This is a genomic window from Collinsella tanakaei (genome assembly GCF_030373545.1).
Classification (GTDB): Bacteria; Actinomycetota; Coriobacteriia; order Coriobacteriales; family Coriobacteriaceae; genus Collinsella; species Collinsella tanakaei_C.
The window spans coordinates 230,687-288,357 of record NZ_JAUDCO010000001.1 but is presented as its reverse complement, the minus strand read 5'-3'; the positions used below and the strand labels follow the sequence as shown (position 1 = coordinate 288,357).

Here is a 57,671-nt window from a genome sequence, read left to right as displayed (position 1 = left end):
CGTATTCAGCCAGAACGGCGCGGCACTCCCCCGCGTCAGGCTAGGCGTCCTCAGCGGCGATAGCCTCCTGCGCGTAGGCGGCTGCCTCGGCGGCGATCTCCTCGTCGGACATCTTGGGCGCCGGGCGCTCGGCGGCCGCAGAGCCAGAGCCCGCGTCCCCGTTGCCGTCGTCGCCGCGTTCAGCGGCAACGTACTCGTCCCACGTGCCGTCCAGCAGCTCCGTCACGGCGTCGCCCTCGACGGTCTCGCGCTCGAGCAGCACGTTCTTCATGAGCTCAAGCTGCTCGCGGCGCTCGTTCAGAATGTTGTAGGCGCGCTCGTGCGCCTCGCGCATGATGCGCTGCACCTCGGCGTCGATGCGGCGCGCCGTCTCCTCGGAGTAGTCCTGGTGGTTGGCGTAGTCGCGACCGAGGAACACCTGATGCTGTGCCTCGCCGAACACCTGTGTGCCCAGCTCCTGGCTCATGCCCAGGCGCGTGACCATCTCGCGCGCCATCTTGGTCGCGCGCTCGAGATCGTTGGAGGCACCGCTCGTGATGTCGTCGCACATGATCTCCTCGGCCACGCGACCGCCCAGAAAGACCGCGAGCTCGTCGAGCATCTCGTTGCGGGTCTTGAGGAAGTGGTCCTCGGTCGGCAGCTGCATGGTGTAGCCGAGCGCCTGACCACGCGGGATGATCGTGATCTTATGCACCGGATCGGAGTGCTCCAAGATGTGCCCGACCAGGGCGTGGCCGCTCTCGTGGAAAGCAATGGTGGTGCGCTCGGCCTCCGTCATGACGCGTGCCTTGCGCTCCGGACCGGCGATAACGCGCTCCATGGACTCCTCGACCTCGGCCATCGAGATCGTGGAGCGGTGACGGCGCGCGGCGAGCAGCGCCGACTCGTTGAGCAGGTTGGCCAGGTCAGCACCGGTAAAGCCAACGGTGAGCTGGGCAAGCTTGTCCAGGCGGACGTCGTCGGCAAGCGGCTTGTTGGCGGCGTGGACCTGCAGGATATGCTCGCGGCCCTTCACGTCCGGGCGGTCAACGGTAATCTGGCGGTCAAAGCGGCCGGGACGCAGCAGCGCCGGGTCGAGGATGTCGGGACGGTTGGTCGCAGCGATCAGGATGACGCTCTCGGACTCGTCGAAGCCGTCCATCTCGACCAGCAGCTGGTTCAGGGTCTGCTCGCGCTCGTCGTGACCGCCGCCCAGGCCGGCACCGCGCTGACGGCCGACCGCGTCGATCTCGTCGATGAAGATGATCGAAGGGGACTGGCTCTTGGCCTCCTTGAACAGGTCGCGCACGCGCGAGGCGCCCACGCCCACGAACATCTCCACAAAGTCGGAGCCGGAGATCGAGAAGAACGGCACGCCCGCCTCGCCGGCAACCGCCTTGGCGAGCAGGGTCTTACCGGTACCCGGAGGGCCCACGAGCAGCACGCCGCGCGGAATCTTGGCGCCCAGCTTGCGGAAGCGCTCGGGCTCGGCCAAAAAGTCGCGGACCTCCTGCAGTTCCTCGACCGCCTCGTCGATACCGGCGACGTCGGAGAACTTCACCTTGGGGCGCGTGGCCTCGTTGGTCTTGGCGTTGGTCTTGCCAAACTGCATGGCCTTGTTGTTGGCGCCGCCCATCTGGCGCATGAAGTACACCATGAGCGCGATAAGGATGACGTAGGGCACGATGCTCACCAGCACGTCGACCATCATGTTGGGGTCGGACGTGTCGATGTCGTAGCGCGTTTCGGGATGCTCCTGCATGAGCTCGTTGAGCGAGTCGGAGCCCACGTACTTGGTGGTGTAGTGGTCGAGCTCGGAGCTCTTGCCCACATCCTTCTCGTTCGTCCAATACGTTCCCGACACCGTGCCGTCGGCGACGGTGTAGGTCGCCGTGGCAACGCGTCCCTCCTTGACGGCGGTCACGAAGTCGCTCGACGCGAGCGCCGCGGTGTCCGCGGACGTGCGCGAGCCGCCGCCCATGGTGAAGAACGCATAGCCCAACAGGGCGCAGATCAGCAGGAAGTACAGCCACACGGTGCGCGACGGCGGACGATGGCCGCCGCCTGCGGGGAAGCCCCCGCGACCGCCCATGAAGTCGTCGAGCTTGTTGCCGGAGCCATCGCGGTCGCCGTCGCGGCGGGGCGCACCCGGGCGCTCATCGCGCTTGTTGGGGTCCTCGCCCTCGGCAAGCACCACGGATGCCTCATCATGCATCGAGGCGTTGGAAGAATAGGTCATCTACGAATAAACCTCCGGTTTAAGAACTCCGATATAGGGAAGGTTGCGGTAGCGCTCGGCAAAGTCCAGGCCGTAGCCCACGACGAAGGCATCGGGGCAGTGCGTTCCCACGTACTTGGGATCGACGGCCGCCTGCTTGCCCGCCACGTCCTTCCACAAAAACGTGGCGACCTCGAGCGAGGCCGGGTGGCGGCTCGCCAGGTTCTTCATGAGGTAGTTGAGGGTGAGGCCTGAGTCGAGGACGTCCTCGACGATCAGGACGTCGCGACCCTTGATGTCCATGTCCAGGTCCTTGACGATACGCACGATGCCCGAGGACTTGGCGCGGTCGCCATAGCTGGACACCGCCATGAAGTCGATGGCGAGCGGGAGGTCGATGGCGCGCATCAGGTCGCCCATGAACACCACCGCGCCGCGCAGCACCGCGATGAGCACCAGGTCTTTACCCTGGTAATCGCGGGTGATCTCGGCGCCCATGCGCTCGACGATGCTCGCGATATGCTCCTTGTCAAACAGGACGCGTTCGATATCGGGATGCAGGGCTTCCATGACAGACCTTTCTGCTCGGCGTTGACGTGCCATGCGCACCGCGGGCTTACACATTGCCTACAGTGCGTGAATGTCTAATTTTATCAGCAGCCTGCTGGCGGCCGTGCACTTGAAGCGATCGTCCAGGCGAATACCGCCAACCCACACAACGGCGCCACCTGGCGAGGTGCGCACCACCGGCACGTTCGCGCGCTCGGCTACCGGCACATGGGCGGCACCCAAGATGTCCGACAGCTTCTTGGACCGGCCGTGCATGCCCAGCGGACACATGATATCACCGGGAACGGGAGCATCGACCCACAGGCGGGCGTTGAGGACCTCGGCCGGCAGCGCAGAGGTGCCCTGCGAGAGCAGCTCCAGGTCGCGCTCGGCGTATCCCAGCGCGGCGGCGTCCACGTAGGCGGTTTGGGACGTGTTGGAAGGCGCCGGGCTGTCTGTCGGAGCGCTGTCGGGGGTCCCGCCCTGGTCGGCCGCCCCGTCCGACACGACACCGCCCGCGCGCACGAAGGCGATGGGGTCCACGCCGCGCGGCACGCGGACGATCTGCGACTCGATGACCATCTGGTTCGCCAGCGGCATTGATCCCGGAACGGGGAGCCATCCGGCAGCCAGGTGCTCGCGCGCCATCACGGTGCGCAGCGTGAACGTGCCAAACTCCATGCGCGCGTCGACCCCGCCCGGCAGGGTGAGCGACCCCTCCCCTGCCGCCACGCAGGCAAGCGCGGCCTCGACATGGCGCATCTCGAGACGCTCCTCGGGCGCGATCTGCTTGTAAGCCATGCGGATCATGCGGCGCGCGATGGCCACCTCGGCCGATGCCAGGCGCGCGGCGTCGAGCACCACCAGCCCGTCTTGCTCCCGGCGGATGCAGGTGCGCAGGGCGCGCGCGGCGAGCTGCGACATGAACGCGTCCTCATCGCCCAGGATATCGCAGGTCGACCCGATGGCTTGCTCCAGGTTGACGTTGCGCTCGGCGGCCACCGGAACGACGCGATGGCGGATGAAATTGCGCAGGTACGAGGTGTCCTTGTTGCTCTCGTCCTCCCGCCAGGCGATGCCCGCGACCTCCAGGTAGCGCGTAAGCTCGGCATGTGTCATGTCGAGCAGAGGCCTCACGATGATGTTGCGCCGGCGCGGGATGCTCGACAGGCCGGCGGGTCCCGAACCCTTGATGGCATTCATGAAGAAGGTCTCGGTGCGGTCGCTTGCTGTGTGCGCGGTGAGGATGCGTGCCACCGACCGGGGGGCGCCCGTTTGCTGGCAGAGCTCGCGCACGTAGCGCCGCGCCGCGGCATAGCGCACCTCGCGCGCCGCGGCTTCGAGATTTTGGCCGTTGAACTCCGAGAACGAGGCATGCTCCACGCACAGGGGAACACCGTAGCGCTCACACAGGTCGCGCACGAACTGTTCGTCGGCATCGGAGGCGGCCCCGCGCAGGTGGTGGTTGACGTGCAGCACGTGCAGGCGCTCGCGGGCGATGCGGGCGGGCCCGCGGCCGTCGCGCAAATTCAGTTTGGATGTGCACGCCATGACGAGCAGCGCCGTGGAGTCCGCGCCACCTGATACCATGAGCACCACGGGGGCAGCGGTCCGCGCGGCGTCGTCGCGGGAGCGCAGGTCTGCAGCTGCGCCGCTTTGCGCAAAGTGCTGTGCGACTGTGGGCATCTTGACCTCCTTGGGAACCGTTTCATTGTAGCCATTAGGGAGCCGGTAGGTTTGTCGGAACACAACGGATACGCCCTGCGCCTGCACGTGCTGGGCAGCGGATCGAAGGGCAACTGCGCGCTGATCGAGGGACCGCAGGGCCTCATCATGATCGACAACGGCTTTTCGCGGCGCGAGGTGCTTCGGCGCATGCACGAGCTGGGGCTCGACGAGCATGACGTCCGCGCCCTGCTGCTCACCCACGAGCACACCGACCACGTGAGCGGCATCAGCGTGTGGTGCCGGGCGTTTGACGTCGAGCTGTACGCGAGCATCGGCACACCCGAGACGCGCGCGTACCTGAACGAGCTCGATTTCTGCGAGTTCGTACCCGGCCTGCGCTTTGAAGTGGCGGGTGTCGACGTGCAGACCTTTGCGACCTCGCACGACGTGGTGAACCCCGTCGGTTTTCGGTTTGACTGCGGCGGCGACTCCATAGGCTACGCGACCGACACGGGCTGCCTGAGCGATTTCGCGCTCGATGCCTTGAGCGACGCGCGGGTCATCGCGCTCGAGAGCAACCACGACGTCCCCATGCTGAGAACCGGCTCCTACCCGCGCTACCTGCAGGACCGCATCATCTCGGATGCGGGGCACCTCTCCAACGACCAGGCAGCCGAAGCCGCCGAGCGCATTGTTGGGTCGCACACCGAGCAGCTTGTCGCCATGCATATCTCGCAGGAGAACAACCGCCCCAGCCTGGCGGTGCGCTCCTTTGCCGCCGCGCTGGGAGCCGAACTTGATGACGAACTCGGTTCCACCGCCACGCTCGCACGCGGCGGGAGTGGCTCCGACCTGCACATTCGTGCCGCCGGCCAAAACCGACCGATCACCATCGCCTAAATGGGTTGATTGGGGACGTGTTCCCTCCAACCCATTTTGGGTTGATTGGGGACGTGTTCCATCCAACCCATTTTGGGTTGATTGGGGACGTGTTCCATCCAACCCATTTTGACCGTCTTCTCCCCTGAGGAGCGGTACCCCCGTTTACGGTTCGGTTTTGAGGACGCCCTCTGAGTAGCCTGAAAAATGACAACGCCGCTACCTGCGGTTTCTGCGAGCCCGAAGGCTGGCGTACTCGGACACCCCTCGCAAAACCGAACCGTAAACGGGGGTAGTGATATTTCGGGCCGATAATGATAGGCAGGTTCATTTCTGGACAATCGGGGACAGGTTCATTTCAACCCATTCGCAACGAGGCGCGCCGTTCCCTCGGTCAGACCCCCTAAAGCGGAGCTCTCAAAACCATACCCCCGTTTAGGGGACGGTTTTGCCGTCACCCTCAGAGTAGCCCGAAAAAAGACAGAGCCATTACCTGCGGTTTCTGCGAGCCCGAAGGCTGGCGTACTCGGACACCCCTCGCAAAACCGAACTGTAAACGGGGGTAGTGGTATTCGGGTCGAAAATGCAGCGCCAAATGGGTTGAAACGAACACGTCCCCAAACAACCCCCCAACCAACCCAAAAGGAAGGGTCCGGGGTGAAACCCCGGACCCTTCCTTTGCTTCATATACGCAGGTAAAGCTAGTCAATCGCGATCTTGGTAACGTTCTTCTTCTCGACGATCTTCGGAACGGTGACGGTCAGGATGCCGTCGGCGTAGCGCGCGGACAGGCCCTCGGACGCCGCGTCCTTCAGATACACGCCGCGGGTCGCGCTGTAGGACGTGAACTCCTTCTGCAGGTAGTTCTTGCCCTTGTCCTCTTCCCTCTCCTCAACCTTGACGGAGATGGACAGACGACCCTCGTTGAGCTCGACATCGATGTCATCCTTGCTCACGCCGGTGAGATACGCCTTGATCTCGTAGCCGGTGCCGGTGTCCTCGACATCGATCGGGAACGCCTTGGTCGAAAGCGGGGTGGACGCCAGGTCCATCATGTCGTCAAACGCGTCGAGCAGCGACGTAGCGGGACGAAGACCGAAAACCGAACGATAAGGAACCATGCTTGCCATATCTATCACTCCTTTGGTGACGTGCCGCGCTCCCCTTCTGGGAGGCGAGGACTTCTTTGGTCGCTTGTAGTTATTCCCGCACGGACCGGCTCTATTCCGTGTTAGACAGATTTTTTAAGCGTCACACTATCATCAAATCTAAGTCCATTAGACTAAGATATCCAATCACTCGACACGCCCCTGCTTACGCCAAGCTGACTTTATGGACACTTCGTTTACAAACTCCCTACGCGTACACCATTCCTTAAATCTCGCTCGCAGGTACATCGCCCTGCGTACAATGGTCGTATATAGGGTTCTACGCAGGGATGTTCCATGGACGATCAGCTACAAGATCATCGCTCTTCTTCCCCACACGCCGCGCCTTCCGCCTATCGCGAGCGCCCGGCGTCGCCGCAGCAACCCCCTCAAGCGACTTCGGGTCGCCGTCACATGGGCGTCGCCACCAATGACCCCGACTATCTGCCTCCCGTAAATGCCGGCCGCCAAGGACACGCGCCCTTGCAGCCGGCACACCCCCGCTCCCAGAACCCCGGCACCCAAAACCTGCACTTTGAGCGCTATATCGAGACACCCACCTCGCGCAAGTCCATCTTCATCAGACGTGAGCAGGCGCAGCGCCGCACCCACCTGATCCTTGCCCTCGTGGCCATCGTCGTGGTGGTTGCCTTCTTGATCTGGTTCGTTTTCCTGCGTTAACCCCACCAACCACACAACAGCCCGACGCCGTGCACCGCGTCGGGCTGTCACCCATCTATACAAAGCAACCCGGTCCCCCTAAATCGGAATGGAGGGACCGGGTCTTTTATATGCCTCTGCGGAAAGGTCGGGATTTCCCGCAGCGACAACCGTGGTTACCTACTTTCGTAGGCAGGGAGGCCGAGGCAGCTCGGCCTCCCCTGTCGTTACTGCTGGTCGCTGTTGCGACGGCGCAGGAAGATGCCGCCGCCGATTAGCGCCATAGCCGCGAGCGCGCATCCACCGACCATGGCGATGGTGTTGTCGCCGGTCTGCGGGATGTTCTCCTCGGGCTTCGCAGGCTTCTCGGGCGTCACCGGCTCCTTCGGCTCCTCATAGGAGTTCTTGAAGGTCGGCAGCGCAGCCTCGCCGTTGTAGGTGAGCTCGGAGACATACAGCTTGCCCTTGTTGTCGTCGCTCACCACGACGTGAGCCGTGTAGGTGGTCTCGTCGTAGGTCACGCCGTCCTTCTGGATACCCTCGGTGGTGGCGTCGTCATCCTCGGGCAGAACCTCGGCGATCACGAAGTCGTACTCGCCCACGCTGCCGAAGCTCTGAACCGCATCAGCGAAGACGATCTGACCCGTCTCGTCGTTGGTGGCGGTGCCGAGTACGTTGCCCTCGGCGTCGCGCAGCTCAAACGTGAACTCGCCGTCCTTGACCGCGCGGCCCTCGAGCGCCTTGGCAGCGCCGAACGTCACCGAGGTGCCCTCGACGAAGTACGTGTTGACAAAGGTGGCCGTCGTCGCGTCGGCGCCGTCGGCGTCGGTCATGGTCCACTCAACGCTCAGGGTGCCGTCGTGGTTGTCGGTCACGTGAGCGGTCACCGTGTAGGACGTGTTCAGGTAGAGCACACCGTCCTTCTCGTATCCGCCGTCGACCGGTGTGGCGTCCTCGGGCACAACCTCGCTGAGCGTGTAGGTGTAGTCGCCCGCGCGGTCGAACGTGATCGACTCGAACGCCACGTTGCCGTCAGCGTCGTTGGTGGCGGTGTAGACCGTCTCCGGGTCGGCTTTGCTCACCAGCTGGAAGGTGAAGTCACCGGCAGCCAGCTCACGCGAGCCGCCCTGGCGATCCCAAACCTTGGTGAAGGTCAGGGCACCCTCGCCCGTCGGCGTGCTCTCCTCGGGCGTCACCGAGTAGGTGTTGTCGAACGTGAAGTCCATATTCTCGTCGGCATCGGTGTCGGCGGTCACCGCAGCGGAAACCGTGCCATCACCGTTGTCGGTCACCGTAACCTTAACGGTCTTGGAGCTACCGTCGTAGGTGATGCCCTTGATGGTGTCGCCAGCATGGGTCTCGCTGATGGTGTAGGTGAAGGTCTTGGTGCGTCCAGCGGTGTAGAGCTCGATGCCCTCGTCCTCGGCGGGTGCGGCCTCGCCGGCAACGACCTCGTCGGTGGTCTCGGACTCGGTTGCGGCCTCATCCGTGGTCTCGACCTCGGTGGCCTCGCCCTCAAGCTCGGCACCCTCGGTCTCGACAGCCTCATCGGTCTGCTCGGCGGCATCATCCTCGGTTACCGTCGTCTCATCGGCGGTATCGGTACCAAAGACGTTCTCCATGGTGTACTTGATCGGGCCGAAGCTAATGGCAGAGCCCTCGTTGGTAACCTTCGTGGTCTCAGGCATCGGAGCGCCGTCTTTACCGGTGATGGTGAACTCGAACATACCGCTCTCAAGCGCCGGAGCGACAGCTCCATCGATACCGGTCAGCGTCTTGTTACCGCCGAGCGTCACCTCAGCCGCTTCGCCCGTACCGTACGTGTTGACGAACTCCAGGCCGTTGGCGTCCGAGCCGTAATCAACGTCGATGGAAAGCTTGCCGGCACGATCGTCGGTCACCGTGATGGTCACGGAGCCCTTACCGTTCGTGATGCTGACGCCATCGGCGGTCGGCTCATCCTCGGAAACGCTGTACACGAAGGTGTAGACGTCCTCATCGCCCTCAGTGGCGAGCGAGGCGGTGCCGACCTCATCGGATCCGCCGTGGGCGGCCGCATAGAGGTTCTCGCTCGTGTAGGTGATCGTGTCGAAGGTGATGGAGCCGTCAGCGTTGTTACTGCCGGTGGCAACCTCGGTGTCGCCACTCGTCACCTTGAACGTGAACTCGCCGTCGTACTCAGCGATGTCGTCGTTCTTGAGCGTCTTGGTGGCAACGATGGTCGCGTCGCCATTGGCGCCCACGGTCACGTCGCCCGCGTCGTAGGTGTTGACGAAGGACACGGTGGCCTTCTGCGGATCAGCCGCGGTGCTGGTCACCGTCTGGCTGTAGCCATTCTTGCTGGACACATCCGTGGTCACACTCATGGTGCCGTCGCCCTTGTCGTCCGGCGTAATCTCAACCGTGAAGACATCGGAGTCGTAGGTATAGCCATCAGGCGCCGTGCCGGTCTCTTCGATGGTATAGGTGAACGTCTTGCCACTATCGGCACGATCGAACGTCACGTTGCCGAACGGGTTGCCGATCACGGACTGCGCCGTATCGGCGGCAGCCGCAGCGGACTTCAACTCGACCGTCTGACCACCGATCTTCCCGGCAGCGAGCTCGTCTGCCGCAGTCACCTTGAAGGTGAACTGGCCCTCGGTCATATCGCGGTTCTGAAGCATCTTGGTGATGTCGATACCACCCTGGCCGTTGGCGCCGTAGTCGAACGTGGAGTTGTAGGTGTTCTGGAAGGACACGGCGGCCACATCGTCAGTGGCGGGAACAGCCTCGTCGGTCTTCTCCACAGCAGCAACCAAGCCGCCGGTGCCATTGTCGGTCACGGTCACCCTGATGTTTACGGTGCGGCCATCGTAGGTGATGCCGTCCGCGTAGCCGCCCGTACCGAGCTCGCCGTCAGCGCCAGTCTCCTGCACCGTGTAGGTGTAGATACCCGTGCGCTCGTAGCTGATCTCGCCAAAGTCAATCGGAGCGACGCCGTTCTCGCCGGCCTTGACGGCACCGACCGTCACCTTCTTGATGCCATCCGCGGAATCGGCAGGCATCGGGACGGTCAGGTCCTCGACCGGGTTGCCCTCGAGGTCGGTGGCCGTACCAGGGGTCAGCGTGAAGGTGAACTCGTCACCCGCGGCCCACGAATTGTTCTCGTCGCGACCGGTCAGCTGCTTGGTCAGGTTGAAGGCAGACTCGGTACCCTCAGAAACCGTACCGGGATCAGTGCTGTAGGTGTTCGTGAACGCGAACAGAGTGTTAGCGTCAGCGATAATCGCACCTGTACGCTCGGCCCTGTCGGCCGTGTAGCCATCAGGCACCGTCTCGGTCACCTTGACCTGCGTTCCTGCAGGCAGGCCCTTCACGGTCGCACTGTCACCATGGTGCAGGTAGACCTTGGTGCCATCGGTGACGGAAGTGAGAGCATTGCCGTCCTTGTCGAACGCGCCCTCGATGGCGTACGTACCGGTCAGCGCGTTGTCCTTGGTGTCGGTCAGATTGACAGTGAACTCAAAGAGCTTCTTGGTGTCAATCTCGGTTCCCTCGGCCTCATCAACCTGGACGGTCTTAGAGATGGACATGGTACCGGTCTTAAGCGTGCCGGGCACCGTGTTGGTCTTGATAACCGGGCCGTCCTCGCCAACCTCAATGGTTGCCTGGTTATTGGCGCCCTCGGCCAGCGCGGTCTCGTTCACCACACCGCTGAAGTGCACCTCACCGCTCTGGCCAGCAGGCACGTTCTCGATGACCCAGGTGATGGTGCCATCGGCAAGCGTACCGCCGTCCTGGATGTCGTCCTGGGTCACCGTCAGACCCGCGGGAACCGGGTCGGTCACCGTGATGGTCGCCGGCTCGTCGGCATCATTGGTGTACTCGATGGTGTAGGTCAGGGTGTCTCCGACCTTGAGATCACCAGCATCGGCGTCCTCGCGATCGTTCTCGACGGACTTCTGCGGGACGTGGACCGTGGTCTCAACGCTCTGGTGCGGGTTGTTGTCACCAACCGTCACCTGCGCGGTGTTGGTCAGCTCGTCGGTCTGCAGCGCCTCGTCGTTGACGGTAACGCTGTAGGTAATGTCACCCTCCTGGGCAGCCTTGGCATTGATGGTCCAAGTGATCGTGCCGGCGTCGGCGTCGTAGACGCCCTCGCCGATGGAATCCTGGTCCAGGGTCACGCCAGCAGGCAGCTTGTCGACAACGGTCACAGTAGCATCCTGAGCGACGCCGGTCTCGTTAATCGCGTCGTTCACCCAGTGGATGGTGTACTCGAGCGTATCGCCCACGCCCACGAGCTTACCGTCGACGTCGGTCTTAACGTCCTCGTCAACGCGGTCGACCGTCTTGGTGTCGTCGTTCACCTTGTAGGTGTTGGTGAAGGCAGCAACGTTAGCAGCGGAAGCGGGATCAACCGCAGCGCCGTTGTCGTCCTTGGTCTTTTCGACGGTAGACACAATGACCAGCGTGCCATCAGGCGTGGCCTTATCGTTGACCGTCACCGTCACCTTGTACTCAGCCTCGGAGTAGTCAACGCCGTAGACGTTGCCCGCAACCTCAGTGATGGTATAGGTGTAACTCTTACCACGGTCGGCGTTGCCGTAAGCGATGTCGCCGAAGCTGCCCGTGGCCACTCCGTCGGCAAGCTCGTTCTTGGTCAGTGTGATGGTATCCACCACATCGCCCTGGTCGTTCTTAGGCATCGGAGCACCCTCAGAGCCAGTCAGCTTGAAGGTGAACACATCGTTGTCGGTCCACTCGTTGTTCTCACGGCCCGTGAAGGTCTTCTGAACATCGAGTACCGTCGCACCGTCGAGCGTACCCGCGGCAGTGTAGGTGTTGGTGAAGTCTACACGACCGGTGTTCTCGTACGGCACACCATCGCGCTCGATGGTAGCAGTGCGGTTCAGGACATGCTCGCCGCCCTGCTCAACGTCTTCGATCACGACGGTCACGACGTAGGTCGAGCTGTCCTTGGTAACGCCCGCCACCGTGCTGTCGCGCTCGGTGATGGTGTAGACATAGGTGCCCTCGTGCGTGTAGGTGGGAATGCCCGTGCCAAACGCATAGCTGTTGCCTGTCGCACTTCGCGAGGGGTTGATGGTGATGTTGTAGCTCAGCTCGCCGTCGGCCTCGGTGTAGTCGGCAACGGTGCCCGCCAGGTTGTCGAAGTTGAACTCCGGCAGATCGTCCTTGGCAACCCCATCAGCCTTCATCGTCACATCGAAGGTGAAGGTATCGCCCTGCTGCCAATTGCGGCCGCTCAGCGTCTTGTAAATCTGAATGCCGCCCGTAATCGTGCCGGCGTCGTACTTGTTGACGAAGTCGAGGCTACCCAAAGTCGCGGGATCATTCTCGGCATCGCCCGGGTTCACCAGAACGGCCTCGCCCTCGGCGGTGATCTCACCGGTTGCTAGGTCCTCGGTCACCGTGATGGTAACCGTGTACGTGCAGCCAGGATTCACGGCACTCACGCCAGCGGGCATATCGGTTTCGTTCTCGTACACGTTGTACTGGAACGCCTTGCTGATCTTGCCGTCGTTGTCGTCGTCGGTCACACCAGCCAGATCATCATGGTCGAAGGTGATGCTGCCGAAGCTGTAGTCGGCGGTATACGCCTGCGCGTCGGTGTTCGTATTCTTAACCGACACGACCTTGTAGCCGTTAGTGTCAGTCTCAACCGTCAGGTTGTCGGGCATCGGATTGGCTTCAGCCTGCGCACGCATGACGAACGTGAACTGATCGTCGGCCATCTGGAACGAACCAACGTTGTCCTCGACCGTCTTGTGGCCGCTCAGCATCTCGTCGGCTTCGAGACCAAAGGTGTAGGGCTTGCCCTCGAAGGTGTTGACGAACTCGACGGAGGCATCGTCCGTGCCCGGAGTCACCTTGGCCTGCAGCGTGCCGGAACCGTTATCGGTCACCTCAACGGTGATGGTACCGACGTGGCGGTCGTAAGTCATGCCGTTGACGGGCTCAGCGCCCTTCTCGGGCAGAGCGTCACCGTTGTGCTGCTTCTCGGTCACGTTGAAGGTGTACGTACCGGGCTCGGAGAACAGGTAAGTACCGGCGAACCAGAAGGTGCCGTTCTTGTCGTTCTTCTCATTAGCCGTGGCGGTGGCGCTCTCAAAGGCAACCGGCTCGGCATCCTCGGCCGCATCGACGGGGAGATACGTCACGTTATCCCACGAAGCGCGCTCGGACACGTCGCCCTTGGTCAGCTCGAAGCCGAAGGTCTCGCTGTCGAGCCAGTCGCGGCCGTCGATCATCTTTGTGCCTGCGAAGTTAGCCTCGCCGCCCTCGACGGTAGCCGTACCGGCCTTGTAGGTGTTCTCGAACTTGGCAGGACCGTCAACGGTAGCATGGAGCTTGCCGTCGTAGTTGCCGTCGGCATCGGTCTCAGACACGATCACCGTGATGGTTTGAGTGCTGTCATCGTAGGTCCAGCCAGCGGGATCGGCGGTCTCGTCGTGAGCCTCGTCCTCGGTCACGTTGAACTTATAGGTGCCGGGCTTGGTGAACGTTATCTCACCGAACTGAGCGCTGTGAGTATCGCCGTCGGCAAAGTTCTCGGTTACCGTGGTCTTGTCGGCGCCATTAGCGATCTCGATGGTGCTCCAATCGACACCCTCCTCCTCAACGGGGGTAAAAGTGAAGTGGAAGTCGGCATCGGTGGACCAACCCTTTACGGTCTTCTCGACCGTCAGGGCCTCCTCGGCGTCGCCGCCGATGGTGACGGTGCCGTGATCGTAGCTATTGGTGAAGGTCTGGTTCCGGCTGCTCGGATTCACACTCTGGATGTGGAGCTTGCCGTCGTAGAGCGGCTGGCCCTCGTCCTCGGCATGCGCCGGGTTCTCGTCGGTCACGACAACGGTGTACTGGCGCGTACTGGTGTCGTACTTCCAGCCAGCGGGCCAGTTGTCCTCGGCGCCCTCGCCCTGAGCCTCGTTCTCAATCACGTCAAAGGTGTAGGTACCGGCCTTATCAAAGGTCAGCGTGCCAAAGAGCGCCTCGGCCGTCGTGCCAGCGGCGACCTCATCGGCAGTGAAGTTGTGGTCCACCTTGGTGGTGGCAATCATGTTGCCCTCACCATCTTCGGTCACACCACCAACCTTGGAGCCCTCGGGCTGGCCGGTCAGCACGAGCGTGAAGTTGAAGTCGGCATCCGTCGGCGCACCAGTAACCTTCTTGGTCACCTTGAGACCAGTATCGGTACCCTCGGTCAGCTCGGCCTCGTCAGGCGTATAGGTGTTCTTGAACGCAACGGTCGCAACGGTGCTGCCCTCGGTTGCCTGGTCATCCCAGGTCGCAACCTCGCCAACCTGCTCGCCGTCGGCGTTCTTCACCGTGGTCTCGGTGTGCATGGTGCCGTCGTTGTCGTCGACAACCTTGATCTCGACAGTATACACGTTGGCGTCGTAGTCAACGTTGGCCAGATCGCCCTTGGTTTCGGCAACGGTGTAGATGAAGGTCTTGCCGGCGTCATCCTGATCGAACGTGATGCCGCGCAGTTTGCTCATGACGTTGGCAACGCCGTCGTTGGCACCGCCGTTGCTGAAGTTCTCATCAGCCTCGGCGAGCTTGTTGTCCGTCAAAGCAGGATTGCCCTCAACATTTGCCGCGGTAATCGTGAAGCTGAACTCGCCGTCGAGCATGTCGCGACCGGTGAGCGTCTTGCTCACGTTCAGGCCGCCCGCAGTAGTAGTGCCATAGTTGAAGCTGGACTCATACTCGTTCACGAACTCGTTGCTCGCGCGATTGTCGAAAGTACCGTAGTCAGTGGAAGCAACAAGCCTGTTGTTGTCCTTGTCGTACGTAACGTCAACCGTCACGGTGCACTTGTGGTTGTCATACGTCATGCCACCAAGAGCATCCTCGCCGGTGGGCACGTTCTCGGAGATGGTGAACGTGTACACACCAACATGGTTGAACGTGATGTCGCCGAAGGTGAATGCAGTCTTGTCACCCTTCTGGGCGCCGGTCACGCGGGCGGTCATGTCATCAGCATCAGGCAGCACAATCCAGCTGTCCTCAGCAGGCGTCGTGCCGTCAACGCCGTCGGTGTACTCGAGTGTGAAGTCGTAGCTCTCGCCCTCGACCATGTCACGGCCGGTAATGGTCTTGGTACCGCCCAGAGCGGTGTCGCCGGCCAGCTTAGCCGACTCGGGAGTATAGCTGTTCTCGAACACGACGTCAGCAGCGTTGCGATTGGCAATCGCATTGATGACGGCAACGTTGCCGTCTTGAGCCTCGGTCACAGTAACCGTGACGTACTCGGTGTCGCCGTCATAGGTCATCTTGTCGTTGTCGCCAGCAACCTCGGTGATTGCATACACGTAGGTTTTGTCCACGTCGTTGCCGTCGTAGGTCATCTCACCAAAGTTGAAGACCTGGGCACCGCCACTCAAGGTAACGGTCTTGCTCGTACCCTGAGCATCGGCGGGCATGGGAACGTCAGCCGCAGAGATGGGATAGACCGTTTCCCCAGCACCCGGTTCGCCAGGTTTCTCATCGGACGGATAGCCGCCGACAGCAGTGAGTGTGAAGTCGAACGTCCAGTCGGCAAGCTCCGTTGCGCCAGTAGCATCAGTGAAGCGCTTCGTGCCGCCGAGGTTCGCAGTACCGCCCTCGTCGCTCGTGCGATAGGTGTTAGTAAACGCGGCGGTGTGCGTTTCGATGGCGGGGCCATTCTCGACGTTGGTGCCCGCATCGTCCATGATCTGCGTCATGGTGGAGGTGGCGGTCATGGTGCCGTCGCCATTGTCCTCAACATCAACCAAGACACGATAGCGTGCGCGGGAGTAGGTGACGCCCGTCAGCGCATCCTCGGTGGGAACGACCTCGGAGATGATGTAGACGTACTGACCCGGCGTGCTGTAGGAAATGTTGCCGAAGCTCGCGCCAGCATCCTTGTTGGTGCTGTCAATCGTAACGGTAGTCTTCTCCGGCATAGGAGCGTTGGGTGTCGACTGGCCGGCAGCAATCCTGAACGTGAAGGAGTCACCCTCACGCCAATCGCGATTGCTCAGCGTCTTGGACACCTTGAGGTCGGTGGAACCGGTCAGCTCGGTGGACTGCAGCGTGTAGGTGTTGGTCACCGTAGTGCTGGAGGTCTTATTGATTTCAATCGTACCCTTGGCGTTGTCGTCATACGCGGTGGTGAAGCCATCGCCCGGGGCGGTCTCCGTCACCTCGTACGTAGCGCCGGCGTCAAGGCCGTAGATGTACAGCGTCTCGCCGTGCTTAATCGACTGGGTAGCCTTACCGTTCGTGAAGGTGATGTCAAAGTAGCCATTGGTCGGGTTGGACACCACGGCACCCTGGGCATTCTTGACCTGCGCCTTGTACGTGCCGGAAACAGGCCGGTTGTCCTCGCCGGTCAGCGTGATGTTGATGGCGTAGTCCTTCTTCTGGGTGTAAGCCGACGCATCAAAGCCGGTGTTGCCGTACTGGTCACCGAAGGCAACGTTCTTGCTCACGGCAAGCGTGCCGGGCAGCTCGAGGGCCAGGCGACCATTGTTGCCCATGCGGGCGGAGATGACGGAGACGTTGTCGCCATTATCGTCCTGAATAACGGTCCATGTCGGGTTCAGAGTGTCCTTGGCAGTCTCGGTCGGGTTGCCATCATCGCCCTTGACGGCATACAGGTCGTCGATCTTATCCTCGTTGTGGGTCTGCGGGGGCAGATAAGCGCCCGAGGCCGTGTATTTCACGCTGTCACGAATGTCGCTCGTGGACAGAGGGATGTACTCCGTCTTCTCCTCGGCAACAGGAATCTGCTCACCAGTCTCGGGGTCCTCCACCGTCTTATCGGTCTGAACCCAGTAGGTGTCCTTGTAGTAAACGGTGTTGTCACCATTGATGAAGCTGCGATCGGCCTGCGCATCGGAACCGTCATTGCTCGTGTACAGCGGCGTATTGGCCGTGAAGTAGTAGAAGCGGTTGCCGTTGCTCGGCTTGAAGGTCGCGGTCGTATCGCCGACAAAACCGTCACCATTGCTGTTGGTATAGAGGTTCGAGTAGAACTCGACACCCGTACCGTCCTCGTTGGTGTTGTTCTTGACATAGTCGCTCGTGTAGATGGCGCTCGACGGGTCGGCCAGCTGCTCGGCAGCCTCCGCCTTCACCTGAACGCTATAGAAAAGGCGCACGGGATAGGTCGAGGAGACGGTCATGGTGCCGTTCTCGGTATCCACCTCGTAGTTGCGCATCGGAATCAGGTCGGCAGGGATGACAGCCTCAACAAGATCGCCCTTGGCGGGGTCATCGTAGTGCGTGACCTTAATCTGGAGACCGCTCAGGTTAGCGACCCTATCTCCATACGCCTCATTGGCATGAACCGTACCGGAGAACGGATAGGTATACACCACGCCGCCCTCGATGTTCTGCGACGTACGGTTCCCACTCGTAAAGGTCTGGTCCGCATAGACGATCTGCATCGTATTGCCGGCAACCTCCATATAGGCGCCGAGCTCATCGTTGAACGTCAGGTTGCCAGGGTTGGTCTCTCCCTCGGTGGTCACATCTTCAATAGGCGAACCGGAGGCGTTGTCTTGACCAATGGACGTGGTGATGTCCTGGAAAACCTGATCGAGCTGAGCGGCGTCCTCAGCAGCATAGTAATACTGCGGAACCTCCGTGCTTCCCTCGGGAGCAGGGGTGCGGGTGCCAAGATCAAGGCTACCCCAATCCGCATCTCCCCACCAACCAGTGGCGGTTGCATCCTTGTAGTTACTCGAAACACCATGGAGGTAGCGGTTGAGATTAGTCGTCGTATTGTCGGGGTTGGCACCGTCCACCACACCGATAGTGTAGATGGTCGTACCCGCCGCCTTCATGTCGTGTGCCAGGTTAACAGACGTGGCTGCGACGCTATCGCTCCAGCCGCTGCTGTGGTTGGGCTGACCGTCGGTAAAGAAAATCAGAACCTTCTTGGCCTCGGCGCGTGCGCCAACGTAGGTTCCGCTTCCCTCATTGTCATCATACCGGCCAGCTTCATACGTTCCACCATCAAACACGTGCTGCGCCATCGTAAGACCGTAGTCAGACGCAGTCGCACCGCCCGCATTGATGGAGTCAATGCCGTCTTTCAGGTCGGCCGCGTTGGTGGAGAAGTCAGACATAACCTGGGTGTAGTTGTATTCCCCATTACCACCGGCACCCCTGTTGTTACCAATCGTGTAGTGATAGCTATCGTCAGCATACTTCACGATGGCGATGCGATGCTGCTCGCCGCCCTCGGGAATTGCCTCATTCATTGTGTTGACCGAGTCGATGAACTGATTAGCCGCGCTCTTCAGCGAATCCATCTTGGACACGGTCTGATAGGTATAGAACTGAACATGATCAGGATTCGAGTCAGATGCGGATGTCTTGGGAGTTACATAGTGGGTCTCCGCCCACATACCAAAACCGGTTTGGTAATACCACCCCTGCCTCCTAGAATATTCCACCTCGTGCCACTCACCATCAACGTTGACGTAGTAGCTGCGATTGGTAGAAATGCTATAAGTCTCGGTGTATGCCCCGCCCATCGGATCGTCCATAGAACCGGACACGTCGAGGACGAGGACGATGTCGAGGGGCGTGGTCGTGGTGGTGACAGTCTTTAGGTTGGAAGTTGAGGAGAGGGCGGAGAGGCCGACGAGGAAGTCAGAGCCTTTGGCCTTGGTGATGGTGTCTTCGATGGATCCCTGGAACTTATAAGAATCGGTAAAGACCGACTTGTCAGTCCAGATGCGACCGATGTTCTGGGTGGACACCTGACCGTCCTGCGTGAGAACGGTGTTCCAGTCGTTCGTCGAGTCACGGTCGGCAACGGCCGAGTTCTCAACCGTATCACCCACAGCACGCGTCTGCGCCGCGTTGCTACCGGTGACCGCGGCGACGAGGTTATCCCTCACCGTGTCGACCGCGTTGCGGACTGCGGGAACCGTCGCGTAGGCGCTCACGGCGACTACGCAGGTCGCGACCAGCGCGACCAGTGCGGCTACAGGCTTTTTGAGCCTCTTGGTGGTTACTCGCTCGGAGCAACCTCCACCCGTTGCATTGTTCTTGAAGTGCCGACCCATCTCAACCATCCTTCTCTACTGCTGCAATTAAGCTGCATTTCCCGACCGAAGATGCCGTTTTCGCACGGGGCAAAAGCGGCATAGCTCTCCCGTCATGTACAGAGATATACACATGGGACTCTATCACTTAAGGATGGCTTAAGGTTCAAGTTTACCTTGAAATTTATAAACGAATTGTTTGACCCCTGTCGGATACCGCTGTCTACCTGCGGTTTTACCGCGTGTTTATAAATGTTTTTGCACACATGGAAAACACCGGGCGTTCGTAATTTCCGGGTGAACGGTCGTAAGCCGACATTTTCCCGACAAAATGCCAACATCTAGCTGCGCAAACCCCAACACTCCCCCACCGACCACTCGTGGTCGCCGTTCCCGGTTCGGTCAGGCGCAGACCGACCGCGCCGCGCGCCAATTGCACCATGGCCCTCCCATGCACGCTCACGCGGTCCGATTCATTATCGGTCCGGTTTGATTCACTTATATATAGGTGTACGCACCGCGCCGTGTCTGCGATGCGGTGCGAACCATTTCCCGTGGCGCACTCCCCCACCGCACCAACTCCGCCGCATACACTCGCGCCATACAAAAAGCGGGGCACCCGCCTGTGCGAGCGCCCCGCTTCCTTACATGCACGCGCCGCGCGGTGCGTTTGGTGCAGTGTGAATCGGTCCGTTAGCTCAGCAGCTTACGACCGCTCTCCTCGATCGCGTCGAGCTGCGCGTCAGCCGCAGCGGCATCCACGCCCTTGGCGAAGATGTACAGCTTGATCTTGGGCTCGGTGCCGGACGGACGGACGATGGCCTTGTCGCCACCCTCAAGATCGAACTCGATCACGTTAGCCTTAGGCAGACCGTTCACGCCGGTCTCGTAATCCACGACCGCCTCGACCTTTGCACCGGCGATCTCGGTCGGTGCGGTCGCGCGAAGGTCGGCCATGATGCCGGCCATCTTGGCGGCGCCGTCCGCACCGGGATAGCTCAGCGAGATGGTGCGGTTGTGATAGTAGCCGTACTTCTCGTACAGGGCGCGCATGGCCTGAACGAGGTTGATGCCCTGCAGCTTGTAGTACTGCGCCATCTGGCAGATGAGCATAGAGGCGTTGACAGCGTCCTTGTCGCGCACGTGGTCGCCGGACAGGTAGCCGTAGCTCTCCTCAAAGCCAAAGATGAAGCGGTCGACCTCGCCGGCGTCGGACAGGCCGGTGATGATGTCGCCGATGTACTTGAAGCCGGTCAGGCAGCGGCGCAGCTCAAAGCCGTACTCCTCGGCCAGCGCATCGACCATGGCGGAGGACACGATGGTGGTGACAGCAACCTTGCGGGACAGGTCCTCGCCGCGCTCGGCGCGCATCTTGCAGATGTAGTCGAGCAGCAAAACGCCCATCTCGTTGCCGGTGAGCAGCGTGTAGTCGTCGCCGTCGGCGCAGGCCACGCCCACGCGGTCCGCATCCGGGTCGGTGGCCAGCAGCAGGTCGGGCTTGACCTCCTGGCACAGGTCGATGCCCTTCTGCATGGCCTCGCGGATCTCGGGGTTGGGATACGGGCAGGTGGGGAAGTTGCCGTCCGGGTCCTTCTGCTCGGGAACGATGGTAATGTCAGAGATGCCCACCTTGTTGAGGACCGTGGTCACCGGGATGAGGCCGGTGCCGTTGAGCGGGGTATACACGAGCTTGAGCGGCGCCCCTGCGACCTGCTCGGGCGTGAGGTTGCTCACGGACTTGTCCACGACCGCGTCATAGTACGCGTCAAGGACCGAGTCATCGATCCACTTGACCAGACCCTGCTCGACCGCCTCGTCAAAGTCCATGGTCTTGACGTCGGTGAAGGGGTTGGTGGCCTCCATAGCTGCAGAGATGGCAGCCGCGGCCTCGCTGGTGATCTGGCAACCGTCCGGACCGTAGGCCTTGTAGCCGTTGTACGGCGCGGGGTTGTGCGACGCGGTCATGCAGATGCCGCCGGAGCAGTGCAGGTAGCGCGTAGCCCAGGACAGCGTGGGCACCGGCGAGATCTTGGGATAGACATAGGCCGTCACGCCGTTGGCGGCAAGGATCGCCGCGGTGGTCTTGACGAACAGCTCGCCCTTGTTGCGGCTGTCGCGCGCGATGGCGACGGTGGGGTTCTCGAACGTGTCGTTGAGGTAGTTGGCGAAGCCCTGCGTGGCGCGGCCCACGGTGTAGATGTTCATGCGGTTGGTACCGGCGCCGATGGTTCCGCGCAGGCCCGCGGTGCCAAAAGCCAGATCCTGGAAGAACGCATCGGTGATGGCGTTCTCGTCGCCGGAGTCCTTCATCTGCGTAAGCTCAGCCAGAAGCTCCTCGTCCTTGACGTTGGCGATCCATGTGTCAAGAAGCTCATGTACGTCTGCCATGTGTGAACCTTTCCCTTGGCTTGTAACCAGCGAGTTCTCCGCATGCCCGCGGAGGGGTTCGTCGAATGCGCGGACCCACTCGCATCTTACGCCATTTGGGTAAAGTTTGACCCGACATACCGCCCGAAGGACGATTTGTCCGGTAGACGATGTGTGGTGCGGTGGGGGAGCGGCGGAGCGATCTGCCGGGGTGTCGCGAGGCGGTGCTTGGGTGAGAACGGTGCGGTGTGACGTTGTTGGTTTTGGATTGCTTCACACCGTATCGTGACCGATTCATGCAACCGCGCCAATGACGCTATAATCGAACCAATGATTTTGGTTTGATTGCTTGGGACCGTTGCTGCCTGCTTTGTTTGGCGCGGTCTGATGCAGATAGGGGAGCGCATGCCGACTATCAAAGAGATCGCTGACGCCACCGGGCGCGGCAAGTCGACGGTAAGCCGTGCGGTCAAGGAGCTTGGTCTGCGCGAGAACGGGCACGCCAAGGCTGACGGTGCCCGCGGCGCACTGATCATCGATGCCGAGGGCGCGTCGATGCTTGCCGACTATCTGACTAAGAACGTCGAAAACAAGCCGGGGGCGGCTCCTGCGGGGGAGACGAGCGAAGCCGAGCCCGCTGGTGTGGCGGCGCCGACGGCCGGTATTGATATCGATGCGGTGGTTTCTGTCTACAAGGAGCGGATCGAGGACCTGAAGGCACAGATCGAAGGGCTGAACGCCCAGCTTGCCGCTAAGGACAGCCAGATCCGCGAGCTGTCGACCGCGTTGGACAACGCGCAGAGCGCCGCCAAGGACGCGCAGGAAGAGACGCGCCGTTCGCACGACCGCGTCCTGCTCATGGCCAGCGCCGGCGTCTGGGAACGCCTCACCGGCTTCAAAGGCCTGCTCGAGTCCGGCGAGTAACTTCGCTCGGGTCCGCCCGGTGTCCACGCTGGGCCGCCCGGGGGTTAAAACACCCTAGGGATTTTTTTACATGGCGTGTGTAAAAACACACGCCATGTAAAAAAATCCCTAGGGTGTTTTAACCCACAGCGGCCTTGCCACACCTGGCGGCCCTGCCACATCGAGCAGCCCCGATACACCGGACGTCCTCTTGCACTTCCTTGATAAGAAAAAACCTCGCCGTGGCGAGGTCGAAGGATTCTATGGTGGAGGTTAGGGGGATCGAACCCCTGACCTCAGGCTTGCAAAGCCCGCGCTCTCCCAGCTGAGCTAAACCCCCATCTAGTAATAAACACCCCAGCGGCGACTCGGCTCTCGCTGGGGTGTTTATTGCGAAAGAAAGTGGTGGACCTGACAAGATTCGAACTTGTGACCTCCCGGTTATCAGCCGGACGCTCTAACCAACTGAGCTACAGGTCCATCGCGCTAGGAAATAATAGCGCGGGTCGACGTCGCGCGTCAACAACTTTTTTCGGTAAATCTGACAACATGAAGAGAACGTGCGAAACTTCACATACGACGCGTTTTGGGTACTATAACTTACCAGTCAATCGCCGGGTTTCCCGGCTTCGCGATCATCGACCAGGAGGTGCCATAATGATTCGCGTTGATATCGAGACCATTATTATGGCCGCCGGGCCCGTCCCCTCTGTCATCGTGCTGCGCGAGCGCAGCGCTGACGGAACGTCGGATGCTCCGCTGAGGGCCCTTTCCATCCAGACCGGCTCCTTCGAGGCTGCAGCGGTCGGCCGCGGCGTCGACGGAAACGACGGTCCGCGCCCCATCACCCATGACCTTATGCTCGACGCTATCAAGGAGCTTGGCGCCAAGCTCGAGCGCATTGAGATCAACCGCGTCGACGCCCCCATCTTCTATGCGACCGTCATCGTTGCCGACAAAGAGGGGAGCGAGAAGCATCTGGACGCACGCCCGAGCGACGCGCTCGCTTTGGCCGTGCGCGCCAACGCGCCCATCTACGTCGAGGACGATGTCATGAACCGCGCGGGTAATATCTCGTACCGCTCCGACGAGGACACCGAAAAGGAGCTTGAGCGTTTCGACGAGTTCGCGCGCTCCGTCTCGCCTGACGACTTCTAACGGACCGCACCGCGACATGAACGTGTACGCGCACGGCTTCGCATAATGACGCGAAGCCGTGCGCTTTGTTTTATGGAAGCCGTATAGGACCCCCTACATCAACCGAACAGCGTTGCGATGGCGCCTGAGACGCAGAAACCAAAGGCAGCTCCGACAGCCAAGGCGATTATGATCCACCCGATAGTTCGAACCGTCTTCATCCACGAGGGAATAGCCCGCTCGCGGCGACCGCGCTCGGTATCACGGTCGACCGGCTCACCGCGCCAATAGGACAGGATCTCTTTGTAGGTGATTAAGTCATGCTGCTTCTTGATGCGATCAACCCAGATTGCCGCAAACATGGAGATGCCCCACATCACCAATGCGATGACTATGGTGGGAATCGCATGCTCTAAAGGCCAATCCCACACGGCAACCTGAAATGTGAACCAGCCGCACGCAAGAGCCGTGAGGATGAGAAACACCAGCATCACATTCCCCAACCGCTTCATGGTGCGAACGTCTGAATCAACCGTCTTCGTCATGGCTTCCACATCTCCTTTGATCAGGCTGTCCACGGACACGTCAAAGGTTTCGGAAAGGAGCAGTAGGCTCTGGACATCGGGGTAGGTCTTGTTGTTTTCCCACGAGCTGATCGTCTGGCGCGACACGTATATGCGCGCCGCCAGATCATCTTGGGACATGCCGACGTCCGCTCGGCAGCTCTTGATGCGATTCCCGATTTCCATAGCCCTCCTTTCCGACTGTTCTGGACGTATCCCGTACGCCATCGACGTTGCCATGACGCGTCGCATCGTACCATCAAAGGGTGCGGACATCGGGGCGCAGAAGGCTCAACCGCATCGTCAAATGTTCTTGACGATGCGGTTGAGCTGCAGTGACGCAGTCGGTTGGGAGCCATGGGGCGTTAGCGAATCCAAACGACAATCCGATCCCCGGCGGTTAAGGCGCCCAGGGGGAGGCGCGGGACAGGGTTAAAACACCCTAGGGATTATTTTACACAGCATATGTTTATACATATGCTGTGTAAAATAATCCCTAGGGTGTTTTAACCCTGTCCCGCGCCTCCCCCTGGGCGCCTTAACCCCTCGCTGTCCCGTACCTCCCCCTGGGCTCCTACCCCTCGCGCTCCGCTCCGACCCGTGGGCGCCTATCCCTCGCAGGCAACTCCGACCCCTGGGTGCCTAACCCCTCGCTGGGCGCTTTAACTCCGGGACACCCGGCTCCCTATAAACAAAGCGGGCTTTCCGGCTGCAGTTCCGGAAAGCCCGCTCAGCATCGCAAAATCGACCAGACCCGGAAGGTTACTCCTCCATCAGGTCCTCGAGCGCCTCATCGCCACTGCCGATATCGATGTGGTCGTCATCGCGCGGGGCCTCCATGGCGCCGGCGGCAGCAAGGTCGAGCGACTCCTGGCCCTCGGCTACTGCAGGTGCCTTGGCCTTCTTCTTGGCGCTCGTCATGCGCGCCACGGCGGTGACGCAGTCGCCGTCGGCAACCGACATCATCTTGACGCCCTGGGTGGCACGGCCGGTCTTGGAGATCTCGTCGGTCTTCACGCGGATAACCGTCGCGCCCTCGGTGATGATGAACAGCTCATGCTGTGGGCCGACCGTCTTCATCGCAGCCAGATTGCCCTTCTTCTCGGTCATCTGGATGGTGTAGACGCCCTGGCCGCCACGGTTCTGCTCGGGATAGTCGGCAACCGGGGTGCGCTTGCCGTAGCCGCGCTCGGTGATCACGAACAGGTCGCCGCGGCCGTTGGAAATCTCCATGCCCAGGACCTTCGTGTCGCCCTTCATGGTGATGCCGCGCACGCCGCTCGTGTCACGGCCGGTCGCGCGCACCTGCTCCTCGTTGAACATGATGGCCTTGCCGGCGGTAGTGGCAAGGATCACCTTGTCGTTCTCGCGCACGCGGCGCACGTCGAGCAAGTTGTCGCCGGCCTTGAGGTTGATGGCGATGATGCCGTCGCGACGGCTGCGATCGTACGCGCTCATGACGGTCTTCTTCACCATGCCGCTCGCCGTGGCGAACATCAGGTACTCGTTGTCGGGGAACTCGCGGCAGGAGATGACGCTCGCGATCTTCTCGCCGTCCTCGAAGGGCAGCAGGTTCACGATCGCGGTGCCGCGCGCCTGGCGCGTGCCCACGGGCAGCTCGTGCACCTTCAGGCGGTACACCTTGCCGCGGTTGGAGAAGAACAGCACGTACTCGTGGGTGCTCGCAATGAACATCTCCTCGATGACGTCATCCTCTTTGAGGTTCGCGCCGGTCACGCCCTTGCCGCCGCGCTTCTGCGCGCGGTAGGCGGCCACCGGGATGCGCTTGACGTAGCCGGTGTGGGTGATGGTGACGACCATATCCTCGTCGGCGATGAGGTCCTCGACGTCCAGGTCCTTCTCGGCGGCGCAGATCTCGGTGCGGCGCTTGTCGCCGTACTTGCGCGAGATCTCGCGCATCTCCTCCTTGATGACCGCAAGGATCTTCTCCTCGTGGGCCAGCAGGTCCTCGTAGTAGGCGATGGCGCGACGCAGGCCGTCGAGCTCCTCCTGGATCTTGTCGCGCTCAAGGCCGGTCAGGCGGCGCAGCTTCATCTCGAGGATGGCCGTGGTCTGCTCGGACGTGAAGCCGAAGCGCTCGATCAGGCGCTCGCTGGCCTCGGCGTCGGTGCGCGAGGAGCGGATGATGGAGATGACCTCGTCGATGTGGTCGAGCGCGATGAGGTAACCCTCGAGGATGTGCGCGCGGGCCTGGGCCTTCTTGAGGTCGAAGCGCGTGCGGCGGGTGACCACGTCGACCTGATGGTCGATGTAGGCGCGCAGCATCTCGCGCAGCGACAGGCACTTGGGCACGCCGCCCACGAGCGCCAGGTTGTTGACGCCGAAGGTGTTCTGCAGCGAGGTGTACTTGTACAGGTTGTTGAGGACGACCTGCGGAATGACGCCCTTCTTGAGCTCGATGACGAGGCGGATGCCCTTGCTCGTGGACTCGTCGCGCATGTCGGAGATGCCCTCGATGCGCTTCTCGTTGACGAGCTGAGCGATCTTCTCCTGCAGCGTACCTTTGTTGACCTGGTAGGGAATCTCGGTGAACACCAGGCGGTTGCGGCCGGTCTTGGTGGACTCCACATGCGCCTTCGCGCGCACGGTGATGGAGCCGCGGCCGGTCTCGTATGCCTGACGGATGCCGTCAGAACCCATGATCTGGGCGCCGGTGGGGAAGTCGGGGCCGGGCATGGCGGTCATGAGCTCCTCGACGGTGGCGTCGGGGTTGTCGATGAGCATGCACGTGGCCTCGATGGCCTCGGTGAGGTTGTGCGGCGGGATGTTGGTGGCCATGCCGACGGCGATGCCCGACGAACCGTTGACGAGCAGGTTGGGGAAGCGCGCCGGGAGCACCTGCGGCTCGGCGAGCGACTCGTCATAGTTGGGCTGCCAGTCGACGGTGTCCTTCTGCAGGTCGCGCAGCAGCTCCATGGCGGGCTTGGCCAGGCGGCTCTCGGTGTAGCGCATGGCGGCCGCGGAGTCGCCGTCGATGTTGCCGAAGTTGCCGTGGCCGTCGATCAGCGGGGTGCGCATAGAGAACCACTGCGCCAGGCGGACCATGGTGTCGTACACCGCGGAGTCGCCGTGGGGGTGGTACTTACCGATAACCTCGCCGACCGTCCAGGCCGACTTCTTGTGCGGGCGGTTGGGGTAGATGCCCGACTCGTTCATGGCGTAGAGGATGCGGCGGTGCACCGGCTTCAGGCCGTCGCGCACGTCCGGCAGGGCGCGGGCGGTGATGACCGACATCGAGTACTCGATGAAGGACTGCTTCATCTCGCGGCCGAACTCCGAGATCTGGAGCTGGCCGCCGTTGATGTCCTCGCCGGCCGCCTCGCCGCGGTCGACGGTGCCGAAGCTCTCCTCGAGCTCCTCCTCGTCGTCGGACTCCTCGTCCTCATCGACCGCGTCGGGGTCATAGCCCACGGTCTCGCCGTCGTCGTTTTGCGTCTCGGCGCGGGCGAGCAGGCGGCGCAGGTCCTCGGGCAGGCCCTCGGTGCCCTGCTCGTCGCCGGCGCCCGGCGCGTTGTTCATATCGTCTGCCACGTACTACCTCCTGTGGTTCGGTCGTGGTTCAGTGCATTCAGCGACAAGAAGCGACAAGTTTGTACCTGGCACCATCTTGTCGCATACGGTCTTCGGGTTTCCCAAGTGCCCGAGATTGCCCTGAAAGCCGAGGGCGCACGCCTGGCGTGCGGCGCCCGAGGGCTTGAAGGGCAAGGTCGGGCGCTTGGGGGCCCGAAGTTAGGCGTCGAGGAAGCGAGCGTCGTGCGCGTGCTTCTCGATGTACTCGCGGCGGAACTCGACCTGGTTGCCCATGAGCTCGCGCACGGCGCGGTCGGCCACGGCGGCGTCCTCGATGGTCACGCGCTGCAGGATGCGCGTCTTGGGATCCATCGTGGTCGAGGCCAGCTGCTTGGGATCCATCTCGCCCAGACCCTTGTAGCGCTGGACGGTATAGCCGCGGCGCTTCTTGGTGGTCTTGCCGTCGGCATCCTCGCCCTCGTCGGGATTGAGACCCAGGCTCTTGATGGTGTCGCGCAGGATCTCCTCCTCCGGCTGGCGTCCGTTGGGGTAGACATAGTGGATCTTGTTGCGCACCTTGATGCCGAAGATCGGCGGGCACGCCACGTACACGTAGCCGGCGTCGATGAGCGGACGCATGTACTTGTAGAAGAACGTCAGCAGCAGGATGCGGATGTGCGCGCCGTCGACGTCGGCGTCCGTCATGATGATGATCTTATGGTAGCGAGCCTTGGTGATGTCGAAGTCGCCGCCGTCGCCGGTGCCGTTCGTCACGCCGCAGCCGATGGCGGTGATGAGCGACTGGATGGTGTCCGACGAGAAGGCGCGATGGTCGCCCACGCGCTCGACGTTCAGGATCTTACCGCGCAGGGGCAGGATGGCCTGGATGTCGCGGCGACGGCCGTCCTTGGCCGAGCCGCCTGCGGAGTCGCCCTCGACGATGAACAGCTCGGTCATCTCGGCGTCGCGCACCGAGCAGTCGGCGAGCTTGCCGGGAAGCGAGGCGGTCTCGAGCAGGCTCTTGCGGCGCGTGGCCTCGCGGGCCTTGCGGGCGGCGTTGCGCGCGCGGCTGGCCTGCTGGGCCTTCTTGATGATCTCGCGGGCCTGCTTGGGGTGCTCCTCGAGGTACTCGGCGAGGCCCTCGGACACCACCTTGCGCACAAGCGTGCGCATGAAGGAGCTGCCGAGCTTGGCCTTCGTCTGACCCTCGAACTGCGGGTCGGCGAGCTTGACCGAGATAACGGCTGCGAGGCCCTCGCGGACGTCGTCGCCGGTCAGCTTGTCGGTGTCCTTCTTGAGCAGGTTCTGCTTGTGAGCGTAGTCGTTGATGACGCTCGTGAGCGCGGTGCGGAAGCCCTCGAGGTGCATGCCGCCCTCGGGGGTGTAGATGTCGTTCGCGAAGCTCATGACCGTCTCGGAGTACGAGGTGTTCCACTGCAGGGCGACCTCGACCTCGCCGGTGCGCTCCACGGGCGCGTCAGGCTCGGAGGAACCGGCCAGGTAGATGGGCTTCTTCAGGCCGTCGGGGATATCCTTGCCCTCGTTCAGGAACTTGACGAAGTCGATGATGCCGCCGGCGTAGCAGAACTCGTCCACGCGCGGGGCGAGCTCGCGCTCGTCCTTGAGGATGATCTTCAGGTTCTTGTTCAAAAACGCCGTCTCCTGCAGGCGGTTGCGCAGGGTGTCGTAGTCGTAGACGGTCGTCTCGAAGATGTCGTCATCTGGCCAGAAGGTCGTGGTGGTACCCGTCGTCTTGGACTTGCCGACCTCGATCATCTTCTGCGTGGTCTTGCCGCGCGAGAACTGCATCTCGTAGATCTTGCCGTCACGGCGGACCTGGACGACCATCTTCTTGGACAGCGCGTTGACGACCGAGACGCCCACGCCGTGCAGGCCGCCCGAGACCTTGTAGGCCGAGTTGTCAAACTTGCCGCCGGCGTGCAGAATGGTCATGACGACCTCGAGCGTCGGGATCTTTTTGACCGGGTGCTTATCCACCGGGATGCCACGGCCGTTGTCGACGACCGTGATCGAGTTGTCCGGGTGCACCGTCACCTCGATCTTGGAGCAAAAGCCCGCCATGGCCTCGTCGACGGAGTTGTCCACGATCTCCCATACCAGGTGGTGCAGACCGCTGGAGCTCGTCGAGCCGATATACATGCCGGGGCGCTTGCGAACGGCGTCGAGACCCTCGAGAATCTTAATCTCGGAACCGCCGTACTCGTTCTTTTTCGCCACGCACATCTCCTTTTCCTCAAGACGTGTAGCTAACCTTATATAGTTTATAGGAATACCAGGGGTATGACAGCATGGTTCAAATACCCCTACAAGACCACCAAATGCGTTTTAAGACCTATGTTTGGTCCTTGTTGATGATTTTGTGCTCGAGACTGGCTTTCATCGCTTTTTTGAGGGCGTCGCGCAGGCGCGGGTCCTCGATGGGGGAGACCTCGCCCTCCAGCGCCGTCTCCTCGGCGGGCGTCAGCGGGCAGGCAGGGGCAGCCTGCTTACGCGATGAGGTCGCCGCACCGGCGGCGCGGGCGCTTTTTATGCGATGCGGCGTGTAGCCCGGACGTGTGAGCTGCACTTTTATGTTTGCGATATCCACACCGCGGCGGTACATGCGCGCACGGATGATCTCCCGCATCATGGTGAGCTCGGCCACCCATGAGGAACCGTCGGCGTACACGATCAGCTCGTTGCTCTCGGGCACGTAGTGCAGGCCGGTCACATGCGCGCCTTCGCGCGTGCCGGCGCAGACCTCGTTCCACGCGCGGTACACGTCGCGGCTCGCCTCGGCGGCATGCATCTGGGCGCGGCGGGTCTCGCTCGCCTGATCGAGGATACGATGGCGCTCGGCGGGCAGAAAGTCCGCCAAAGAATGCGTCTCACCGAACCGCCTCGACTGCGTCACCCCAGCTCACCACCCTCGTGCTCCGGTTCGGTCGCGCCGATGCGCACCACGTGGGCGCGGCGCAGCAGCTCGTCGGTAAAGTACCCGAGGTTGGTCGTGGTGATGACGGTTTGAATCTCGTCGGCGATGAAGCGCACGACCGCCTCGCGGCGCGATGCATCCAGCTCGCTCATCACGTCGTCGAGCAGCAGCAGGGGGTTGTAGCCCAGAATGTCGCGCGTCACCTCGACCTCGGCGATCTTCCACGCCAGCACCAGGCTGCGCTGCTGCCCCTGGCTGGCAAACGAGCGCGCCTCGCGGCCGTCGATCAAAAACACGATCTCGTCGCGATGCGGTCCGACCAACGTCATACCGCGGCGCGTCTCCTCCTCGCGCGTCTCTGCCAACGCCGCAGCCAGATAGCCGGCGACCGCGTCACGATCGCGCGATGACTCAGTCGGGATATCGCCCACCGACGCGCGGTAGCGGACGTCGACCGTTTCACGTGGAGCGATGGAAGCGTAGACCTCAACGAGGTGCGCGCGGACGCGCTCGAGGAGCGCCAGACGGTGTACCAGCACCGAGGCGCCGGCGGTGATGAGCGTCTCGTCCCACGCGCTCAGCAGGTCGCGCGGTGCAAACCGGTCCTTCAGCAGGTTGTTGCGCTGCTCGAGCGCGCGTTCGTAGGTCGAGACGAGCTGCGCGTAGCTCTCGTTGAGCTGCACGCCGAAGTCATCGAGAGCCGCACGCCGCACGCTCGCGGAACGCTTGATCATGTCCAGATGGTCGGGGCAGAACAGCACGCTCGGCAGCACGCCGCGGATGCCGGAGGCGGGGACGCGCTTGCCGTTGCGGGTAAAGGCGCGGCGGCCGCGCTCGGAAACCATCCCCATGTCGAGGCGGCGGCCGTCACCCGCAAGCGAAAGCGCGAGCTCGGCGCGGGTGGCTCCGTCGCGCACGAGGTCGACAGGGGAGGGACGGCGGAAGGACTGACCGGCCGTGAGCAGCTGCAGCGCCTCGACCAGATTGGTCTTGCCGGCGGCGTTGGGCCCGACAAGCACGGTGATGCCCTCGTCGAGCTCCAGCTCAAACGACTCGTAGCTCCGAAAATCATGTGCGACCAGACGCTGCGCGAAGATGCCCACGGCGCATCACCCCCTCATCCCGACTCGTCGATACTCCTGCAGATGAAACGAGGCCGGAGGACTATCCAGCGCGCGAAACGGCGCGCTGGGGCGCCCCCGACCTCGCATCACGCGAAAGCGATTAGATGCGGACGGGCATGACCAGGTACAGGTAGTTGATCTTGTCGTAGGACTTGAAGATACCCGCCTGGCTGTAGGACTGCAGCTCGAGCGTGATCTCCTTCTCGCGCGATAGGACGTTCAGGCAGCCGAAGATGTAGTGATAGTTGAAGGCGATGACGCCCGATGCGCCCTCGACCTCGACATCGATGGTCTCCTGCGCGCGGTCCTGGTCGTTGGAGATGGCGGACAGGCCCATGGTGCCGGTCTCGGCCGAGATCTCAAACTTGACCGCGGAGTTGGCCTGGGCGACGACGGCGACGCGCTTGAGCGCGGCCGTGAAGGCCTCGACGTCGATCTTGACGGTCGTGGCGCAGGTCGGCGGCAGAAGCGCCTTGTAGTTGGGGTAGGTGCCCTCGATGCGGCGCGACACGTAGGTGGTGTTGCCCGCAGCGAAGACGACCTGCGTATCGGTGGAGCCGATCATGATGGTGTTCTGGCTGCCCATGATGCTCAGCGCGTCGTTCAGGGCCTCGGCCGGCACGTTGAGGGCAAAGCTGCCGTCAAGCGACGAGGTCTCGACCTGCGTGTCGCACACCGCCAGACGGTAGGAGTCCGTGGCGACCAGACGCACCGTGTTGTTCTCCACGGTCATGTACACGCCGTTCAGCACCGGGCGGTTCTTGTCGGTGGAGGTGACGCGCCACACGCGTGAGACCATCTCGGAGAGGATGTCGCACGGCAGCTCGACCGAGCGCTCGAGCGCGATGGTCGGGAACTCGGGGAAGTCGCTCGGATCGAGGGTGTTGAGGCTAAACGAGCTCTTCTCGCAGGCGATGGACACCTGGCGGTCCACAACCTCAAACGAGACGGGTGCGTCGGGCAACGTCTTGGTGATGTTGGAGAGCATCTTGCACGGGATGACGATCTCGCCCTCCTCGTCCACGCGCGCGGCGATGCGGTGACGAATCGAGATCGTGTAGTTGGAGGTGTGGAACTCCAGCACGCCCTCGGTCGCGCGGATGAGCACGCCCGAGAGGATGGGGAGGGTACTCGCGCTTGCGACGCCCTTCATGACGGTGGTGAGTGCCTCGGCGAGGGCGGGCTGGCTTACGGTGAATCTCATGTCCTTCGGGTCCCTTCTTTTCTATCTTCTGTATATATATCTAACAAACAATAGTAATAAGCGTGTCGACGCTGTGGAAAACTGTCGTTTTGCCTGCGTCAGGATATTGTCGGACGCACGGGCATGCTGTGGAAAACTCCCCATGTTTTCCACCGGCGCTATCGCTCGGGGTTGCTTTCCACGGTGCCGGCGAGCTTTCCAACATCTTTTCCCGTCCTATTCCAACAGTTTTCAACATGCTCACGACTTGATGAGGATGATGTTCTTGAGCTGCTGGATCTCTTCCTTAAAGCGGGCATCCTCCTTCATCTTGGTCTCGACCTTCTCGATGCTGTGGATGACGGTGGTGTGGTCGCGTCCAAACGCCGCGCCGACCGCCTTGAGCGACATCTCGCACATCGAGTTGACGAGGTAGGTGGCCACGTGGCGCGGGAACACGATGTTCTTCGAGCGCTTACGGCCGATCATATCCTCGTGGCTCACATGGTAGAACTCCTCGACGACACTTTGGATCGTCTCGACGCGCACAACCTTGTGGGCGGTGTCGAAGTACTCGTCGGCGATCGCGTCGATGTCGGTCGCGGTGAGCTCGCGCCCCGCCTGCTCCTTCTCGAAGGAGAGTCCGGCGCATCGCTCACAGAAGCTCTCGAGCTCGCGGATGTTGTTGCCCGAGATCTCGGCCATGTGGCGCAGGTGGTCGTCGGTCAGCTTGCCCTCCTCGAGCGCGATGCCGTCCAGAATTGACAGGTCGCCGGCGCTTGCCGGGACGTTCGTCGCCGAGCAGATCATGTTCTCGTAGTAGTACTTGAGGATGCGGTACTTGGTCTCAAAGCTCGGCTCGGACACCAGGCAGAGCATGCCCGAGTTGAAGCGGCTCGTCAGGCGCTCGTCCATGCCGAGTTTCTTGGGCGCGCGGTCGCTCGCGATGACGATCTTCTTGTTCTCGCGGATGAACTCGTCGACCAGCTGGAAGAAGAACTCGATGGAGGCCTGGCGGCCGATGATGTTTTGGATATCGTCGATGATCAGCACGTCCGCGGTGCGGTACTCGCGCATGATCGGCTCGCCGGGGCCGCGCTGGGCTCCCAGGTCGCGCATGTAGTCGTCGATATAGGCCTGGCTGTTGGCGTACTTCACGCGAATGTAGGGCTTTTCCGCCGCCAGGTAGTTTTTGATGGCAAACAGCAGGTGGGTCTTGCCCAGGCCCGAGTTGCCGTAGATGAACAGGCTCGTGCACTGCCCCGGCTCGTCCGCAAAGGCCGCGAAGCGCGCGGCGGACTGGTAGGCGTGGCGGTTCTCGTCGCCGAGCACGAAGTTGTCGAAGGTGAATTTGGAGTTGACGCCGACCGACGGGTACTCGGTCGCATCCTCGGCTGCGCTCGGGGCGGCAGGTTCGGCCGGTGCGGGGGCCGGTGCGGCAGGTCCCGCGCTCGCGCCCGTGCCGCCGTCCTGCTTCATCCGCTCCATCATGGTGCGGAAATCGGCCTCGGACATGGTCTTGGTCACGTTGACCTTGCGGTCCGCCGCCTCGCGCGTATCGGCGAGCAGCGGCCCCGCATGGCGCGCCGGTGCGGTACTGCCCGCCGTCGCGGTGGCCTCGGCGGCTCCCTCTGCTGCGGCCGGCACGGCCTCCGTGCGCGACGTGGGGGTGCCCGCGGGTGCCTCCGGCACGGTCACGTTGAGCGCGAGCTGCGCAAACGCAATCTCAGAGAGGTAGCGCTCGATGACGTCCCGCTGTTTAACCAGGTAGGAGTAGGCAAACCGGCTCGGCGCCTCGATGGTGAGGGCGTCTTCGGTCAGCGTGAGCGCCCGTGCGCTCGCGAGCATATTGATAAGGCGCGCGTCGAGCCCGTCGCGCTGGCAGCACGCGATCGCGTCGTCGAGCAGAAGCCTCGCTTCGTTATCCATGGGTCACCTCTCCGCCTTCCGTGTGCTGCTGGCGAATCCACGCGCCGCCCGCCTCGGTGGCAAACCATTTCTGGCCGTGCTTTACCACCAGACCGCTTTGCGCCAGCGCCTTGAGTTCGCGCGACCACGTGGGCGCAGACGAGCCGAAAGTCCCGGCGAGGTCCGTCGGTCCGGCGCTGCCGCCCGCGGCGAGGTAGGAGAGGGCCTGCGCGCCGCGCTCGGAGACGTATACGCCGGCCCGCGTCGCTGACGGTACGGGTGCGCCCGGCATGGCGCCCGCGCTGGGGGCGGCTCCCCATGCCTGCGCCGGTGCCGCCGCGCCCCACGGCTGCGCGCCGCCCTCGACGCCCCAAGGCGTTCCGGCACCTGGCACGGCGCTCGGCATGGCACCCCACGGCTGTGGGGCGGCGGGCATGGCCCCGGCCCCGGGGTATCCCCATCCTGTCGGATAGGGTTGCTGCGCCGCCGGGTACGGCTGTTGGGCTGCCTGATACGCCTGCTGGGCCGTCGGGTAGGCTGTCTGCTGCGGCATCATGGGCGCGACCTGCGCGGACGCGGCGGCGGGCTGCGCAGCCCCGCGTGCGTCGTGTGCATGCGAGCTGCGGACCGCCGCTCCGCGGGCTGCTGCCGCCTCGACCTCGCCGGCGCGGACCGGGTCGATCGTCACCGTCACCACGGTGCCCTGATGGAGGTTGTCCTCGATCGATATGGCGCCGCCGGCGTTTTCCAGATACTGCTGGACCATGGGAAAACCCGCGCCCGTGCCGCGGATGTAGCGCTTCTGGTTGCGGTCGGCGCTCGTGACACCGAACTCAAACGCCCGCTCCTTGTCGTCGATGCCCGGTCCCTGGTCGGCAAAGCGGATGGTGTTGCCGTCGTCCAGGATGGAGATGATGGGCTCGACGAAGTCGGCGTGGATGAAGTTTTCCACAATCTCGCGGATGACCATGAGGGAGATGCCGCCGCCCTGCTCCTTCATGCAGCGATAGACGGTGTTGGTGATCTCCTCCAGATAAGTGCGCACGTCCTTGGGCGACACCACGATGACGCGCGGCGTGGAGAGCATGTCGTCGTACACGGCGATGCGGGTGGCGTAGCTCGCCCGCTCGGCGTCCGGCTGAGGGGATGTCTCCTGCGTAGTGCCGCCGTCTGCCGCAAGCGCGTCCGACACGCCCGTCAGATGGGCGTTGTCGGGAGCGGGGTCTCCCGAGTCTACAAACGGGTAGAAGTCATCCGACATGGAGCATCGCAATCTATGAGGGGTTCAAGTCCTTACAGGATAGCATCGCCCGCCCCGCCGCGCAGTTTTCAACAACTTTTCCCAATCTGTTGAAAAGTTCAGAAAAGCGCTGAAAAGTTATTAACACTTTCAACGTAACCTGTGGAAAAGTCGGTGAAAGATTCTGAAAGGATTTGAGGCCGCATAGGTGTGCCTCAACGGTTATGCGCTCTCGGTGAAAAGGTTGCGTGCTTTCAGCGCTCTTTCATTGACATTCGCGCACTACATTCCCTACAATCTGAAAGCTCACGTGTCTATATCGTGCGTACAGCACACTAAATGTAGCAGGAGGACATCTACCATGAAGCGTACGTATCAGCCCAACAAGCGCAAGCGCGCCAAGACTCACGGCTTCCGCGCCCGTATGGCCACCAAGGGCGGCCGTGCCGTGCTCGCTCGTCGTCGTGCCAAGGGTCGTCATCGCCTCACCGTTAGCGATAAATAATCGCATGCATCTCGCATGAGGACGATCAAGTCTCATCAGGACTTCGAGCGCGTCTTCCACCAGGGGAAAAGTTTCAAGCATCCCCTGATGCGCATGATCGTGTGCGACTCCGTAGACGAAGGCGATTCCGGAAGGGTCGCCTTCGTTGCCGCAAAGCGACTCGGCTGCGCGGTGGTTCGCAATCGATCGAAGCGCGTCCTGCGCGAGGCCGCACGTGCCTGTGCGTTCCCGCGCGAGGGGTTTGACGTCATCTTGTTCGCGACTCGCAAGACCAAGACGTCCTCACCCGACGAGATGCAATCTGCGCTCAGGTCGCTGTGCAAGCGGGCGGGCATCGATGGAATATAAAGGCACCTCTTTGGCGCACCTGCCGCGACGTCTTGCCGTCGCTGCGGTGCGCTTTTACCAACGGTACCTTTCCCCGCTGCTGCCCGCGTCATGTATCTACACGCCGACCTGCTCGCAATATGCTGTCGAGGCAATCTCGAGATACGGCGTAATCAAGGGCTGCTGGCTCGGTTTGCGACGTATTGTGCGCTGCAATCCATGGCGCGCCGGCGGGTACGACCCCGTACCGTAGGGCGCGCTGCTTATTTCGGAGGTTTATTCACATGTGGGACTGGATCGTCAACATCCTCTTCCAGGTCTTGAGGCTTATTCAGGGCTTCGCGGTGGACTGGGGCCTGTCCATCATCATCCTGGTCGTCATCGTCCGTCTGCTTCTGACGCCGCTGATGATCAAGTCTTCGCGCTCCACGGCGCGCATGCAGGTCCTGCAGCCCAAGATGCAGGAGATCCAGGAGCGCTACGCCGATGATCCCCAGCGTCAGGCTGAGGAGATGCAGAAGTTCTACTCTGAGAACAAGTTCAACCCGTTCGGTAGCTGCCTGCCTCTGCTCATCCAGATGCCCATCCTGTTTGCGCTGTTCACGCTGCTCAACAACCTGCCGAACTACTTCTCGGGCGAGAACTTCTCGTTCTACAGCATCCTGCCCGACCTGACCACGTCCGCGTCCGCGACGTTTGGCGAGGGTATCGAGGTCGCTCTTCCGTACCTGATTGCCCTCATCCTGTTTGCGGTCCTGACGCTCATCCCGCAGATCTACATGTCCCGCAACCAGACCGGCGAGCAGGCGTCCACCATGCGCATGATGGCCGTCGTCATGTCTGTCATGATGCTCTGGATCGGCTGGGGCCTCCCCGCCGGCGTTCTGCTGTACTACGACGTCTCCTCCGCGTGGCAGGTTGCCCAGCAGCTGTTCGTGACCCAGAAGGTCATCGAGAAGGCGAAGGCCGAGGAGGAGGAGCGCATGAAGAACGCTCCGATCGAGGTCGACGTCGTCCGCCGCGAGCGCAAGCAGCGTCCGCACAAGAAGAAGTAACGACCTGCCGTTCTGACAGGTTATTAGGTACCTAACTAATGGAGTGTGCCATGTCTGAAGAGATTCAAGAGGTCGAAGAGGCTCCGGCGGGTGAGTTCACCGCTATTGCTGAGCGCTATAAGGCCGGCGAGGAGCTGACCGACGAGGAACTCGACACGATCGCTGATGTTGCGGTGTCTGTCCTGCGCGACCTGCTCTCCTTCTTTGATGCCCGCGAGACCCCGATCGACGAGTACGAGGGCGATGAGGGGGAGCTGATCCTCGACGTGACCGCTCCCGACCTTGCTGTGCTCATCGGTCGCCATGGCCGCACGCTCGAGTCGCTGCAGACCATCTTCTCGCTGCTCGTCAGCCGCAAGCTTGGCTTCCGCTATCCGGTCGCTGTCGATGTCGAGGGCTATAAGAGCCGTCGTCACGACAAGGTTATCTCTATGGCTCACTCCGCGGCTTCACGTGCTGTCCGTCAGCACAGCTCCGTGAGCCTGCCTCCGATGAGCGCCTACGAGCGCCGTCTCGTGCACATCGCTCTGCGCGACAACGACCGCGTAGATACGCACTCCGAGGGCAGCGATCCCGAGCGCCGTGTGGTCATCACGGTGCTGTAGGGTTTCTGACATACGATGCTGCTAGAGGGTGGGTTCGTCCCACCCTCTTTTTATATCCTCTGTCTTTGAGTCGGCATGTGCACTACGCGATGTTCTGACTCACATTCTTGATACACTGATTTCAGTCACGATTGAGCAAAGAGGTGCTTGATGTCTCAACATGCCGAACGCCCTATTATTCTGACTTCTCTGGATGACCAGCAGGGGTTGATCGTGTCTTTGACCGACGAGCTTGCGATGCTTGTATCCGATACTGAGCTCGAGGTCTCACGTGTAGACCTCGAGACGCTTGTTGGGCACCTGCTCTATGTTGAGCAGATTAATGACTTTATCAACCTCACCCGCATCACCGATCTGCACGACGCCCTGGTGCTTCATATTCTCGACTCACTGCTCTTCGGTCTGTTGACTCATGAGTCTGAAGGTCGGTTCCTCGATATGGGAACTGGTGCTGGGTTCCCCGGTATTCCTTTCCATGTGCTGACGAATTTGTCTGGCGTCTTACTCGATTCGGTAGGGAAGAAGGTCAAGGCGGTTGCTGCTATCGCTGATGCCCTCCATCTCGATGGGCTTCAGTTTGCTCATGCGCGCGTCGAGCATTACGCCGGTGACCATAAGGGTGAGTTCGCTCATGTGATGGCACGTGCGATGGCGTCGCTGCCCATCTTGATTGAATACGCCACGCCGCTCTTGAAGCAGGACGGGTCCCTTTTGGTGTCCAAGGGTCAGCTTGATTCTCAGGAGCTTGAGGCCGGCTTGCGCGCCGCAGAGATCTGTGGGCTGACGCTCAATCAGCATATCTCCTTCGATCTTCCTCGTGACCTTGGACATCGAGAGCTTCTGTCTTTTGTTAAGACTGCTGAGCCGTCGCTTAAGCTTCCTCGTGCTGCTGGGGTGGCGAAACGGAAGCCGTTGGCCTGATGTTTCACGTGAAACACTGTTATTCCCACTAAGATACCTCTTCCACATATATATAAGTAGGGCTCGGTTTCAGGCTTGGATCCGAGCCCTTTTTATTGCGTCAATATATAGATAGCAAGCTTCCTTTCATACAGTCGATGTCTTTCATTCCGTTATCTCTTATCAGCTGCATTCGAGACAGTCGTAAGTTTTCTCATATTCAATCTTGCATGGACGTTTCACGTGAAACATAATGAGAGCGTGAGACACGGTCGTGTTTCACGTGAAACATTGATTCACTCCGGAATGAAGCATATTTGAACTATTGGAGGGTGAAGTGGGCTTTCGCGACGTTAAGCGTTCGAAAACTGGTATCGACACACGCATTATCGCAATAATCAACCAAAAAGGCGGGGTAGGTAAGTCTACAACCGCTGTGAATCTCGCTGCCGCACTCAGCGAATTGAAGTATAAGGTGCTTGTGGTTGATTTTGACCCGCAGGGAAATACAACCAGCGGTTTTGGTATCGAAAAAGAGCAGCTTGAGAACTGCGTGTACGATGCATTGCTTCACGATGTGCCGGTTGAGGACATCATTCAGTCGACCGAGTGCAAAAAAGTGTTTGTCGTTCCAGCAACGATTCAGCTTGCAGGCGCAGAGATCGAACTCGTTTCCACCATGGCGCGTGAAACGCGTTTGAAGGACCTTCTTGCTCCGGTTGTCGATGACTTCGATTTCATCTTTATCGATTGCCCGCCATCGCTTGGTCTTCTGACCATCAACGCGTTGACTGCTGCAGATAGCGTCCTGATTCCCATTCAGTGCGAGTACTACGCACTTGAGGGCGTAACGAAACTTCTTGAATCCATGAAGATGGTGAAAGGGCGTATCAACAAGAGTCTCGATACATTCGGTGTGCTGTTGACCATGTACGACTCGCGCACATCCCTCTCCAACCAGGTGGTCGAGGAAGTGCAATCGTACTTTGGCGAAAAGGCCTTCAAAACATGTATCCCTCGTTCGGTGAAGGTATCCGAGGCCCCCTCCTTCGGTATGCCGGTCGTTATGTATGCACCCAACAACAAGGGTGCTCAGGCGTATATGCAGCTTGCGAGAGAGGTGATTCGTCGTGCCTAGTCCCAAGAAGAAGGCGCTTGGTCGCGGCCTGGGTTCGCTGATTCAGGAAGCGCAGACCGAGACGGGAAGCAATGTCTCCGGACAGGAGAACAAGGTCTCCATTCAGGAGATCCATCCCAATCCGAATCAGCCCCGTACGCATTTCAACGAGACGCAACTTCAGGAGCTGAGTGAGTCCATTCGCGAGCATGGCGTGCTGCAGCCGCTCCTGGTGCGTAAGAGCCCGGAAGGTTATGAGATCATCGCTGGCGAGCGGCGCTATCAGGCGGCAAAGCTCGCGGGTATCGAGGAGCTTCCGGTCATTATCAAGGATGTTGACGATCAAGAGATGCTCGCGCTTGCCCTGATCGAGAACCTTCAGCGTTCTGACCTGAATCCCATCGAAGAGGCAAAGGGCTACCGTCAACTGATTCAAGCGAGTGGCATGACTCAGGAGGCTCTGTCCAAAGCGGTCTCAAAGTCGCGCTCGGCAATCACCAACTCGCTACGTCTGCTTGACCTTCCCGAGGTTGTTCAGGACATGCTCTACGATGGCAAGCTGAGTGCCGGTCATGCTCGTGCGATTCTGGCTGTTCCCTTTGAGGATGCACGCATCAAGCTTGCGGAGAAGGTCGTTGCGGAGGGATTGTCGGTTCGCGCGACTGAAAACCTTGCACCGCTGTTTTCAGTCGGTGATACGCCAAAAGCACCGCGTCCCGTCACACCGCAGTCCTACAAGAAGGCGGCACGTGTGCTTCGCCAGGTTTTCAATACCAACGTTCGCGTGAAGGCAACGAGGGGTAAGAACAAGATTGAGATCGAATTCAAAGATGAAGACGATCTTGCACGGATTCTTACTCAGGTGATGGCAAGCCAAGAGAGCCGAGGGGATGACGATGAAGAATAGGATCATCGGGGCGGTCATTGGAGTGGCGGCTGTTGCAGCCGGCGCGTTTGTCGGGTACAAGGTTGCAACCGACTCTGAGCTTCGCGGAAGAATTACCCGTGGAGCCCAGGATATGTACAAGACTTCAAAGAAGAAGGTCAGCGACATGACGGAGGATGTTGCCGTCAGGACCGCTCAGATGACGAAGAACCCAAAAATCAACCAGGAGTGGGTTTCTAACCAATGGAGTAATATAGGATATTAAATAAAAATATCTAAAAGAATATATTCAATAAAATAAGGGGACATTCATAGAGAATGTCCCCTTTGTTGTTTCATGTGAAACGCGTCTCTACAGGTTCACGTGCTTCTGCTTGAGCTGCCCGCACGCCGCATCGATGTCATTTCCGCGGGAATTGCGGATCGTGGTCTCCACGCCATGAATGCTCAGGCGCTTCTGAAGGGACTCGACCTTCTTCATGGGCGACGGCTTCATCAGGCTGCCCGGCGTGTCGTTCAGCTGGATGAGGTTCACGTGGCACAGCGTGCCCTCGCAGAACGAGATAAGGGCTTCCATCTCGGGATTGGTGTCGTTGATGCCGTCGATCATCGCGTACTCGTAGCTCGGGCGGCGGCCGGTCTTCTCGACATACTGCTGAATCGCCTCGTGCAGACGGGGGAGCGTGTACTTCTTGATGCCGGGCATGAGCTTGTTGCGCGTGCTCTGGATGGCGGAGTGCAGGGAGATAGCGAGCGTGAACTGCTCGGGCAGCTCGGCGAACCGACGGATACCCGGGATAACGCCGCAGGTAGACACCGTAAGGTGGCGTGCGCCAATAGCCATGCCGTCGGGATCGTTCAGAATGCGCAGCGCCTTGACCGTCTCGTCGAAATTGGCGAACGGCTCGCCTTGGCCCATGAATACGACGCTCGTCACGCGCTCGTCGAAGTCGTTGGCGACGTGGATGACCTGGTCGACGATCTCGCGGGCGGTCAACGAGCGGGACAGGCCGTTGAAGCCGGTGGCGCAAAACGCGCAGCCCATGGCGCAGCCCGCCTGCGTGGAGACGCAGACCGACAGCTTATTGCGGCTCGGCATGCCGACCGTCTCGACGGAGGTGCCGTCCGAGAACTCGAGCAGGTACTTGCGCGAGCCGTCGCGCGAAACCTGCTTGGCGACCTCGGTGGGAACGTTGAAGCAGAAGCGCTCCGCAAGCTGATCGCGCAGCTTCTTGGGGACGTTGGTCATCTCGTCAAACGACGAGACGTTTTTGGCGAACAGCCACTCGGCGAGCTGCTTGGCGCGAAAAGCGGGCTGTCCGAGCTCCGCGACGACGTCGTTCAGCTCGTCACGGCTGAGCGTGCGAATATCCTGTAGGCGGTTGGTGCGCTCCATATCATGCCTTTCACAAAACGATGCCAGCCCGATACTTATACAATAAGGTACTGCATGGAGGGGGCGTGCATCGCGCGCGCCCATCGGATACACAACATCTCGGTTGACGCCTCGGGCACGAAGGAGCGCAGGCCATGGATAACAAGCAGCGCAGCGACATGCGGATCGCGGTACTGGCGGGAGGAACGTCGGCGGAGCGCGACGTCTCGTGCTCGTCGGGCGCGCACGCGCAGGAGGCCCTGCTCAAGGCGGGGTACGGTACGGTCGATGTGCTCGATCCGGCCGATAGCGACTTCATCGACCGTCTGCGTGACGCATCCTACGACGTCGCGTTCGTCGCCCTCCACGGTGTGGGTGGCGAGGACGGCATGGTCCAGCATATCCTCGAGTACCTGGGCATTCCCTATACGGGTTCGGGTCCGCTCGCGAGCGGGTGCGGCATGGACAAGGAGCTCTCCAAGGTTCTGTACGAGCGCGCGGGCATTCCCGTTGCGCGCGGTGCTGCCCTCAAGCGCGGCGAGGCGTACGACGTGCAGCAGCTCGTCGAGAAGCTGGGCTCCCATCTGTTCGTCAAGCCGGCGTACAACGGCTCGAGCTATGGCGTCTCCAAGGTGAATCGCGCCGAAGATCTTGCCGATGCGATTGAGCGCGCCTTCGAGTTCGATCGCAAGGTGCTCGTGGAGGAGTGCCTCGAGGGCACGGAGATCACGGTCGGTGTATACGGCGATGCCGAGCTCACCGCGCTTCCCATCGTCGAGATTTGCTGTCCCGTGGATGTCGAGTTCTACGACCTGAGCGTGAAGTACGTGGACCCCAAGGACATCCACCGCATCCCGGCGCGTCTGAGCGAGGGGGACTATGCGCGGGCCCAGCTGCTTGCGAAGATGGCACACCGTGCGCTCGGCTGCTTCGGCATCTCGCGCAGCGACTTCATCGTCGGCGAGCGCGGTCCGGTGATCCTCGAGACCAACACCATTCCGGGCATGACCAAGACCTCGCTGTTCCCCGACGAGGTCCGTCACGCCGGACTGCAGTTTTCCGACGTGTGCGCCGAGCTGGTCGATATGGCGCTCGCTCGCGCCGCGCGCAACTAGATACGGAGACAACCTGTGACAACTGTCGCCGAGGCGGTGATGGCCGGGACTCCCGACTTCATCGTCAAGCAGTACGAGACGCTGGCCGAACGAGCTCGCACGCGCACGTTTGGCCTGATAGAAGAAGATGTCATCGTTCTCGACACCGAGACGACCGGCCTGTCGGTGCAGGACAGCAAGCTGATCGAGATCGCCGCGGCCCGTCTGCGCGGGCGCGAGATCATCGACCGTTTTGACACCTTCGTTCACCCTGGCATCCCTATCCCCGAGGAGATCACGCGCCTGACGAGCATCACCGACGCCGACGTCGCGCATGCGCCGAGTTCGGAGCAGGCGGTTGCCATGCTCGAGGAGTTCGTGGGCGGCTGCCCGGTCATCGCGCACAACGCGGCCTTCGACCGCTCGTTTATCGAGGCGGTCAAGGGCGGGGTGAACGTCAGCGACGTGTGGATCGACTCGCTCGCCCTGTCGCGCATCGCCCTGCCGCGCCTGAGCTCGCATAAGCTTGCCGACCTCGCCGAGCTGTTCGGCTGCGCCGCCGTGTCTCACCGCGCGATCGACGATGTCGAGGCGCTGTGCGGGGTGTGGCGCATCCTGCTCGTCGGCCTGACCGACCTGCCGCGCGGCCTCATGCGCCGCCTGGCGGACATGCATCCGGACGTTCCCTGGAGCTATCGGCCGATTTTCTCCTATCTGGCAGGCGAGGACCCCGACGGCATCTTCTCGCTGGCCGCGGCGCGCACGGAGGTCCTGCGCGCGCAGGCGCCCGAGGAGCGCGTGGACGCCGACGAGCTTCCCGGTCTTATCATGCCCTCATCCGACGAGGTCAAGGCATGCTACGCGCCCGGCGGCCTGGTGAATCGCATGTATCCGGGCTATGAGCCCCGCGCCGAGCAGGTCGACATGGCCTGCGAGGTCCGCGATGCGCTCGCGACGGGCACGCACCGCGTCATCGAGGCGGGCACGGGCGTCGGCAAATCGGTCGCCTACCTCGTCCCCTTCGCCGAGGCCGCCCGGCGCAACCATGTGACCGTCGGCATCGCGACCAAATCCAACAACCTGGCCGACCAGCTCATGTACCACGAGCTCCCGCGTCTCGCGCGCGAGCTGCCCGGCGGCCTGACGTTCTGCGCGCTCAAGGGCTACGATCACTATCCGTGCCTGCGCAAGCTCGAGCGCATGAGCCGCTCGACGGCGGAGATCAAGACGAACCGCGACCCGGCGGACACCCTGACCGCGGTGGCGGTCATCTACGCCTTCGTCTGCCAGTCACCCACCGGTGACCTCGACGGGCTCGGCATTCGGTGGCGCAGCGTCAATCGCGCCGACCTCACGACGCCGTCGCGCGAGTGCGCCCGCCGCCTGTGCCCCTTCTATCCCGATCGGTGCCTGGTGCACGGCGCCCGCCGCCGCGCGGCGCGCGTGGACGTGGTCGTCACCAACCACTCGCTGCTGTTCCGCAACGTGGCGGCTGACGGCAAGATTCTGCCTCCCATCAGGCATTGGGTGGTCGACGAGGCCCATTCGGTCGAGCGTGAGGCGCGTCGCCAGTGGGCGCTGTCCGTGTCCGCCGACGAGGCGCGCGCACTGTTCGAGCGCCTGGGCGGCGAGCGCTCCGGTGTCATGGGGCAGCTCATCCGCAACCTTGCCGGCTCCGATGCGGCAACGCTGTATATGGGGTTGACCGCCAAGGCGACCGCGAGCGTCCAGCGGGCCTCGCTCGCCATGGCCGAGCTGTTCGAGGCCGTGCGCGAGCTGTCGCGCCGCGGGAAGGCGGATGGCTACGACAACGCGAACATCTGGATCGGGCCCGATATGCGCGCAAGCGCCGGGTGGCAGGTGTTTCTGCCGCCCGCGCTGACCGCCATCGACGCACTGGACGAGGCCCATCGCAACCTGGCATCGCTCGTGGAGACCGTATCCGAGGACAAGCCGGAGTTCGTGGTCGACGCCGCCGACGCGGCTCGGCGCACCGGGGAGATACACGACGCGCTCGACCTGATCGTCAAGGGGGAGGACGAGCGCTATGTGTACTCCCTGCAGGTCAACCGGCGCCTGCGCGCCGGAGGCGAGTCGCTGACCGCCGAGCTGCTCGATGTGGGTGAGATGCTGGCGACCCGTTGGCTGCCCGAGGTCCATACCGCCATCTTCACGTCCGCGACCATCTCGATCGCAGGAAACTTCAACCATTTCAACCGGGCTGTCGGTCTTGACCGTTTGAGCCCGGGTTCCTCGCGCGCCCTGCACCTCGACTCGAGCTACGACTTCGACGAGAACATGACGGTTGTCGTCGCCGGCGACGTTCCCGATCCGCGCAACCGCGACGCCTATCTCGACACGCTCGAGCAGCTGCTCGTGGACGTGCATATCGCCATGGGCGGCTCGGCGCTCACGCTGTTCACCAACAGGCGCGACATGGAGGAGTTGTATGCGCGCGTGGAGCCCAAGCTTGCCGCGGCGGGCCTGGAGCTGGCGTGCCAGCAGCGCAACGCGTCGTCGCGCCAGCTGCGCGACCGCTTCATATCGCAGAAGTCCTCGTCGCTGTTCGCCCTCAAGGCCTTCTGGGAGGGATTCGACGCCTCCGGTGACACGCTGCGCTGCGTGGTCATCCCCAAGCTGCCGTTCTCCAGCCCAACCGACCCGCTTTCCTGCGAGCGCGGCCTGCGCGAGGAGCGGGCGTGGGCGCAGTATGCCCTGCCCGAGGCGGTGCTCGAAGTCAAGCAGGCCGCTGGGCGCCTGATTCGCACATCATCCGACGTGGGCGTGCTCGTGCTCGCCGACTCCCGCCTGGTGACCAAGGGATACGGCAAGAAGTTCCTGAGCTCGCTGCCCACCTCGGGCTACCAGCGCATCGAGAGCGGCCAGGTGGGTCGCTACCTGGAGCTGTGGCGCCGCACGCACGAGCGCTGATTGCGCGCACGAGCGCTGCGGCTACCGTCAGCCGTCGTTGGAAGCGAGCAGCTCCGCGGCGTAGGCGCGAAGCTCGTCGCGGAGCTCTCGCGGTTCGACGATCTGCAGGTTACCGCCGGCGGCGAGTACCTGGTCGAAAAGCCAGCGCTTTGACGAGTAGTAGAGCGTGAAGACGCAGCTGCCGTCGTCGCGCGCCTCGATCTGCCCTATGCCGGACCAGGTGAGCCTGCGCATCGTCTCCTCGTCTGCCGCGACGAGCCGCGCCGCGGCGCCGTGCGCGCGCAGGCTTTCCGCCGTGCTGCGCGTCTTCACCTCATGCGGGGCGACCGAGTCGTCGGTGTAGGCCACGTCGGCGATGCGGTCCAGGCGATAGCGCCGCTCCTCGTCGCGCTCGACATCCCACGCGATCAGGTAGGCGCGGCCCTGCTCGTCGTCGATGCGCAGGGGGTCCACGGTGCGCGTGCGGGCGGTGTCGTCGGTCAGCGAGCGATAGGTCATCCGACAGCGCACGCCGTCCTGGATGGCCTCCGAGAGCTGGACAAGCCACGAACCGTACCGGGATGTCTCGGCGATGCCGCGCGCCGTGTCTTCATCGCCGTCGGGCATGAGGCCCTCGCGGATGCGCTGGCGGGTTTCGGAATCCAAGTCGAGCAGGTCGATCATATGCGAGACGATCATGCTCTCCTCAACGCTCAGACGCAGGGGCATGAGCAGGGCGGCGTCTCCGTACAGGTGGATCTGGTCGCCTTCGGTCTCGATCGCCGCGCGCGCCCCGCTCATGCGGTCGGACAGCGCGCCGATGGTATCGACGACGGCCGGGAGGTCATCGGTCCCGATACCTGCGGCAGCCGCCGCGTCGACGACGCCCAGGCGATGGTCGGGTGCGGCCGACAGGGCCTCGAGCAGCTTGATGCCCGCGGTGAGCGTGCGGTCCGCGGTGAGCGATCCGGGCTTAGCCATGGGCCTCCACCACCTTTCCGATCAGGGTTTTCCATGCGGTAACCAGGCGATTCGGCGCGACGGGGCGCATGCCCATCGCACTGTGGGCGAGCGCGAAGCTGGCCGCGGCGTCGAGGTCGCGCGCCTTCACGCGCCAGCGCCACGACCCGTCCGTCGCGCGCTCGAGCTCACCGCGCCCGTGGATAAGCGCCTCGACCTCGGGCTGCGACAGGTCGCGGCGCAGTGAGAACTCGACGGGCTGCGCCATGCCGGCGGCCAGGTCGAAGGGCAAAAAGAGGTAGTTGCCGATGTCGAACCACGCGGGTACCTCATAGCGGCCGGTCGGCCGCCATGCGCGGACGATGCGGTCGTCGCGGAAGGTGCGCACGCCGCCCGACTGCTCGTCCAGACCGACAAAATAGCTGTGGCCGTCCTGCATGAACACGCCCCAGACGGCGACGGTGCGCTTGCTTTCCTGCCCCTTGGCGTCCAGATACGAAAAGCGGATCTTGCGCTTGAGGACAAACGCGCTCCACAGAGCCTCGGCAGCGGGGTTTTCCTGCGCGGTGGCCTCGCTGTCGAGCGGCGAGGGCTCGGCGGTCATGCCCCCGAGCCCTTCGAGCTTGTGCCTGATGCTCAGCAGCCCATGGCGAAACGGGGTGTCCTCGCGCGCGAGGCACTCGTCGACCGCGCGCAGGAGCACCTCGGCGTCGGCGCGGGACAGAGCGCCCGCCGCCGCGTAGGTGCTGCGCCGGTCGATCGTCCACGAGCTCTCCTCGGTCTGCTGGGCCCCTGCAGCCCTGATCTCGATGATGTGGATGCCGCGCTCGGCGAGCTTCTCGCGGTCGCGTTTGAACTTCTTGAGGTCCGACGCGCGATTCAGCGAGCCGTATCCCAGATCGCTGTCGGATACAATCTGCTCGGTGGTCAGGGGCGTGGATGACGAATTGAGGATAAACAGGAGGTTGAGGATACGGCGCGCGGTGTCGTGCGTCGTCGTGTCCTCGGCGTCCTGTGTGTGCTGACGTGTATCCATAGATGGGACCTTTCTGGGGCCTTGTCGTGCGCCCCGCGTCGCCTCGTTTCATTCTAAACGAGGCGACCGGACCAGCGACGCTCGTCTGCGGACGGCCGCGCTACCAGTAGGGATGCGCTGTCGGATGTGTGTCGGGCCTGTGTCGGGCGTACCGGCGCGTCCGCGACGAACGGGCCGCTTTTGTCGGTAAGAGGGATGGAAAGCTGCAGGTACGATTCGTTCAGGGTATACTTTCGACTACGTACGGACGAAGCGCCCCGCGCGGCGTCCGCATATTCGGACAATATGATGTGGAGCCAACATGGCGAATACCCAAAAGTATCTGAACCACCTGCTTCAGACGGTCGGAATCACCCCTGCTTGCAGCGAGGAGGAGCGCGTCGCCGCCGAGGAGATCGCGCACATCTTTTCCAATCACGGGTTTGAGCCCGAGATCCAGGAGTTCACCTCGTCCTCGTCGCCCAAGCTGATCCGTGCGATTCTCGGCTGCGTGCTGTTCGTCGCGACGGTGCTCATGGGCATCGGCGGCGCGCTCGGCGTGGTCGGTACGATTCTCGTCATCGTCTGCGGCGCCATCTTCATCCTCGAGCGCCTCGGCCGCATCTCGCTGCCGCAGATCGGTGCCGGCGGTCTCTCGCAGAACGTCATCGCATATCACAAGGCGTCCGGCCCGCTCGCCTCGCCGCGCAACCGCCCGGTCGTCGTGGTCGCCCACTATGATTCCCCGCGCGCCGACATCCTGGCGCAGGCTCCCTTCGCCGCGTACCGTCCCCTGCTGGTCAAGCTGCTTCCCGTTGCCATGGTCGTCCCGGCGATCATCGGCATCCTGCGCATCTTCCCGCTGCCCGGTGCCGCGAAGGTCGTGCTGTGGGTTCTCGCGATCCTCGCCTCCCTGATTCCGCTTCTCAATGCGGTCGCCATCATTCTCAATCGCTACGTGCTGCCCTACACCTCGGGTTCTGTGTGCAACAAGTCCTCGGTCGCGGCGATGCTCGGCGTCATGGATGCCGTCGCGCCCTTCCAGGGGGCCGATGAGTTCCCCGAGGACCGTCCCTTCGACGAGTACATGGAGGAGCAGCAGAGCCTCTACGCCGTGGAGAGCTATACCGACGACGGCGGTGTCGTGGCCGTGCCGTACGGCGACAACGAGCTTGTCGACGGCGCCGAGGCCGACGATTCCGATGCTTCGTTTGAAGATGAATTTGCCGACGAGGGCGCGGACGAGCTGGTCGAAGACGGGTTCACCATCGTGCCCGATATCGACTACGGCGCCGATGACGAGGTTGCCGAAGAGGAGGTTTCACTCACGGGCGCGACCATCACCATGCCGGCGCTTCAGGACGATCAGCTGGCCGAGGCTGCTGACGACGAGCCGGCCGAGGCCGACGAGGCCGATGCCGAGGAGATCGCGCAGGAGGTCGCCGAGGAGGAGCCGGTCGAGGACGAGGAGCCCGGCCTGCCCGTCAACGAGGCCGGCTGCATCCGCTATGGCGTCGATGCGCTGCGCTCGCTCGGCATGGTAGCCACTTCGTGCGCGATCGAGTACGAGGAGGGCGCGCTTCCTGTGCCCGCCGCCGCGCGCGCCGCGCATACGGTCGCCGATGTTGCGCAAGCCGCATCTGCGGTTTCCGCCGCGGTTCCCGTCGTTCCCACTGCACCTGTGGTCGACATTGTTCCCGAGATCGAGGACGCATCTGTCGTTGAGCCGGAGCCTGCCGTCGAGCCCGAGGTCGAGGCTGAGCCGGAGTTCGCCTCCGCTGACGACGACGTTGTCGTCGAGCCGACCGTCGCGTCTGAGGAGTTCGAGGCCTACGAGGCCGAGGACGACGAGGAGCTCGACGAGCTCGAGGAGTACGACGAGGACGAGTGGGCGTACGACGAGTCCGAACTCGACGCCGCCGTCGACGCCGCCTACGAGACCCTGGACGACGAGGATGAGTTCGCCGAGGACGAGCCCGCATTCGATGGGGAAGCAGAGGGGGAGCTCGCCGAGGAGGAGCTCACGGAGGACGAGTACGTTGAGGAGGAGTCTGGCGTCGAGGAGTTCGTCGACGACGAGGCCTTCGATGGCGAGGAGCCTGAGGAGGATGATGAGGAATCCTTCTACTCTGGTGAGACCAGTGTGTTCGAGCCCCTGAGCGACGAGGACATCGCAGCCGCCGAAGACGCGGTCGAGCTGCCTGCCGAAGACGAGCCCATCGAGGACGAAGAACCCGTCGATGGCAATGCTGGCGAGGTGCCGGCCGATGCCTCTGGCGATGGCGAGGAAGCCTTCTTCAGCGGTGAGACCGACGTGTTCGAGCCTCTGAGCGACGAGGACATCGCGGCCGCCGAAGAAGAGGCCGAGCCCGCTTACGACGACGATGTCGACATCATGGAGGCCATCTACGAGGTGCTCGATGATGATGAGCCGGTCGATGGCGAAGAGGCCGACGACGTTCTCGCGGATTCCGAGGACGCAGTTGAACTCGAGAAGACCTCCACGTTCGCCCCCATGGATCCCACGCTTGCGCGTGACGACGAGGACGCGCCGGTCGAGGCCGACGACGATGCCGCCGAGGATGACGAGATGGCATATGATGTCGACGGGATCCTCGCCGACGATGACGATGACGATGACGACGCTGATGAGTCCGAGGGCAACGAGCATGCTGCCGACCAGCAGGTTCCGCTCGGCGGCGCCACGCAGACGTTCGATATGTCCACCGTCCTGCAGGGGACGCATCCGTTCAGCGAGAAGCCGATCGATGCGACGCAGCCGCGCCGCCAGGATACGGTCGACTCGCTGATGGCCGAGATCACCGCTGCTCGTCCGCAGCGCCCGCAGCGCGCGATGAACATTCCCGATATCGCTTCGAACGCGCCCCAGGTGACCCGTACGGTTCCCCCGGTCGTGCCCGCCGTCGATCCGGCGCCCCGCACGATCGCCGGCGCCGCGTCTGCCGCCAACCGCGCATCCCTGCTCGACCTGCCCGATCCGTCCGCCCTCGCGTCCGATCCGTTCGCGAACGTCGGCGCCACGGGCAGCGTCCATGTGTCCTCTCCCTCCACCTCGCAGTTCACGGTCATCAATTCCGATGACGTCGTCGCGCCGAGCGCTCCTGCCCCGGGTACCTTCGACACCATCAAGGCTCCCGCTCCGCAGCCGGTGAAGAAAAAGAAGCGCGGCCTGTTCGGGCGCAAGAAGAAGCGGGACGAGTCGAGCATGAGCGACTGGCTTGGCGTCGATAGCAACTACGACGCCAAGCGCTCCGGCCGCGACATCGGCTCGTGGGACAACTTCGAGGGCGACGACGGTTGGAAGGGCGGCGCTGCCAGCGACGGCACGCTGTCCGAGACCGAGCTGCGCGAGGCGATCACCTCCCTGGGCGATGACGAGCTCCTCGGTCACGACATCTGGTTCGTGGCGACCGGCTCGTCCGAGAACGGCAACGCCGGCGCCCGCGCGTTCCTCGAGTCCCATCGCGACCGCCTGCGCGGCGTCTTCCTGATCAACCTCGAGTGCGTCGGCTCCGGCATGCTCGCGATGGTCTCCACCGAGGGCGAGCGCCGCGTGCTCAAGGGTGACAAGCGCATCATGGGTCTCATCTCGCGCGTCTCCTCCGATTTCCATCACGAGATCGGCTCGGTCGACATGCCGTTCGTCGATACCGACGCCCATGCCGCCATGGAGATGAGTCTGCGCTCCGTGACCCTTGGTGGTGTCGACGGCACGAGCTTCGCGTGCTCCCACAGCACCGAGGACATCCCCGTCAACATCAACACCGACAACATCGACCTCGCCGCCGATGTGGTCACCGAGGTCATTCGCCGCTCGTAAGACGCGCGACACCGCGTTTCAGCAGCCCGGCTGCGGCAACGAGCCGCAGCCGGGCTTTTTCATGCTGTACGGGATTGCATCTCAGCAGCCAGATGAACGGCTGGCGCCTCTCGTTATGAATCCCGATAATCAAAAGACGCCGCACGGCTTCTGGAGATACGCCCGCGCATGCATCGCCGCGCAATGCGCGATGCAAAAAGCTGGTAGCATACTGGGCAAACGAACCATGTCGAGGAGGATACGTGTTCTCGTTCATCAAGCGCCATTGGATCGCCTATCTCATCGGTGCCATCGTGGCCATTGCTCTGGGCCTCGGCCTTTCGTACTTTGTCGGCGTTGCGGGATCGACTCCCGAGGCGCAGCGTGTCGAGCGCAACGAGGCGGAGCGGGCGCAGGATGCTTCCAACGACCAGACCTTCATTGATGAAGCCATCGATGAACAGGAAAAAGAGGCAGAGGACGATGCGGCTGCCGAGGATGGCGATACCGCTGAGGACACCGAGGGCGGCGACGATGCGTAGCGCCTAACGGGCCACGTAGACCACCAGCGTCCGCCAGCTGGAACCGACGAGGTTTCCCGAACAGGTGACCAGCGTGACGGCCGCCGTGCTAGACGATATCAACGCCTCCGCTGTGTGCGACACGGCGGAGGCGTCTTCGGTTAAGCGCCGCAGCCATGCCCTGAGGTCCGCTGAATCGCCGAAGTCGAATTGCTGGATTGGCTGATATGCCGCCTGCACCTGCATTGCAAGAAGCGGGGTGCAGGATAGCTGTCTTCCGTCGCGCGATTCCCACCGTGCATTTCCCAGCTTGCAAAAGACGTCAGGGAGATAGGCATCGGCCAGACGGCTGAACATGGAGTCGGTCCCCAAGATTCGATGTCCGTATACGAGCAGATGGTCATCGGTCTCCGTAGCGCGGATATCAAGATACGGGCAGCCAAGCTCGCTGTTGTTGCCCCAGGCGTCATGGTCAAGATACCAGGAGCGGGGCGTGTTTCCGCGCGGCTGCACGACAGGGTAGGAAAGCTTCGGTTGTTCGATATCCAGCCATCCTACGATCGCGGGGTTGTCCGCCATAGGGTCCTGAGCCCCATCGTTTCTCGAAGGCGAATCGCCGTCGTGGATCGACATGCGCGAGGCGGCGGCGATGCGGTACGCCATCTCATCCAGATCGATGCGGGCGCACCGCACCGCCCCCGACATGGCTGCGAGCAGAAGGCACGACGAGGCGATGACCTTTCCGACGCGCGCTGACTCAATCATGCGGCCCGCGACTCTTTGGTGCGCGCGAACCACCACGCCGCACCGCTTGCTGCCAGCAGAATCACCGCAACGCCCGCCCCGATACCGGTCTGGTCGAGCGGCCAGGTGCCTGTGTCGGGCGTCTGCTCCACGCGGTCCTCGTCGTGGTCTTCAAGCTCCTCTCCACCTCCGTTGCGGTACAGATCGACGCGGGCATCGTTGATCAGCTCATCTCCAGGTTGATATCGATCGGTGACGCGCATGTGCAAGACGAGCGGCGCTCGTTCCGCTGTCTCTCCTGTTGAGGTTTCAAACGTGTCACCCTCATGGGTCGCCAAGATCTCATCGACGTTGTCATGCGCGTCCTTGATGTCGTCGGCATCCCATCGCTCCGAGCGCGTGCAGAACCCGGCGTCGACGCAGCCGTATTCCAAGCGAATCGCAACGACCGTCTCCCCATCTCTTAGGTGCAAGTCGGTGACGTTCAGCTGCACTGCCTGCTCGGTGCTCACGTCCTCGCACCACAGACGCCATCCGGTGTAGTCGAGTGCTCGTCCGTCGCTGCCGAGAGATGCCATCACGTTGTCGTGGGCCAACCAAGGATTGCCGTGACCGTCATCGAGCGTGGCGTTCGCGCTGCTGTCCTCCACGGTGTCCGCGGGTAGATTCGTCCGATACCACACGTTGAGCTTCCCATCGAAATCCCCAGACGCTTGCGGTGTGGTAAGTGCGGTCAGTTCGACAAGCCCCGCCTCGGCGCCGTCGATCTCATCGGTCACCGTGAACTCGTCGACCCATGTCGTGCTTCCGTTGCGTACGTCGATGCTGTAGGCATAGCTTCTATCTGCGGATGTGCTGTCATTGGGCCCATCGTTTCCGGAAGGTTCGTCGTCCCCGTCAGCCGGGCCGACAACCTCCTGGCGCTTGTCGACAGTGCCCTCGATCGAGATGGGTTGGTCATACATGACGACGGTTTGGACCCCGCCGGTCGCATCGACGGTGAACTCGATGGCGCTTGCTTGTTCATGGGTCTGCGGTGCGAGCTCCTCGATGAGATAGTAGGTTCCAGGAGCGAGTCGCTCGATGCGATGGGGTTCGGTTCCAGAAACCCAGCTCTCGACTGCGTTGCCGTCCTCGTCCAAGATGGTCAGGTGAGCTCCGGGAACCTCCTCCTCATTCGTGATGTCGCGCTTCGAGATATCCACCTTGGTGTAGTCGTTTTCCATGGTGACCTCAAACGACCGCTCGCCCTCGATCAGACCCTGGTCATCTACGGTGAACTCAAAGACCTCGTCGCTCGGGATGAGCCCCTGCGGAGCACCCGTCTCCTTCATGCGCCAGGTTCCCTGCTCAAGATGTTCGACGATGGCGTCTCCCTGCGCATCGGTTTCGACCGTCAGCGCTTCTCGCCCGTCGACAAGCTTGGGCACCCCATCAACCTCTTCGCTTCCTTCCGCCTCGTCGTCCGCGCGCCACAGCGTGAACTCAACGCCCTCGACTCCTTCATCGGGATTCCCACCCACCCGCTTGTGCACCACGACCCGTGTCGGCTCATTGGTTGCCGAAACCTCCGTGACCACGGTCGGTGTCTCGCCATCTTGGAAGCTCAGGGAAAACTCGATCGGGGATGTGTCGAGCACGTGTCCGTCGGGCGCTTCGGTCTCTACGAACGCGTAACGGACCGTGTCGGCGGCAAGCGGTAAGCCCTCTATGTGCGCCGTTCCTTCCTCGTCGGTCGTCACCGTTCCCACAATCGACCCTTCAGCTGCAAGGATCGATCCATCAGGGCCTATGACATCCTGCAGCGCCACGACATCGAAGGTTGCTCCCGCCAAGGCCTTGCCGTCTTGCGAGCATGTCTTGGCTAGGCGGGCGCTGCCCGTCGCCTGGCGGTCTGCCACCTCCACGACGACGAGAGCGCCGTCGGATTCATCTTCGATGGTAAAGGTCACATCTTCATTGCCGAGCAGGTAGGGAGCGGGGGCGGCCACCTCGCGGATGCGATATGACCCGGCGCGCAACAGCTCGGGAAGCGTCACGGTGCCGCTCTCGTCGGTCGTGAACACATCGGTGGTGACGGGGTTTGGGTACCACGCGTTTTGGCTGATGGGCTCACCCTGCTCATCGAGAATCTGGAACGAGAAACCGGCGGCCGCGATGCGCTCGCCCGTGTCCGCATCGACTTTCGCGATCTGCAGGCGCGCCGCTACGGCCTGGTTACTCACGATATAACGCAGCGTGACCCCGTTCGCCATCTGATCCGCCTTGATTGACCAGTCATCGAGTGGCTTGAGTCCGTCGGGGGTCGTCTCCTCGTTCTCGCGGATCAGATAGCCCGCTCGATCGTAGGGAAGGGCGCCGGCTGCGTTGTCAGGGCGCTCGCCCTCGCCGAACCAGAGCCCCTCGGTCGTCGCGTATCCGTCGCTTCCGGTGACGATGGACCCGACGGTCTCGCCCGTAGAGTTCGAGATGATAAGGAACTCCACGCCCTCCGCAGGGGTCTTATGGGCGGAGCTGCCCGGTTCGATATCACCCCGAAACTTCGCGATCTCAAGGTCGAAGGCGACGGGGACTTCAAGATAATCCTCTTCAGGCATCAGGGTAAGCTCACCTGTTTCCGACAGGTCGCTGGCCTCTACGGTGTATTCACGTGGCGTCGGGTCGAGCACGTATCCTTCCGGGGCCTTGGTCTCCACCACTCGAACCGTGCCGAGCGGAAGGTCGTCAAACTCAAGAACGCCGTGCTCATCGGTCGTTCCGCTCCGCTCGAATCCATCGACCGAGAGCGAGGTGAGATGAAATTCCGCGCCCTCGAGGGTGGCTCCCGGCTGCGCGATACCGCGGGTTGCCGCATCGCGCTTGGAAACGACGAGCGAGAAGCGCGCGGGCGTGTCGACAAGTTCCACGTTTGAGGGCTGCGTTCCGGTTTTGAACTCGATACGCTGCTCGTTGACTAAAAAGCCGTTCGGCGCGGATGTCTCGATAGCGTAATAGGAGGTATTCGGCTCGAGTTGCAGCGACGCGCGCCCATCCTCGTCCGTTTCGATGGATGCGACCTTCCGATCGTCTGAAGCCCGATAGATGTCGTAGCTGGCGCCCGCGAGCGAGTACGATTCGTTGCCCTCGGTGATCTGCATATCCGCTGACGTCTTCGTGAATGTTGCGGTCACCACCTTATCCGAGGTCACAAGGCATTGATATTCAAACAGCCCGGTCTGGTCGTGAGCGGTTTTGTTGGTCCACAGGGTTGCGCATCCCGCTTCGTCTCCGCCCGCGCCGGCGCGCTTGTAGTCGAGTCCGGCCTGGTAGAGCTTCCAGGCAGCATCCTTGACCTGCTCGTCCTTGATGAGCTGCCAGCGCTCAAGATACATCTGGTTGCCGTGGAACTGCTCCCCGTCGCCCACATAATCAAGGATGTCGCCGCGCTGGTCGGCGATGGCGAGCCATACCGCAGCCGCGGTCGCCGCTTCGGACCGCTGCTCATCGAGACCGTATACCGACGTCACGACCTTGCCGTCGTAGCCGTGGTACATGACGTAGTCGAGCTCGGGAATCTCGAGCGAACCGTACCGCTCGAGGCGCTGCCCGACTTCAGGGGTGAGCAGCCATCCCTGTGCACAGTACGCGACGGAGGAGGTCGGCCCGCTGACGCGAATGAACGTTCCCTCGCCGTCAGACGAGTGCGGATTGCTCGGCAGCTCGGTTACAGAAATCGTCGATTGGGCTGCATAGGCATCTTCCGCAGGATTGATGCGAAGCCACGCGACAAGCGACAGGGCGCACGCCGCCGCAACAAGAAGCGCCAAC

Annotated in this window: 37 protein-coding genes and 2 tRNA genes (1 of these 39 cut by a window edge); 17 read left to right on the top strand and 22 right to left on the bottom strand. The window is 62.3% G+C overall.

Annotated elements, in window-relative coordinates:
* Positions 1–40: 40 nt before the first annotated feature.
* The 3 genes from ftsH to tilS are packed head-to-tail and all read right to left on the bottom strand — an operon-like array spanning position 41 to position 4,432.
* Positions 41–2,218, bottom strand: a complete 2,178-nt coding sequence (gene ftsH / locus QUW00_RS01095) for an ATP-dependent zinc metalloprotease FtsH (RefSeq protein WP_289612556.1) — start codon at positions 2,216–2,218, stop codon at positions 41–43.
* Positions 2,219–2,767: a hypoxanthine phosphoribosyltransferase gene (hpt, locus tag QUW00_RS01090; protein ID WP_289612555.1), complete on the bottom strand. Its 549-nt coding sequence runs from the start codon at positions 2,765–2,767 to the stop codon at positions 2,219–2,221. It lies immediately after the preceding gene.
* 57 nt (positions 2,768–2,824) lie between these two features.
* Complete coding sequence (gene tilS, locus QUW00_RS01085) at positions 2,825–4,432, bottom strand: tRNA lysidine(34) synthetase TilS (RefSeq protein ID WP_289612554.1); 1,608 nt, start codon at positions 4,430–4,432, stop codon at positions 2,825–2,827.
* Between the two features lie 51 nt (positions 4,433–4,483).
* Between tilS and QUW00_RS01080 the strand changes: the two genes are divergently transcribed.
* Positions 4,484–5,314, top strand: coding sequence for an MBL fold metallo-hydrolase (locus QUW00_RS01080; protein ID WP_289612553.1), 831 nt, complete (start codon positions 4,484–4,486; stop codon positions 5,312–5,314).
* A 680-nt stretch (positions 5,315–5,994) separates the two neighbouring features.
* Here the strand turns inward: QUW00_RS01080 and QUW00_RS01075 are convergent.
* Positions 5,995–6,423 carry an Hsp20/alpha crystallin family protein gene (locus QUW00_RS01075; protein ID WP_289612552.1) on the bottom strand — a complete coding sequence of 143 codons (429 nt, stop codon included), beginning with the start codon at positions 6,421–6,423 and terminating at the stop codon, positions 5,995–5,997.
* Between the two features lie 315 nt (positions 6,424–6,738).
* Between QUW00_RS01075 and QUW00_RS01070 the strand changes: the two genes are divergently transcribed.
* Positions 6,739–7,122 (top strand): hypothetical protein, encoded by a 384-nt coding sequence (locus QUW00_RS01070; protein ID WP_289612551.1) that lies wholly within the window; start codon positions 6,739–6,741, stop codon positions 7,120–7,122.
* A gap of 206 nt (positions 7,123–7,328) precedes the next feature.
* Here the strand turns inward: QUW00_RS01070 and QUW00_RS01065 are convergent, their stop codons facing one another.
* Positions 7,329–19,160, bottom strand: a complete 11,832-nt coding sequence (locus tag QUW00_RS01065) for a Spy0128 family protein (RefSeq protein ID WP_289612550.1) — start codon at positions 19,158–19,160, stop codon at positions 7,329–7,331.
* Positions 19,161–19,832: 672 nt separating this feature from the next.
* A complete protein-coding gene (locus QUW00_RS01060) occupies positions 19,833–21,527 on the bottom strand; it encodes a phospho-sugar mutase (RefSeq protein WP_289612549.1) in 1,695 nt (564 codons plus the stop codon).
* Between the two features lie 384 nt (positions 21,528–21,911).
* Between QUW00_RS01060 and QUW00_RS01055 the strand changes: the two genes are divergently transcribed.
* Positions 21,912–22,430: a hypothetical protein gene (locus QUW00_RS01055; protein WP_289612548.1), complete on the top strand. Its 519-nt coding sequence runs from the start codon at positions 21,912–21,914 to the stop codon at positions 22,428–22,430.
* Positions 22,431–22,673: 243 nt separating this feature from the next.
* On the opposite strand, the gene QUW00_RS01050 is transcribed toward QUW00_RS01055, so the two are convergent.
* A tRNA-Ala gene (locus QUW00_RS01050) sits at positions 22,674–22,749 on the bottom strand.
* Between the two features lie 63 nt (positions 22,750–22,812).
* Positions 22,813–22,889, bottom strand: a tRNA-Ile gene (locus tag QUW00_RS01045).
* Positions 22,890–23,066: 177 nt separating this feature from the next.
* On the opposite strand from QUW00_RS01045, the gene QUW00_RS01040 reads away from it, so the two are divergent.
* Positions 23,067–23,567, top strand: a complete 501-nt coding sequence (locus tag QUW00_RS01040) for a bifunctional nuclease family protein (protein ID WP_289612547.1) — start codon at positions 23,067–23,069, stop codon at positions 23,565–23,567.
* 98 nt (positions 23,568–23,665) lie between these two features.
* Here QUW00_RS01040 and QUW00_RS01035 read toward each other — a convergent pair whose 3' ends face one another.
* From QUW00_RS01035 to QUW00_RS01000, 8 genes are all read right to left on the bottom strand, one after another.
* On the bottom strand, positions 23,666–24,295 hold the full coding sequence (locus QUW00_RS01035) for a helix-turn-helix domain-containing protein (protein ID WP_289612546.1): 630 nt from the start codon (positions 24,293–24,295) through the stop codon (positions 23,666–23,668).
* 576 nt (positions 24,296–24,871) lie between these two features.
* Positions 24,872–27,649, bottom strand: a complete 2,778-nt coding sequence (gene gyrA / locus QUW00_RS01030; RefSeq protein ID WP_289612624.1) for a DNA gyrase subunit A — start codon at positions 27,647–27,649, stop codon at positions 24,872–24,874.
* Positions 27,650–27,859: 210 nt separating this feature from the next.
* Positions 27,860–29,878, bottom strand: a complete 2,019-nt coding sequence (gene gyrB, locus QUW00_RS01025) for a DNA topoisomerase (ATP-hydrolyzing) subunit B (protein WP_289612545.1) — start codon at positions 29,876–29,878, stop codon at positions 27,860–27,862.
* A gap of 115 nt (positions 29,879–29,993) precedes the next feature.
* Positions 29,994–30,518, bottom strand: a complete 525-nt coding sequence (locus tag QUW00_RS01020) for a DciA family protein (RefSeq protein ID WP_289612544.1) — start codon at positions 30,516–30,518, stop codon at positions 29,994–29,996.
* Positions 30,519–30,550: 32 nt separating this feature from the next.
* Positions 30,551–31,678, bottom strand: a complete 1,128-nt coding sequence (recF, locus tag QUW00_RS01015) for a DNA replication/repair protein RecF (protein ID WP_289612543.1) — start codon at positions 31,676–31,678, stop codon at positions 30,551–30,553.
* Between the two features lie 121 nt (positions 31,679–31,799).
* Entirely contained in the window at positions 31,800–32,903 is a 1,104-nt protein-coding gene (gene dnaN / locus QUW00_RS01010) for a DNA polymerase III subunit beta (protein ID WP_289612542.1), read from the bottom strand.
* Positions 32,904–33,143: 240 nt separating this feature from the next.
* Complete coding sequence (locus tag QUW00_RS01005; RefSeq protein WP_289612541.1) at positions 33,144–34,811, bottom strand: DnaA ATPase domain-containing protein; 1,668 nt, start codon at positions 34,809–34,811, stop codon at positions 33,144–33,146.
* Positions 34,804–36,051, bottom strand: a complete 1,248-nt coding sequence (locus QUW00_RS01000; protein ID WP_289612540.1) for an ATP-binding protein — start codon at positions 36,049–36,051, stop codon at positions 34,804–34,806. The genes QUW00_RS01005 and QUW00_RS01000 overlap by 8 nt, the downstream gene beginning before the upstream one ends.
* Before the next feature lie 340 nt (positions 36,052–36,391).
* Between QUW00_RS01000 and rpmH the strand changes: the two genes are divergently transcribed.
* The 9 genes from rpmH to QUW00_RS00955 all read left to right on the top strand — a co-directional run bounded on the left by rpmH (position 36,392) and on the right by QUW00_RS00955 (position 41,690).
* Positions 36,392–36,535, top strand: a complete 144-nt coding sequence (rpmH, locus tag QUW00_RS00995) for a 50S ribosomal protein L34 (protein ID WP_235422329.1) — start codon at positions 36,392–36,394, stop codon at positions 36,533–36,535.
* Positions 36,536–36,550: 15 nt separating this feature from the next.
* Positions 36,551–36,883 carry a ribonuclease P protein component gene (gene rnpA, locus QUW00_RS00990; RefSeq protein WP_289612539.1) on the top strand — a complete coding sequence of 111 codons (333 nt, stop codon included), beginning with the start codon at positions 36,551–36,553 and terminating at the stop codon, positions 36,881–36,883.
* A complete protein-coding gene (gene yidD / locus QUW00_RS00985) occupies positions 36,873–37,115 on the top strand; it encodes a membrane protein insertion efficiency factor YidD (protein WP_289612538.1) in 243 nt (80 codons plus the stop codon). The genes rnpA and yidD overlap by 11 nt, the downstream gene beginning before the upstream one ends.
* A gap of 31 nt (positions 37,116–37,146) precedes the next feature.
* Positions 37,147–37,917 (top strand): YidC/Oxa1 family membrane protein insertase, encoded by a 771-nt coding sequence (locus QUW00_RS00980; protein ID WP_289612537.1) that lies wholly within the window; start codon positions 37,147–37,149, stop codon positions 37,915–37,917.
* A gap of 50 nt (positions 37,918–37,967) precedes the next feature.
* Positions 37,968–38,522, top strand: a complete 555-nt coding sequence (locus QUW00_RS00975; RefSeq protein ID WP_289612536.1) for a protein jag — start codon at positions 37,968–37,970, stop codon at positions 38,520–38,522.
* Between the two features lie 150 nt (positions 38,523–38,672).
* Complete coding sequence (rsmG, locus tag QUW00_RS00970) at positions 38,673–39,443, top strand: 16S rRNA (guanine(527)-N(7))-methyltransferase RsmG (protein ID WP_289612535.1); 771 nt, start codon at positions 38,673–38,675, stop codon at positions 39,441–39,443.
* A 316-nt stretch (positions 39,444–39,759) separates the two neighbouring features.
* Positions 39,760–40,560 (top strand): ParA family protein, encoded by an 801-nt coding sequence (locus tag QUW00_RS00965; RefSeq protein WP_289612534.1) that lies wholly within the window; start codon positions 39,760–39,762, stop codon positions 40,558–40,560.
* 40 nt (positions 40,561–40,600) lie between these two features.
* A complete protein-coding gene (locus QUW00_RS00960) occupies positions 40,601–41,446 on the top strand; it encodes a ParB/RepB/Spo0J family partition protein (RefSeq protein WP_289612623.1) in 846 nt (281 codons plus the stop codon).
* The gene (locus tag QUW00_RS00955) at positions 41,436–41,690 is read left to right on the top strand and encodes a hypothetical protein (protein WP_289612533.1); all 255 of its coding nucleotides are present in this window, start codon (positions 41,436–41,438) and stop codon (positions 41,688–41,690) included. The genes QUW00_RS00960 and QUW00_RS00955 overlap by 11 nt, the downstream gene beginning before the upstream one ends.
* 87 nt (positions 41,691–41,777) lie before the next feature.
* On the opposite strand, the gene rlmN is transcribed toward QUW00_RS00955, so the two are convergent.
* Positions 41,778–42,821, bottom strand: coding sequence for a 23S rRNA (adenine(2503)-C(2))-methyltransferase RlmN (gene rlmN / locus QUW00_RS00950; protein WP_289612532.1), 1,044 nt, complete (start codon positions 42,819–42,821; stop codon positions 41,778–41,780).
* Between the two features lie 134 nt (positions 42,822–42,955).
* Between rlmN and QUW00_RS00945 the strand changes: the two genes are divergently transcribed.
* Both QUW00_RS00945 and QUW00_RS00940 read left to right on the top strand, forming a co-directional pair.
* On the top strand, positions 42,956–43,915 hold the full coding sequence (locus QUW00_RS00945) for a D-alanine--D-alanine ligase family protein (protein WP_289612531.1): 960 nt from the start codon (positions 42,956–42,958) through the stop codon (positions 43,913–43,915).
* Positions 43,916–43,954: 39 nt separating this feature from the next.
* Entirely contained in the window at positions 43,955–46,825 is a 2,871-nt protein-coding gene (locus QUW00_RS00940) for a helicase C-terminal domain-containing protein (RefSeq protein WP_289612622.1), read from the top strand.
* A 27-nt stretch (positions 46,826–46,852) separates the two neighbouring features.
* Here QUW00_RS00940 and QUW00_RS00935 read toward each other — a convergent pair whose 3' ends face one another.
* Positions 46,853–47,785: a helix-turn-helix transcriptional regulator gene (locus QUW00_RS00935; RefSeq protein WP_289612530.1), complete on the bottom strand. Its 933-nt coding sequence runs from the start codon at positions 47,783–47,785 to the stop codon at positions 46,853–46,855.
* A complete protein-coding gene (locus QUW00_RS00930; protein WP_289612529.1) occupies positions 47,778–48,800 on the bottom strand; it encodes a helix-turn-helix transcriptional regulator in 1,023 nt (340 codons plus the stop codon). The genes QUW00_RS00935 and QUW00_RS00930 overlap by 8 nt, the downstream gene beginning before the upstream one ends.
* 301 nt (positions 48,801–49,101) lie before the next feature.
* Between QUW00_RS00930 and QUW00_RS00925 the strand changes: the two genes are divergently transcribed.
* A complete protein-coding gene (locus QUW00_RS00925; protein ID WP_289612528.1) occupies positions 49,102–52,620 on the top strand; it encodes a M28 family peptidase in 3,519 nt (1,172 codons plus the stop codon).
* On the opposite strand, the gene QUW00_RS00920 is transcribed toward QUW00_RS00925, so the two are convergent.
* Positions 52,604–52,876, bottom strand: a complete 273-nt coding sequence (locus QUW00_RS00920) for a hypothetical protein (protein ID WP_289612527.1) — start codon at positions 52,874–52,876, stop codon at positions 52,604–52,606. The two genes, QUW00_RS00925 and QUW00_RS00920, sit on opposite strands and share 17 nt — an antisense overlap.
* Here QUW00_RS00920 and QUW00_RS00915 point away from each other — a divergent pair.
* Positions 52,863–53,141, top strand: coding sequence for a hypothetical protein (locus QUW00_RS00915; protein WP_289612526.1), 279 nt, complete (start codon positions 52,863–52,865; stop codon positions 53,139–53,141). The two genes, QUW00_RS00920 and QUW00_RS00915, sit on opposite strands and share 14 nt — an antisense overlap.
* 3 nt (positions 53,142–53,144) lie before the next feature.
* Here QUW00_RS00915 and QUW00_RS00910 read toward each other — a convergent pair whose 3' ends face one another.
* Together QUW00_RS00910 and QUW00_RS00905 are read right to left on the bottom strand one after the other, a co-directional pair.
* The gene (locus QUW00_RS00910) at positions 53,145–53,885 is read right to left on the bottom strand and encodes a class B sortase (protein WP_289612525.1); all 741 of its coding nucleotides are present in this window, start codon (positions 53,883–53,885) and stop codon (positions 53,145–53,147) included.
* Positions 53,882–57,671: the 3' portion of a SpaA isopeptide-forming pilin-related protein gene (locus QUW00_RS00905; protein WP_289612524.1), read on the bottom strand. 20 nt of this gene lie beyond the right edge of the window; 3,790 of the gene's 3,810 nt are visible here — the last part of the coding sequence; its start codon lies beyond the right edge, outside the window; it ends in the stop codon at positions 53,882–53,884. The genes QUW00_RS00910 and QUW00_RS00905 overlap by 4 nt, the downstream gene beginning before the upstream one ends.

Bases quoted from the DNA above. Each gene is read 5' to 3' on its own strand.
- ftsH (WP_289612556.1), bottom strand. From the start codon at position 2,218: ATGACCTATTCTTCCAACGCCTCGATGCATGATGAGGCATCCGTGGTG.
- hpt (WP_289612555.1), bottom strand. From the start codon at position 2,767: ATGGAAGCCCTGCATCCCGATATCGAACGCGTCCTGTTTGACAAGGAG.
- tilS (WP_289612554.1), bottom strand. From the start codon at position 4,432: ATGCCCACAGTCGCACAGCACTTTGCGCAAAGCGGCGCAGCTGCAGAC.
- QUW00_RS01075 (WP_289612552.1), bottom strand. From the start codon at position 6,423: ATGGCAAGCATGGTTCCTTATCGTTCGGTTTTCGGTCTTCGTCCCGCT.
- QUW00_RS01070 (WP_289612551.1), top strand. From the start codon at position 6,739: ATGGACGATCAGCTACAAGATCATCGCTCTTCTTCCCCACACGCCGCG.
- QUW00_RS01065 (WP_289612550.1), bottom strand. From the start codon at position 19,160: ATGGGTCGGCACTTCAAGAACAATGCAACGGGTGGAGGTTGCTCCGAG.
- QUW00_RS01060 (WP_289612549.1), bottom strand. From the start codon at position 21,527: ATGGCAGACGTACATGAGCTTCTTGACACATGGATCGCCAACGTCAAG.
- QUW00_RS01055 (WP_289612548.1), top strand. From the start codon at position 21,912: ATGCCGACTATCAAAGAGATCGCTGACGCCACCGGGCGCGGCAAGTCG.
- QUW00_RS01040 (WP_289612547.1), top strand. From the start codon at position 23,067: ATGATTCGCGTTGATATCGAGACCATTATTATGGCCGCCGGGCCCGTC.
- QUW00_RS01035 (WP_289612546.1), bottom strand. From the start codon at position 24,295: ATGGAAATCGGGAATCGCATCAAGAGCTGCCGAGCGGACGTCGGCATG.
- gyrA (WP_289612624.1), bottom strand. From the start codon at position 27,649: ATGAACAACGCGCCGGGCGCCGGCGACGAGCAGGGCACCGAGGGCCTG.
- dnaN (WP_289612542.1), bottom strand. From the start codon at position 32,903: ATGAGATTCACCGTAAGCCAGCCCGCCCTCGCCGAGGCACTCACCACC.
- QUW00_RS01005 (WP_289612541.1), bottom strand. From the start codon at position 34,811: ATGGATAACGAAGCGAGGCTTCTGCTCGACGACGCGATCGCGTGCTGC.
- QUW00_RS01000 (WP_289612540.1), bottom strand. From the start codon at position 36,051: ATGTCGGATGACTTCTACCCGTTTGTAGACTCGGGAGACCCCGCTCCC.
- rpmH (WP_235422329.1), top strand. From the start codon at position 36,392: ATGAAGCGTACGTATCAGCCCAACAAGCGCAAGCGCGCCAAGACTCAC.
- rnpA (WP_289612539.1), top strand. From the start codon at position 36,551: ATGAGGACGATCAAGTCTCATCAGGACTTCGAGCGCGTCTTCCACCAG.
- yidD (WP_289612538.1), top strand. From the start codon at position 36,873: ATGGAATATAAAGGCACCTCTTTGGCGCACCTGCCGCGACGTCTTGCC.
- QUW00_RS00980 (WP_289612537.1), top strand. From the start codon at position 37,147: ATGTGGGACTGGATCGTCAACATCCTCTTCCAGGTCTTGAGGCTTATT.
- QUW00_RS00975 (WP_289612536.1), top strand. From the start codon at position 37,968: ATGTCTGAAGAGATTCAAGAGGTCGAAGAGGCTCCGGCGGGTGAGTTC.
- rsmG (WP_289612535.1), top strand. From the start codon at position 38,673: ATGTCTCAACATGCCGAACGCCCTATTATTCTGACTTCTCTGGATGAC.
- QUW00_RS00955 (WP_289612533.1), top strand. From the start codon at position 41,436: ATGAAGAATAGGATCATCGGGGCGGTCATTGGAGTGGCGGCTGTTGCA.
- rlmN (WP_289612532.1), bottom strand. From the start codon at position 42,821: ATGGAGCGCACCAACCGCCTACAGGATATTCGCACGCTCAGCCGTGAC.
- QUW00_RS00945 (WP_289612531.1), top strand. From the start codon at position 42,956: ATGGATAACAAGCAGCGCAGCGACATGCGGATCGCGGTACTGGCGGGA.
- QUW00_RS00940 (WP_289612622.1), top strand. From the start codon at position 43,955: ATGGCCGGGACTCCCGACTTCATCGTCAAGCAGTACGAGACGCTGGCC.
- QUW00_RS00935 (WP_289612530.1), bottom strand. From the start codon at position 47,785: ATGGCTAAGCCCGGATCGCTCACCGCGGACCGCACGCTCACCGCGGGC.
- QUW00_RS00930 (WP_289612529.1), bottom strand. From the start codon at position 48,800: ATGGATACACGTCAGCACACACAGGACGCCGAGGACACGACGACGCAC.
- QUW00_RS00925 (WP_289612528.1), top strand. From the start codon at position 49,102: ATGGCGAATACCCAAAAGTATCTGAACCACCTGCTTCAGACGGTCGGA.
- QUW00_RS00920 (WP_289612527.1), bottom strand. From the start codon at position 52,876: ATGAACGAGAACACGTATCCTCCTCGACATGGTTCGTTTGCCCAGTAT.
- QUW00_RS00910 (WP_289612525.1), bottom strand. From the start codon at position 53,885: ATGATTGAGTCAGCGCGCGTCGGAAAGGTCATCGCCTCGTCGTGCCTT.